The 57,671-nt window shown below is 58.7% G+C and carries 42 protein-coding genes (1 of these 42 cut by a window edge); 9 read left to right on the forward strand and 33 right to left on the reverse strand.

Features of this window, described 5'->3' with window-relative positions:
* Window positions 1–191: 191 nt before the first annotated feature.
* The 3 genes from RX330_RS23690 to RX330_RS23700 form a co-directional block, all read right to left on the reverse strand.
* A complete protein-coding gene (locus tag RX330_RS23690) occupies window positions 192–1,505 on the reverse strand; it encodes an HlyD family type I secretion periplasmic adaptor subunit (RefSeq protein ID WP_317240009.1) in 1,314 nt (437 codons plus the stop codon).
* Window positions 1,502–3,205: a type I secretion system permease/ATPase gene (locus RX330_RS23695; RefSeq protein ID WP_317240010.1), complete on the reverse strand. Its 1,704-nt coding sequence runs from the start codon at window positions 3,203–3,205 to the stop codon at window positions 1,502–1,504. Before RX330_RS23695 ends, RX330_RS23690 begins: the two co-directional genes overlap by 4 nt.
* 325 nt (window positions 3,206–3,530) lie before the next feature.
* On the reverse strand, window positions 3,531–6,077 hold the full coding sequence (locus tag RX330_RS23700; RefSeq protein WP_317240011.1) for an Ig-like domain-containing protein: 2,547 nt from the start codon (window positions 6,075–6,077) through the stop codon (window positions 3,531–3,533).
* Between the two features lie 836 nt (window positions 6,078–6,913).
* Here RX330_RS23700 and RX330_RS23705 point away from each other — a divergent pair.
* Complete coding sequence (locus tag RX330_RS23705) at window positions 6,914–7,879, forward strand: class I SAM-dependent methyltransferase (protein WP_317240012.1); 966 nt, start codon at window positions 6,914–6,916, stop codon at window positions 7,877–7,879.
* A 21-nt stretch (window positions 7,880–7,900) separates the two neighbouring features.
* On the opposite strand, the gene RX330_RS23710 is transcribed toward RX330_RS23705, so the two are convergent.
* Together RX330_RS23710 and RX330_RS23715 are read right to left on the reverse strand one after the other, a co-directional pair.
* Window positions 7,901–8,737 carry a right-handed parallel beta-helix repeat-containing protein gene (locus RX330_RS23710; protein WP_317240013.1) on the reverse strand — a complete coding sequence of 279 codons (837 nt, stop codon included), beginning with the start codon at window positions 8,735–8,737 and terminating at the stop codon, window positions 7,901–7,903.
* A 26-nt stretch (window positions 8,738–8,763) separates the two neighbouring features.
* Complete coding sequence (locus RX330_RS23715; RefSeq protein WP_317240014.1) at window positions 8,764–9,849, reverse strand: glycosyltransferase family 2 protein; 1,086 nt, start codon at window positions 9,847–9,849, stop codon at window positions 8,764–8,766.
* 106 nt (window positions 9,850–9,955) lie between these two features.
* Here RX330_RS23715 and RX330_RS23720 point away from each other — a divergent pair, with 106 nt between their 5' ends.
* On the forward strand, window positions 9,956–10,768 hold the full coding sequence (locus RX330_RS23720) for an FkbM family methyltransferase (protein WP_317240015.1): 813 nt from the start codon (window positions 9,956–9,958) through the stop codon (window positions 10,766–10,768).
* Complete coding sequence (locus tag RX330_RS23725) at window positions 10,765–12,036, forward strand: hypothetical protein (RefSeq protein ID WP_317240016.1); 1,272 nt, start codon at window positions 10,765–10,767, stop codon at window positions 12,034–12,036. The genes RX330_RS23720 and RX330_RS23725 overlap by 4 nt, the downstream gene beginning before the upstream one ends.
* Window positions 12,037–12,145: 109 nt before the next feature.
* On the opposite strand, the gene RX330_RS23730 is transcribed toward RX330_RS23725, so the two are convergent.
* Window positions 12,146–13,123, reverse strand: coding sequence for a glycosyltransferase family 2 protein (locus tag RX330_RS23730; RefSeq protein WP_317240017.1), 978 nt, complete (start codon window positions 13,121–13,123; stop codon window positions 12,146–12,148).
* Between the two features lie 236 nt (window positions 13,124–13,359).
* Between RX330_RS23730 and RX330_RS23735 the strand changes: the two genes are divergently transcribed.
* Entirely contained in the window at window positions 13,360–14,832 is a 1,473-nt protein-coding gene (locus RX330_RS23735; RefSeq protein ID WP_317240018.1) for a glycosyltransferase family 4 protein, read from the forward strand.
* 64 nt (window positions 14,833–14,896) lie between these two features.
* Here the strand turns inward: RX330_RS23735 and RX330_RS23740 are convergent, their stop codons facing one another.
* The 11 genes from RX330_RS23740 to RX330_RS23790 all read right to left on the reverse strand — a co-directional run bounded on the left by RX330_RS23740 (window position 14,897) and on the right by RX330_RS23790 (window position 26,861).
* Window positions 14,897–15,652, reverse strand: coding sequence for a class I SAM-dependent methyltransferase (locus RX330_RS23740; RefSeq protein WP_317240019.1), 756 nt, complete (start codon window positions 15,650–15,652; stop codon window positions 14,897–14,899).
* A complete protein-coding gene (locus RX330_RS23745; protein ID WP_317240020.1) occupies window positions 15,649–17,139 on the reverse strand; it encodes a class I SAM-dependent methyltransferase in 1,491 nt (496 codons plus the stop codon). The genes RX330_RS23740 and RX330_RS23745 overlap by 4 nt, the downstream gene beginning before the upstream one ends.
* Window positions 17,136–18,332, reverse strand: coding sequence for a DegT/DnrJ/EryC1/StrS family aminotransferase (locus tag RX330_RS23750; protein ID WP_375848971.1), 1,197 nt, complete (start codon window positions 18,330–18,332; stop codon window positions 17,136–17,138). Before RX330_RS23750 ends, RX330_RS23745 begins: the two co-directional genes overlap by 4 nt.
* Window positions 18,272–19,273, reverse strand: coding sequence for an NAD-dependent epimerase/dehydratase family protein (locus RX330_RS23755; protein ID WP_317240022.1), 1,002 nt, complete (start codon window positions 19,271–19,273; stop codon window positions 18,272–18,274). Before RX330_RS23755 ends, RX330_RS23750 begins: the two co-directional genes overlap by 61 nt.
* Entirely contained in the window at window positions 19,270–20,448 is a 1,179-nt protein-coding gene (locus tag RX330_RS23760) for a DegT/DnrJ/EryC1/StrS family aminotransferase (RefSeq protein ID WP_317240023.1), read from the reverse strand. The genes RX330_RS23755 and RX330_RS23760 overlap by 4 nt, the downstream gene beginning before the upstream one ends.
* 98 nt (window positions 20,449–20,546) lie before the next feature.
* A complete protein-coding gene (locus RX330_RS23765; protein WP_317240024.1) occupies window positions 20,547–21,059 on the reverse strand; it encodes an acyltransferase in 513 nt (170 codons plus the stop codon).
* 33 nt (window positions 21,060–21,092) lie between these two features.
* A complete protein-coding gene (locus RX330_RS23770; RefSeq protein WP_317240025.1) occupies window positions 21,093–22,568 on the reverse strand; it encodes an oligosaccharide flippase family protein in 1,476 nt (491 codons plus the stop codon).
* Window positions 22,569–22,623: 55 nt separating this feature from the next.
* Window positions 22,624–23,688, reverse strand: a complete 1,065-nt coding sequence (locus tag RX330_RS23775) for a Gfo/Idh/MocA family protein (protein WP_317240026.1) — start codon at window positions 23,686–23,688, stop codon at window positions 22,624–22,626.
* Window positions 23,689–23,725: 37 nt separating this feature from the next.
* Window positions 23,726–24,988, reverse strand: a complete 1,263-nt coding sequence (gene wecC, locus RX330_RS23780) for a UDP-N-acetyl-D-mannosamine dehydrogenase (protein ID WP_317240027.1) — start codon at window positions 24,986–24,988, stop codon at window positions 23,726–23,728.
* Entirely contained in the window at window positions 24,981–26,105 is a 1,125-nt protein-coding gene (wecB, locus tag RX330_RS23785) for a non-hydrolyzing UDP-N-acetylglucosamine 2-epimerase (protein ID WP_317240028.1), read from the reverse strand. The genes wecC and wecB overlap by 8 nt, the downstream gene beginning before the upstream one ends.
* 3 nt (window positions 26,106–26,108) lie before the next feature.
* Window positions 26,109–26,861, reverse strand: a complete 753-nt coding sequence (locus RX330_RS23790) for a WecB/TagA/CpsF family glycosyltransferase (protein WP_317240029.1) — start codon at window positions 26,859–26,861, stop codon at window positions 26,109–26,111.
* A gap of 223 nt (window positions 26,862–27,084) precedes the next feature.
* On the opposite strand from RX330_RS23790, the gene RX330_RS23795 reads away from it, so the two are divergent.
* Window positions 27,085–27,972: a glycosyltransferase gene (locus RX330_RS23795; protein ID WP_317240030.1), complete on the forward strand. Its 888-nt coding sequence runs from the start codon at window positions 27,085–27,087 to the stop codon at window positions 27,970–27,972.
* Window positions 27,973–27,987: 15 nt separating this feature from the next.
* Here RX330_RS23795 and RX330_RS23800 read toward each other — a convergent pair whose 3' ends face one another.
* The 9 genes from RX330_RS23800 to rfbC form a co-directional block, all read right to left on the reverse strand.
* A complete protein-coding gene (locus RX330_RS23800; protein WP_317240031.1) occupies window positions 27,988–29,160 on the reverse strand; it encodes a hypothetical protein in 1,173 nt (390 codons plus the stop codon).
* Window positions 29,161–29,184: 24 nt separating this feature from the next.
* Window positions 29,185–30,501 (reverse strand): HlyD family type I secretion periplasmic adaptor subunit, encoded by a 1,317-nt coding sequence (locus tag RX330_RS23805; protein WP_317240032.1) that lies wholly within the window; start codon window positions 30,499–30,501, stop codon window positions 29,185–29,187.
* 104 nt (window positions 30,502–30,605) lie between these two features.
* Window positions 30,606–32,819, reverse strand: a complete 2,214-nt coding sequence (locus tag RX330_RS23810; RefSeq protein WP_317240033.1) for a peptidase domain-containing ABC transporter — start codon at window positions 32,817–32,819, stop codon at window positions 30,606–30,608.
* The gene (locus RX330_RS23815) at window positions 32,797–33,117 is read right to left on the reverse strand and encodes a hypothetical protein (protein ID WP_317240034.1); all 321 of its coding nucleotides are present in this window, start codon (window positions 33,115–33,117) and stop codon (window positions 32,797–32,799) included. The genes RX330_RS23810 and RX330_RS23815 overlap by 23 nt, the downstream gene beginning before the upstream one ends.
* Before the next feature lie 9 nt (window positions 33,118–33,126).
* Window positions 33,127–40,035 carry a DUF4082 domain-containing protein gene (locus tag RX330_RS23820; protein ID WP_317240035.1) on the reverse strand — a complete coding sequence of 2,303 codons (6,909 nt, stop codon included), beginning with the start codon at window positions 40,033–40,035 and terminating at the stop codon, window positions 33,127–33,129.
* A gap of 108 nt (window positions 40,036–40,143) precedes the next feature.
* On the reverse strand, window positions 40,144–41,031 hold the full coding sequence (rfbA, locus tag RX330_RS23825; RefSeq protein WP_317240036.1) for a glucose-1-phosphate thymidylyltransferase RfbA: 888 nt from the start codon (window positions 41,029–41,031) through the stop codon (window positions 40,144–40,146).
* Window positions 40,940–41,929 carry a dTDP-4-dehydrorhamnose reductase gene (rfbD, locus tag RX330_RS23830; protein WP_317240037.1) on the reverse strand — a complete coding sequence of 330 codons (990 nt, stop codon included), beginning with the start codon at window positions 41,927–41,929 and terminating at the stop codon, window positions 40,940–40,942. Before rfbD ends, rfbA begins: the two co-directional genes overlap by 92 nt.
* Before the next feature lie 7 nt (window positions 41,930–41,936).
* Complete coding sequence (gene rfbB, locus RX330_RS23835; RefSeq protein WP_317240038.1) at window positions 41,937–42,995, reverse strand: dTDP-glucose 4,6-dehydratase; 1,059 nt, start codon at window positions 42,993–42,995, stop codon at window positions 41,937–41,939.
* A gap of 14 nt (window positions 42,996–43,009) precedes the next feature.
* Window positions 43,010–43,567, reverse strand: coding sequence for a dTDP-4-dehydrorhamnose 3,5-epimerase (gene rfbC, locus RX330_RS23840; protein WP_317240039.1), 558 nt, complete (start codon window positions 43,565–43,567; stop codon window positions 43,010–43,012).
* Between the two features lie 388 nt (window positions 43,568–43,955).
* Between rfbC and RX330_RS23845 the strand changes: the two genes are divergently transcribed.
* The 3 genes from RX330_RS23845 to RX330_RS23855 all read left to right on the forward strand — a co-directional run bounded on the left by RX330_RS23845 (window position 43,956) and on the right by RX330_RS23855 (window position 49,951).
* Entirely contained in the window at window positions 43,956–46,253 is a 2,298-nt protein-coding gene (locus RX330_RS23845; protein WP_317240040.1) for a Wzz/FepE/Etk N-terminal domain-containing protein, read from the forward strand.
* Window positions 46,254–46,328: 75 nt separating this feature from the next.
* Window positions 46,329–48,341 carry a hypothetical protein gene (locus RX330_RS23850; protein WP_317240041.1) on the forward strand — a complete coding sequence of 671 codons (2,013 nt, stop codon included), beginning with the start codon at window positions 46,329–46,331 and terminating at the stop codon, window positions 48,339–48,341.
* Between the two features lie 140 nt (window positions 48,342–48,481).
* Entirely contained in the window at window positions 48,482–49,951 is a 1,470-nt protein-coding gene (locus RX330_RS23855; RefSeq protein WP_317240042.1) for an exopolysaccharide biosynthesis polyprenyl glycosylphosphotransferase, read from the forward strand.
* Window positions 49,952–50,018: 67 nt separating this feature from the next.
* Here RX330_RS23855 and RX330_RS23860 read toward each other — a convergent pair whose 3' ends face one another.
* Window positions 50,019–50,387: an H-NS histone family protein gene (locus tag RX330_RS23860; RefSeq protein ID WP_317240043.1), complete on the reverse strand. Its 369-nt coding sequence runs from the start codon at window positions 50,385–50,387 to the stop codon at window positions 50,019–50,021.
* 667 nt (window positions 50,388–51,054) lie between these two features.
* Between RX330_RS23860 and RX330_RS23865 the strand changes: the two genes are divergently transcribed.
* A complete protein-coding gene (locus tag RX330_RS23865; protein WP_317240044.1) occupies window positions 51,055–51,441 on the forward strand; it encodes an H-NS histone family protein in 387 nt (128 codons plus the stop codon).
* 160 nt (window positions 51,442–51,601) lie between these two features.
* Here RX330_RS23865 and RX330_RS23870 read toward each other — a convergent pair whose 3' ends face one another.
* From RX330_RS23870 to RX330_RS23900, 6 genes are all read right to left on the reverse strand, one after another.
* Window positions 51,602–52,681 (reverse strand): nucleotidyltransferase family protein, encoded by a 1,080-nt coding sequence (locus RX330_RS23870; protein ID WP_317240045.1) that lies wholly within the window; start codon window positions 52,679–52,681, stop codon window positions 51,602–51,604.
* Window positions 52,668–53,786, reverse strand: a complete 1,119-nt coding sequence (locus RX330_RS23875; RefSeq protein WP_317240046.1) for a PqqD family peptide modification chaperone — start codon at window positions 53,784–53,786, stop codon at window positions 52,668–52,670. The genes RX330_RS23870 and RX330_RS23875 overlap by 14 nt, the downstream gene beginning before the upstream one ends.
* Window positions 53,787–53,967: 181 nt before the next feature.
* Window positions 53,968–54,213 carry a hypothetical protein gene (locus tag RX330_RS23880; protein ID WP_317240047.1) on the reverse strand — a complete coding sequence of 82 codons (246 nt, stop codon included), beginning with the start codon at window positions 54,211–54,213 and terminating at the stop codon, window positions 53,968–53,970.
* Window positions 54,214–56,214: 2,001 nt separating this feature from the next.
* Window positions 56,215–57,024: an N-acyl homoserine lactonase family protein gene (locus tag RX330_RS23890; RefSeq protein ID WP_317240049.1), complete on the reverse strand. Its 810-nt coding sequence runs from the start codon at window positions 57,022–57,024 to the stop codon at window positions 56,215–56,217.
* Window positions 57,025–57,049: 25 nt separating this feature from the next.
* Window positions 57,050–57,439 (reverse strand): carboxymuconolactone decarboxylase family protein, encoded by a 390-nt coding sequence (locus RX330_RS23895; RefSeq protein WP_212092539.1) that lies wholly within the window; start codon window positions 57,437–57,439, stop codon window positions 57,050–57,052.
* 28 nt (window positions 57,440–57,467) lie between these two features.
* Window positions 57,468–57,671, reverse strand: partial view of an MmgE/PrpD family protein gene (locus RX330_RS23900; protein WP_317240050.1) — the end only. Its footprint extends 1,173 nt past the window's final position; only the last 204 of its 1,377 coding nucleotides appear in the window; its start codon lies beyond the right edge, outside the window — the gene reads right to left on this strand; its stop codon occupies window positions 57,468–57,470.

Here is a 57,671-nt window from a genome sequence, read left to right on the forward strand (position 1 = left end):
GCGGCCCCTTCAAACCAGACCGCAGACTCCGGTCCGGTTTGAGGTGGGCGATCGTTGGACCGGCACGACCGCTCCCGGTGCTTGCGACCGCCCGGCCGTGCCTTCAGGAGCTGGTCGCACCACCGACGATCAGAGCAAGGGCGCCAGTCCCGAAGACATGCAGTCGAGCGCTGCTGCCATTTTGCACCAACTCAGCGCTCCTTGAACGCACGCCCGGCCTGATCCTGCAGCGGCTTGAGCAAGTATGAAAGCGCGGTCCGACCAGCCGTCTTGATGAAGACCTCGACCGGCATTCCGGGCAGCAGCTTGGCCGAGCCGAGCTTCGCCAACTCCTCCGGCTTCAGCAGGATGCGGCCCGTGTAATAACTCGTGCCTGCGCGCTGATCCTGCGTGATATCTGCCGAGACCATGCTGACCTCTCCGTCGATCTCCGGAGTGGTCTTCTGGTTGAACGCTGCGAAGCGCATTGTCGCGGTCTGCCCCACATAGACTTGGTCGATGTCGCGCGGTGCGATCTTGACCTCGATGGCAAGCGAGTCCGCGTCAGGTACGATCAGCATGATTTGCTCACCGGGCGAGATGACCCCGCCGATCGTGTGGACGCTAAGCTCGTGGACGCGGCCGGACTGTGGCGCCCTGATATCGATCCGATGCAATTGATCGACCGCCGCAGTCTTGCGCTCGCCCAGTTCGGAGAGCTTTGAGCGCGTTTCGATCAGGTCCTTGCCGACTTCCGTCCGCAGGTCCTGGTCGATCTGAATGATCTGGAGGCCGATTTCGGAGATCTTGCCTTTGGATTGCGCAATCATGCCGGCCAACTGGCTGCGCTCGCCTTCGATGCGCGCGGAGTCGCGTTCGAGGGAATTGAGCCGCGTGATCGGCACCAGATTCTTTTGCCAGAGGCTGCGCACGCCTTCCAGCTCCTGGCGGATGAATTCGACCTCCTTCTGCTTGGCCTCGGTCTGCCCGGTATAGCCCTTGATCTCGTTCTCCAGCTGTGCGCCTTTCTCCTGCAACTGCGCTTTCTGGCCGCTCCTTGCCTGACGGCGAAGGTCGAACAGCTTCCTCTCCGCAGTGACTACGCGGCTAGCCTCGGAGTTGCTCTCCTTGGCTCGGTCGAGCAGCACCTTGGGAAACACGAGCTGCTCGGCACCATCGCGCTCGGCCTCAAGACGAGCCTGGCGCGCGAGCAGCTCATCGATGCTGTTCGTGACGATCGTCGCATTGGCGAGCGTCTGAGTCTCGTCGAGGCGGATCAAAACGTCGCCCGCATTGACCCGATCGCCCTGGCGCACGCGCAACTCACCCACGATCCCGCCGGTGGCGTGCTGAACCTTCTTGACGCTCGAATCCACCACGACCACGCCCTGGGCGATCACCGCGCCCGACAGCTGGCTCGTTGTCGCCCAACCGCCGACCCCAAATGTCACCAGGCCGAACATGATCATACCGACGATCATGTAACGCTGGATGGACTGCATCGCCGGCGCCACCTGTCCGTTCATCGGTTGCCTCCTTGAGCTTCCGCTACCACCTTGAGCGGCACGGGGTTTCGCAACACCTTCTTCAGGACCTCCTCTCTCTTGCCGAAGGACTGAACCCTGCCTTCCCCGAGGCACAAGACGTGATCGACGCCTTCAAGCGCCTTCGGGCGATGCGCGACCACGACGACGATGCCGCCGCGGCGGCGCACGTTCAGGATCGCCTCGGTCAGCGCCTCCTCTCCCTCGGCGTCGAGATTGGAGGATGGCTCATCGAGCACGACCAGGAACGGTTTGCCGTAGAAGGCGCGTGCGAGCGCGATCCGCTGCCGCTGCCCCGCCGACAGCGCCAATCCTCCCTCGCCGATCTTCGTGCCGTAGCCGTCCGGAAACGAGAGGATGAGATCGTGCGCGCCCGCGGCATGCGCGGCCTCCAGAACAGCGGCGGCCGTCGCCTGCGGATCGAACCGCGCAATGTTCATCGCAACGCTGCCGTCAAACAATTCCACGTCCTGCGGCAGGTACCCGATGTGCTTGCCGAGGGCGTCGGAAGACCAGTGATCGAGTGCGGCGTTGTCCAGCCGTATGCGGCCTCGAATGCTCGGCCATACGCCCACCAGCGCACGTGCCAGCGTCGATTTGCCGGATCCGCTCGGCCCAATGATTCCAACTGCCTGCCCGCTCCGCAATTGGAACGACACTTCATTGACCGTGGGCCGCTCCGAGTTCGGCGCGCCAACATAGAGATGCTCGACGGTGAGAGTATCAACAGGAGGCGGCAATGCCAGCCGCTCCTCCTCGCCGGGGAGAAGCTTTAGCAAAGCATCGAGCCGTCGTCCGGATTGCCGCGCAGCGACGAACCCTTTCCAATTCGCAATGGCCATTTCGACGGGCGCCAACGCCCGCGCGGTGAGGATCGATCCGGCAATGATGATGCCGGCGGTCGATTCCTGGTTGATGACGAGGACAGCGCCGACCGCAAGAACCAGCGATTGCAGGATCGCTCGAAAGATCTTGGAGGCGCCCCCCAGCCCGTTAACGACGTCGCTGGCCCGCTCATGTGCCGCGAGGTACTTGGCGTTGACATCCTGCCAGCGCAACGCCGCTTGCTGCCGCATGCCCATGGCCTGCAGAACCTCGGCATTTCGCCTCCCCTCGAGCGCGAGTGCCGTTCGCGAGACCGCCAGACGCGAGGACGCCTTTGCCGGCCCACGCGTGCGCGTTTCGGTGAGCATAGTAGTGCCCATCAGCACCAGCGCGCCGGCCAGCGCAGTGACGCCAATCCAGAAGTGGAAAAAGAAGCAGACACCGAGATAGATCGGCATCCAGGGCAGATCGAACAGCGCGGTCGGCCCTCCGCTCGACAGGAAACCGCGGACCTGATCAAGATCCCGCACCGGCTGCAGGCCGTCGCCATCGGCCCTGGTCTTCAAAGGCAGACGAACAAGCGCGTCGAATATGCGAATTCCGAGCCTCTCATCGAAATAGCGACCGACCCGCGCGCTGATCCTGCTTCTGACGAAGTCGAGCCCACCCTGAAACAGGTAGAGCACCGTGGCCAGAACCATCAAGGCGATCAGCGTCGGTATGCTGCGCCCGGGCAGCACCCGATCATAGACTTGCAGCATGAAAAACGAACCAGTGAGCATGAGGAGATTGCTCATCCCGCTAAAGGCCGCGAGTGCCCAGAATATCCGGCGGCAAGACCGCAGGAATGCCGACATCTCCGACTGCGGCTCCTCATAGTTCTCCGCCGGTCCGAAGCGAGCGACGAATATCCGCTGCCGCAAGGCCTCAACGCCGCGCCTTGCCCAGTCGACTAGCCGCCACGTCGGCCGTTCGGCATCATCTGCCAACTGGCGCCCGGACGACCATAGTCCTGACAAATGCAAAAGTGGATTTCGATAGAGATTCGCGGGCGGGGGGAATACCCCCCGCCGCCCAACGTCAGTCATGACACCTGCCCTTTAGTGATGCCTTTGTCGGGCGATCCCCAAGTGATCCCCCGAGGCAGTTATTGAGTACCAAATCGTAATGGCCGACCTTCTCCTACGCGAAGTGGAAGTCGTGGCTGTTCAGCTTGTCGAGCTGCGTGTTCTTCAGCGTGAGCGTATCGCTCCCGGTCGCGACCACGACGTCGGCGCCCGACTGAGTCGCGTGGGAGAGAACGCTCGCAAAACTGTCGAACACACTCTTGCTGAACTCGATCGTGTCGTGCGCAGGACCGCGGGCAACGAACCCCTTGATGACGTCGTTGCCGAAGTTTGCGCCAAACACGAAAGTGTCGGCCTGGCTGCTGCCAACGAAGGTGTCATTGCCTGAGGTGCTCTTCAGGGTCGTGTTGCCTGGGGAGGCTACCAACGTACTGCCGGCAGCAGCAACGGTGCTGTTGGTTGCAGTGGACGACGTAGCTACGCTGGACGTACCGATCTGCCCGTCACCGTTCAGATCCTGATGGAAGCCGGTCTCGAGTGACTTGAGGCCGGAGTTCGTACCCGACACGGAGCCGCCCGACGCGGAGCCGGTCAGGGAGCTGACATGGGAGACGTAGTTGCCGTTGTTGTCGACGTTCCAGGCCGTGTACTGACCCGTGCTCGCCTCCTTCCAAGCAACCTGATAGCCCGTCGCCGTCTTCTCCGCACCAATGGGAGTCCAGGTGCCATCTGACCCGCTCACGAAATCGGCACCGCCATCCTTCAAGGAGGGGCCCGTTCCGCTGCTGCCGTTGAGGTAGAATTTGCCGCCGCTCTCAACGAGACTTGTCACACCAGCAGACTCGACTACTTTGCCAGTGGTCGGCGCTGGCGACGTCGGTGCGGTGGCAGTGGAAGTACCGATCTGACCGTCACCGTTCAGATCCTGATGGAAGGTGGTCTCCAGCGATTTCAGGCCAGAGTCCGTACCCGACACGGAGCCGCCCCACGTTGACCCGGTCAGGGTGTCGACATGGGAAACGTAGTTGCCGTTGGTGTCGGTGTTCCACGCCGTGTACTGACCGGTGCTGGCCTCCTTCCAGACAACCTCATAGCCAGTCGCGGTCTTCTCCGCACCAATCGGTGCCCAGGTGCCATCCGACCCCTTCACAAACGCCACACCGTTGTCCTTCAGCGTAGGGCCCGAGCCGGTGCTGCCGTTGAGGTAAAATTTGCCGCTGCTCTCAACGAGAGTTGTCGAGCCAGCCGACTCGACTACCGTACCGGCAGTCGGCGCGGTCGGTGACGTCGGCGAGGTCGGTGTGGCCGGGGCCGAGCTGCTGATGCTGGCCGTGACCACCGTGGACGCCACGCTGGTATTGCCTGCCACGTCCGTTGCCTTCGCGGTGAGGCTGTGCGCACCGGCTGCAAGGGTGGTGGAGGTATAGGCCCACGCACCGCTGCCGTCCGCCGTCGCAGTCCCGATCTGGGTCGTGCCGTCGAACACCTTCACGATGCTGCTCGCTTCGGCCTTGCCCGACAACACCGCCTGATTGGCGCTGTTAACGGTATTGCTGGCGATGGTCGGCGCAGTCGGCGCCGTGGTGTCGACGGTGACTGCCAACGCAGACGATGCCGCACTGGTCTGCCCCGACGAATTGGTCGCCGTTGCGGTGAGTGTATGCTTGGCGTCAGTAAGGACCTTTGTGATGTAGTCCCAATTGCCGCTCGAATCCGCAGTCGTCGAACCGAGCTGGGTCGTACCGTCGTAGATCTTGACCGTGGTGCCCGCCGCAGCGGAACCCTTGAGCTCGATGGTGTTGTCGTTGGTGATCTTGTCACCGGCGGTGCCGCTATCGGTCGAGAACGACGCGATGACAGGAGCGGATGGTGCAGTCGGGGCAGATGGGGCTGAGCCCGAGCCGCTGTTCGCCGACGTGTTGAGCGTCGCGATCAGGGTCTCGCTGTCATTGACGTTGCCGGTGTAAACGGGAGTGTTGCCGGTGAATGCGGTCGGGCCCCAATAGCCTCCGCCCATATGATTGTTTGTGATCGACACTCCCGTGACCGATCCGCCGTTGAACTGGGCCGAGCTGTAGATGTTGTAGCCACCACCGTACAGCAGGTTGTTGTCGACAGTGACGTTCGAGACGGGCCCGAAGTAGTTGTCGATCATGATCGCCGCCGTTTGGGTATGGTCATTGATGACCGTGTTATGGCGGATGGTGATATCGTAGTTCTTCCCGTCGATCGAGATTCCGTCATAGTGCGGCGATCCCGACGCAATCATATCGTGGATGTAGTTGTCCTGGATGAGGGTATTCCCTCCATCCACCCCGATCCCGTTCTCGACATTGTAGATGTTGTTAGCGATGAACGTCCCTTGACCCATGATTCCATAGTCGCCGTCGTTGCCCGTGCCGACGCCATTGATCTCATTGTGCTGGATCACCGCTCCGGTCACGCCCGTCGCAACCCTCACGGCGTAGAACGCGTCGGTCGTAACCTTGCAGTTCTCCAACGTGACGTTCGGAGCGTTGATGAAGACCGATCCGTGGATGTCGAGGCCGCTGATCACGGCGCCCGCCGTGTCGATTACGAGATCCCCGTAGTGTGGAGTGAGGGTCACGCCCGCCGACACCCCAGTGTTCGTAGCATCAGGCCACGCAGTCGTCGTTGCCAAGATATATTCTCCTTTGCAGTTAAATCGAACGTGCAGTGCACGTGGGCGCGATTATCCCCAAGACGCGCCACGGCCGGTGTCATGCTCCATCGGCGGGGGCTTTTTTGGGACAAGATGGCGGCGCCACTTGGGTCATTTTCTGGATACCCGCTCGAACAATTCAACCGGATTAAAAAAAACCGAAGCATCACCGCTATATAAGCTGCAATAGATTGCGGGTGTTCGCGCGTTGCCACAAGAGCACACCTCGAACTTATTCACTTTTATCTTCTGGCGTTGACAACAAGCATGCGTCCCGCCGCCGTTGGCCTTATATTTCTCGATTTAATTTTCGTTATATAAGTGCTCGACCTCATCTAAAGCTCGCTGTCAGAACGCCGCCTGACCGCGAATGGCTGGGTCGAACCGTTAGATCTTCCGGACCTCGTTCGGATTCGTCAGCAGAGCTCGGGCAGGAGCTGCGCATCCACTGCCAACACGCACGTGAGATATGGCAATCGAACTCGCTTGAGGAGCTGTCAGGAGCGCGGCCAATCCGGTTGCGTGGCCGTAGCGTCTCTTAAAGCGCGCGCTGAGTCCTCGTGCCTCTGCAATCGACGGCCGCTGAGGCCAGGCTCGCAGCGCTGTCCCGGCAAGCTACGTTTGAAGATACAGCCATTACCGCCTGGTAAAGACGGCCGGGCTTCTAGCGCCGCCCTGGATGATATCCGCATGCGAGGGTCTGGTCTGGACGGCGGAATGGCGATGGGCCACAATATTCTCGTGTATCGAGGTGGAGCTTTGTTAGGCCGCAGACCGTCCCCGTTTCTTCTTCATCAGATCGGAAGTGATGATCCATGCACTATTTCCGCAAGTCTGTTTACACAATACTCGATCTGATTCTGGCGCCCGTCGTTCTTCTTTTTGCTCCGCTTGCGGTCGTCCTGAGCCGCCTCCGTGATCGAGCTCCTTTGTCGAGGTCCGTCTGCGACAGATTTCAGTTCGCCATCGTGCGGCATCACTACTATGAGCCCATCGTTTACGCGAATGACCTGAAGCGCGATCTGGATCGTCCGAGAGAAGTTGCCGGACTGGACTTGAACGAAGCGGCACAGCTTGAGCTGGTCGAGCAATTTACCTACCGCGATGAATTGCTCAAGATTCCCACCCTTCAGAAGGGACCCAGCGAATTTGGGTACCACAACGGCTCGTTCGAGCCTGGGGACGCCGAGTTTCTCTATAACATGATCCGTCATTTCCGACCCAAGCGGATCGTCGAGGTCGGAAGTGGCAATTCGACGCTCATGGCCCGCCTCGCTATCGAGGCGAACAGGACGGACAATCCGGGCTACGAATGTAAGCAGATCTGTATTGAACCGTTTGAGCAGCCGTGGCTCGAATCAGCGCGCGTGACGGTCCTGAGAAAAAAGGTCGAGTGTTGCCCCGACAGCCTGTTTGAGACGCTGGACGAGAACGACATTCTCTTCATCGACTCCTCTCACATCATTCGCCCGCAGGGCGACGTCCTGCACGAGTACCTGCACGTACTCGGCCTCCTCCGTCCCAGTGTGATCGTGCATGTCCACGACGTCTTCACGCCACACGATTACCCTGCTCAATGGCTGCTTCGCGACCGCTGGCTGTGGAATGAGCAGTATCTCCTTGAGGCCTTTCTGAGCTTCAATGCACATTTCGAGATCATTGGCGCAGTCAACTGGCTTGCCCGCTACCACAGCAACAGGTTGAACAACGCATGTCCGGTCTTGATGCGCGAACCCTGGCGACAGCCAGGTTCATTCTGGTTCCGGCGCGTGCAGAAATAGGGGACCTGGTCTTCCTATGATTTACCGTGGACCAATGGTGCGGCCCGTCGCGTTATCCACGTTTTCTCGCCAGAGCGGGACGTTCTTCACAATCGAACTATACCCCCACCTCCCTCTCCCCATCCGGTTCTTCGTGAAGGAAACCCCTTCGACCGTCCCGCCATTGAACTGCGCGGAGCTGTAGACCGTGTATCCACCGCCCATCAGCAGGTTGTCGTCGACCTGGATATTCGAGATCGGTCCGAAGTAATTATCGATCATGACCGCCGATGTCTGCGTGTGCGTGTTGATGACGGTGTTGTGCCTGATAACGATGTTGGCGTTGCCGCCGTCGATCGAGATGCCGTCGTAGTGCGGGGAGCCGGACGCAACGAGATCGTGAATGTAATTGTCCTGGATGAGCGTATCAGACCCGGACACACCAATCCCGTTTTCGACATTGTAGATGTTGTTTGCGATGAACGTACCCTGGCCCACTATGCCGTAGGAGCCATCGTTGCCGGAGCCAACGCCGTTGATCTCACAGTTCTGGATCACTGCGCCGGTGACACCGGGCTCGATTCGCACGATGTAAAATGAGCCGGAAGTCACCTTGGAGTCGATCAACGTTACGTTCGGCGCTTTGATATGGACGCGCCCTTCAATATCGAGGCCCGAAATGGTTGCGCCCGCCTGATCTGCCACAACGTCGCCGGAACGCGTTAGCTTCACATTCGGACGCACTCCCGTGTTCGTTGCGTTGGGCCACTCGGAGGTGGGAATCGGGTCACGCTCGCCCGCGCGCGCAACAATACCATCTCCTCCGGAACTCGCCACGACAAGCAACAAAACCGCCTGGATGAAGATCGTTCGCCGCATCTGGAGGTGCCCCCGATTTGCGTTCGCTATTGGGCCATCCGCTCCTTTGGCCGGCCCATCTCGCCTCTTAATCCAGCGACAAGCCCTTCGATCGCTGCACGACTGTTGTTTGGAGCTCCCTGCAGCAAGAACCTGAGTGCATACAGGAGAGAGACCGCGACTCTAAGAGGCACCGACCACGGAAAATGTCGCCGTACAAAGCGAACGCAATTGCGGTGCTGGAGATAAACGGAGAGCACTGGTATGGCCGATGAACCTCTGGCCGATCCCGTCGTCGTACCTCGCTTGTGAACGACGATCGAATCGGCCGCGTAACCCAACCCCAAATGTCTCGCGCGAAGTCCCCAATCCATATCCTCGTAGAAAAGAAAATAACTTTCATCCATGAGGCCGATCCGTTCGATGCACCAGCGGGTCACATACATCGATGCTCCCGAAGGGCTGTCCATCGCGTCTTCGACGGCTGCGATGTTGCAGGACACATTGAGAACGTCTCCGAGGCCGATGGCGACGTCTCTCGCCGCCAGCTTCTGCCAAGACAGGCCACCGCGGAATCTCACGTGATCCGCGTCCAAGCTGTCCAGAATAGTGCTGCCCACCATTGCCTTCCGGCCGGACTCCGCCCGTTCGTGGAGCGCGGCCAGCGCAGATTCGGTCGGCTGAGTGTCTGGATTCAAGATCCAGATCGCCCGCCACGTGGGTATCGCGGAAAGTGGACGCAACCACGCGTTAATCCCGCCTGCATAGCCAAGATTGTCGGAAGCGCACGCAACCCAGACATTTGATGACCTTGCTCGCAGAACCAGGCGCTCAACGTCGGTAAATCGGCTGATATTGTCATTTATCCCGGTTTCGGGAGGCTGGCCACGCATGCAAGGGCCTCCCTCGCTGATCAGATCGGCAACCAAGTGACGGTAGGCATCTTGACCGCCATTTTCGCAGATGAAGATATCGAAAGAAGGAGACGTCGTCGCTCGCGATAATGCTCGCAGACAATCAACGATGTCCTCAGAGTTGCGATAGCCCACGATGAGCACCGCGACCTCCGAAACGAGGCTTTCCGCCAGCCCATACAAGGCATCCGTTTCGTTGGCCTTCAGCCCCGTCGCCATTGGAACCCGCTCCGCAATTTAATACATATAATTTGATATATTTAAACGCGGATTATTGCAATCTGATTTATTCTGTTTAATCTGAAGCGGGTTGCATGCCGCGTAAATGGCGCAAGGTCCCGTCGCGATGAATTTGAAGCCTTTTGCCCGTTTCGCATATGCGAACATCCCCGGCGTTGCCGTCGCCCGATTTGCATTCAAGGACGCGGCGGCTTCATACCTTCCGAAACCCGAGTACGGGGGTGCCGCGTGGACCGCCAGAGCCGACGGCTTGATTATCGACATTGGGGCGAACCGCGGACAAAGCATTCGGGCCTTCAAGAAGTTCAGGCCGCAATCGAGTATCGTCGCCTTCGAACCAGAACCCCTCTCGGCCGACCGACTCAAGCTACGGTTCGCCGGAGACCGATCCGTTTCAGTATTGCCTTACGCGCTCGGGGCTAAGCCGGGCACCATTATAATCTTCGTTCCCTCATACGGGCGGTGGGCTTGCGATGGTATGGCGGCGACCTCCCGCGAGGCGGCGACCGAATGGCTGAGTGATTCCGGCCGCATGTACCGCTTCGATCAATCCAAGTTGACTGTGAGCGAGCACGGAATCGAATGTCGCACGCTCGATTCCTTTGCCATGGCTCCCTCCTTGATCAAGGTGCACGCTCAGGGTGCCGAACTGGACATCCTTCAAGGATCGGAGCGCACGCTGAGGCAATACCAGCCTGCACTCATGTGCGCGTTTGCATCGGACGAGATTTCGAGATTCGTTTCCAACATCGGCTATCGGCCTTACGTCTTTCACAACGGACGTTTTGCGACGGGGCTGGCGCCACGTTCGATCACCTTCACCTGGTATCTGACTGAGGACCATAGCCGGCGCGTTCAGATCGAAGCCGGATCGCCGGCTAAGGCGGTCCTCTCATGAGTGTCACGGTAGCAGGCGGCGAGTTCGGCCTGACCAGAACGGTCTCGCCGAGAGTCCCCGAGCGATGCAGTACGCTGCCAGCATGGCTGGTGCTGACCGGACTCATTCTGCCGGCGGCGCAAGTCCAACTGTATCTCGCCGATGCGAAACTGACGATTGGGCGGATCGGTATCTTGCTTCTCATAGTTCCTGCGGTGACAAGACTGGTCAGGGCCGGTCGTCACACGCTCGCCTCCGACTATCTTGCATTCGCCGTCGCGGCCTGGATGTTCGTGGCCGCTTCCTACACGAGCGGGTCGAGTGCGATCTCATCGACCGGCGCCGAAAGCCTCGAGTTTCTGGGCGGCTATCTTGTAGCACGCGGATTTTTCTTCGGCCCAGCGGCGATCCATACCTTTATCCAAACATTCAAGATCGTGACTGCCTATATCGTCCTGCTGGCCCTTTTCGATAACCTTGCGGGCCGGCTCATTGTTCAAGAGATGTTCTCTGCCGCTTTCGGCAGCCATGCGCCGCTCTCGCCCGACTTCAGGCTGTATTGGGTAAGAGCCGCCTCGACTTTTGACCACCCAATTCTGCTGGGCACCTACTGCACCGTTGCCTGCGGCATCTTCCTGTTCTCAGAGCAACGCCCGTTGTCGAAGATGCTCTGGGCAGGTCTTTGTTTCTTCGGTTGCCTCTTGTCCTTGTCCTCCGCGCCCCTCCTGTCGTGCCTCATAGTCCTGATGCTCTACCTCTATCATACGGCACTGAAGGAATATTCGGGACGATGGCGTGCGCTCCAGATGTGTCTCGTTACGATCGTTGTCGTGATCATGGCCGTCGCCAATCACCCGATCGGCTGGATCATCTCCCACCTGACCTTCGATCCAGTGTCAGGATACTTTCGAATGTTGATCTGGGACGCAGCCATCCAAAAGATCATGGAGTCTCCTCTCACCGGATACGCGTTCGGTCGCCTCAATCACGACATTCTCGATACCACGGTTGACTCTGTGTGGCTGGTGTTTGCGCTCCGGTTCGGACTTCCGATGATAATCCTACTTGCCTTGACAAACATCGCGAGCATCCTGCCCGTAAAAGGTCGCTTCAATGGGGTGGTGGAGGATCCCAGCGCGCCAGAGCTGCGCATCGCGTTCACCATCGCGGTCGTGATGCTCATGTTCACGGGGCTAACGGTCCACTACTGGAATTACCTCTGGATATTCTGGGGAGTCAGCATCGGCATCCGGGCGTCGCTGCGCGAGTTCTCGATGTACCGGGCCTGAGCCCTGAAAAATAGTTCATACACGAAGATTTTCCGGCCGCCGCGCCGGAAGCAGTCGCGCTTGGGGGTCGAAAACACCAGTGTAGTGCAGTCTGGAAGCTCGGAGCCGATCACGGCGTCCTTAGCCGCTCGATCGCCGGCCGCAGCAACTGCCATCCACGCGATCCCAACTGACGTTTGCAGGCGAGAAACCACCAACGACGCGATCGCGTAACTTCCGGGTCCAGCTTTGACGCGAGCGCCGAAAGCCGTTCCGACAAGCCAACGTCTCCCTCATTGAAGGCACGGCTCGCACAACTGATCGCGTCAAGCGCCAAATGGCGCGTCAGCCAGCACCTGAGCTCATCGGGGTCTGGAAGCACGGCAGCACAACGATCGAGGAAATGCTCAAACGCCAGTTTGCGTTGATGGAAATCTTGCTCGGCGGAGTATCCGCCAGACATATTGGTCGAATGTCGGCGATACACGGCCTGGATGGCATCGATATAACCGACGGGACCGTGCGCTGCGAACCGCAGCCACATCTCCATATCACCACTGTGCGTCAAATCCGGTAGGTATCCCCCTATTTTCTTCTGCAGGCTCGTACGCACGACCACGCTCGGCGACAGCACTATATTTCTGGCGCCGCCAATTCTGATGAAATCTCGGCCGGACAGTATCTTTGTTCCAGGCCCAAGTTCCGCCGGCGGTGCCACCGCCTCCTTCCGCCCCTCGTGGAGCGCGACCGCTCCGCCAAACGTGAGCCCGAGCGACGGATTGTCATCCATCAGCCTCACGGACCTCTCGATCGCCCCGGGCATCAAGTAATCGTCCGCGGAAAGCAAAATCATGTAGTCGGCAGCCGCCCAGTCGATCCCCTCATTGAAGGTAGCAATATGGCCGTGATTGGTAGCATGCCTGCGAAACTCGACCCGAGGATCTGAACTAGCCAGTTCTTGCGCAACCTGGGCTGTATTATCGGTGGACGCATCATCAATAATCAGCAAGCGCAACTCAGATCCACACTGCTTCAATATACTTTCGGCGCACTCTTTGAGGAAATGCCCGTACTGATAGCAGGGAATGATCGCGTCGACGGAACTCATGAAGGCCTCCCGAAAAGGGCCTCTGTGATTCCAGAGTCCTGGATGACAATGTTGACCGCCCTCGATCTAGATCGGGCGCTTATGAGGTCTCGAGGCGACATATTGATCGTGCACTCCCAGAGTGGGCGCCAAATAAAATGCACGTCCATTTAATTGGCTTTTATTTTCAAGGCAATATATATTATCTATTAATTTGCGGCATATCCCAATCAGGACATCGGACGGCATTTGAACCCATGAAGACGGGTCTCAGTCAGAACGGCCTCTCTTTGCGCGAACGCGCAACACTTTGGGCCCAACGGAACTCCTGGCGACTGCCGCGAGGCGTAAGAGGTGTCGCAAAAAAGCTCCTGATCAGCAGCCAGCTGGCTTCCAGAAGCGACTGGATTATCGACGACTGGTCGAGGCCCCTCGTGCCATACGTTACAAGCGTCGCGCCGACCGCACCGGCCGCCCCCGCCTCGATTCCGACCGCCAGCGTGTCGAGATCAGGCGACTTACTTCTTGTACCGCCGGGACGCGTGCACTGCCTGATCGTCACTCCGGTGCTTGACGCTGGCGGGCTTGATGAATTTGTCGCCTTTCTTGCAAGGCGCCTTCCCCACTTTGGACTTCGCGTAACGGTAATGTGTGCACATTCATCGCCGGCGCCCGTCGGACATTTGTTCACAACTCTGCAGAGGGAGGGAACAGCAGTCGTCGCCGCCTCACCAAAAGACGCTTGCCTATGGCTCGAGACGAACCGCCCTCACGTCGTCAGCGCGCACGACCCGCCGGGTTGGCTGTTGCGGGCGGCCAGTGACTTCCGCATTCCGGTCTTGGAGACGCTCCACGGCATTCCAACGCCCATAAGCACGAATTGGAGCGAAGAGCGCCAGAGATCACAACTCGTCACCCGTTTCGTCGCGGTAAGCGAGTTCGTCAGGCGTCAGTACCTTTCAGGTAATCCATCCTATCCTGAGTCCGCGGTCATCACCATCCCGAACGCGTTCAACCAGACTCACCGCCCGGCAGTAGACCGGTCGAAAGCCCGGGCCTGGCTAGGCCTCAATGACGAATTTCTCTTTCTCTCGCTGGGCCGTCATACGGTTCAGAAGAATGCCTACGGCCTGGTCCAGGCCTTTGCCGAGGTCGCCGAGAATGATCGCAAGGCACATCTGCTGATCGCCGGCCGTCTGGACGATGCAGTTTACACACGTCAAGTGCGCATTCTTCGCGACACGATTCCCTGCAAGGACCGCATTCACCTTCGGCAGTCGTTTCCTGATCCGTCCGTCCTGCTGGCCGCCGCCGATTGCTTCGTTCTGAACTCCTTCTTCGAGGGATGGTCGCTGGCTTCCATGGAAGCCTTAAGCGCGGGGTTGCCTGCGATTGTGAGTGACGTAGGCGGCGCGCGTGAACAGGTCGGTATGGACGGTAGCCGAGGCTTCGTTGTGGCGAACCCGGTCGGCGATTCCGAAAAGGCCAATTGGCATACCTCATGTCTTATGCGATTTCAGCCACAGAAGAATAAGGATGAACTCGTCAGCGCCATGACGTCAGTGCTCGCACGCCGAGATCATTGGTCTGGCGTGCGTGAACAACTGTCCGCAGATTCACGGAGTCGCTTCGATCCCGTCGTATGTTCCAGACGGCATGCGGAGGTCCTTCTTTCGATGATTTCACAATCTGCGACCGAGAGCCAGTTCGCCGAGTGTAGTGGCCCGTAGACGCTGGAGGGGTATTGCGCATTTTCGGGGCAGCAAGGCGGTCCGCCTCTTGCCAATCGCAGCACTAGCTGATTAGCCGGCTCTTCTTCCAGTTGATCTTCCGCTGTGCAACCGGCCCATCAGTCAGCTCACCCGCCATAATGTATTGCTTTGCCAAGTGATGGGTCAGGAATCCGAGGGTCAGTCCGTCCAGCAACTTGGACTTTGGACCTTCAAGGCCCGTGACCAGACCATCCTTGACCACCAGATTTGACTCATTGAGAAGCTGGAGGGCTGTGTCTTCGACAAAGAACTTCAAATGAGTGCGATCAAGAATTCCCGAATCCGTGTAGGCAAATCGACGTTGGAAAAGAAGCGGCAGGGTCACGCTAAGGTGCGCGATATTCGGAACGGAAACAATCACGCGACCACCATCCATGAGAAGCCTCCTCGTGATCGCCTGGAGCGTACGGGTTGGATCCGGGACATGCTCAAGCACATCGAGCAACAAGATCAGGTCAAACTTGCTGCCGACTCGTGATATCAAGTCGTCGATGTCTCCGATAATCGCGACATCGGCATGCTCTCGCAGGTCAACCTCGAGTGCCTGATTGAGCTCGACCCCGAATGTCGTGGCGTCAGGGTAGAGCGATTTGAGCCAGATCAGAGTGAAGCCTGCGCCAGGTCCAACTTCGAGTATCCGCGAGGCGCGGCTGGGCAGCAACGACCGTATCTCGCGGCGAGAGCGGCTATAGTAATCTTTCGCATCCGAGACCGGCAAGGCACGCCCCTGCCCCTGCATATCTCGGATTTCGATCCTTGTGGCGGCCTCCATGCTCATGAAGTGGCTCTCCTTCCGGAAACCTCCATTTGCTCCATCCCGTGCCCGCCACAAAAGAATGGCTTCCACGCTTCATGTCTTTTGGCGGTGACAATCAGATCGGGCGCAAGTATGGGCGACAGGAGTTGCAACATCGGACGAGTTCTTTTTGGAGCGCGTCTTTCAATCTTTTCGATCGCCAGACCAGCCTGCTCGCACCACCTTTGAATTTTTCCGATGGTCGTGTCGTGAATCCCTACAGCCTCGAAGGTCCCCCAGTGCCGAAAGACGTTGCTGGATTTCGCGCATTCCCAGACGTAACGAAGAGAGGGTCGATTCGGCGTGCATATGATCACTTTGCCGTCCGGAGCCAAGAGATCGGCAAATTGCCTGAGCAGATGAGCCGGATCACGGACGAACTGCAGGACATCGACAAAAAGCAAGCGGTCGAAACGCTCCGTTGCGATCTTCGCTCGCGCCGTCACAACGTCGCCCAACACCACCTCAGCCCCAAGCTGGGCCAAGCCGCTGCCCACCACGGGGTCGAGGGGTATAGCCACCACGCGGTTTCCTCGCTCCAGCAGTCGACGCTCATTCGCAGCCGAGCAGGATCCAATCGATAATACCGCGGCGCTTTCGGGGACAGCGGACAACACTTCGACCCTGGCCGGCTCGTAATAGTCCTTCGAATACATGCTATGCCAGAGCCGGGTCTCGGCACTGAATAGCGGAACAGCATTGCTGCCCTCGCGCGCAATCCGCATCAGGACAGATAATTGAGCGTCCAATTGGTGGCGATCAACGCCGAGCTGGTTGACATACTTGTTCGGCAAATGGTGGGCCGAGAAATCATCGATGTGGGAAATCGGTATCAGCTTCTTGAAACCACACTGGGTGTATGGATCAGTTGCGGCGGTACACGGAAGGTCGTATTTGCCTTCATGAGGTCCAACCAGAAATCCACCGGACGCAATCGCTCTCGCAAGCTGCTGCTGGGTGAGCACATAGCTGGCAGCGTGCTCGTTGGTAAATTGCGCGAGGTGGTATTTGCCCCTGATCCTGACCGACGTGCAATCCCAGTGAAAGGAGCCATGGGCTTGCGGATAGTTCAGTTCGCCGTCTGAGGCTTTCTCGACGAGCATCAATCCGGGAACCTCGTCCTCATTCAGCACCGAAGTCACGTCCAGGAATGCCCTGATGTTACTTTCAGTTATCAAGATGTCGTCTTCGGAATAGATGAACAGATCGTATCGATCAACGCGCGCTGCAAACAGCTCCTTGTGCGCGAAGGGGAGCGACCATGGATTCTTGTTGGGAAGGCCGACGATGCATTCGACGTCTGCAGCGGGCCTCTTGTCGATGTTGGATATGATGACAATGTCCACATCGAACGACATGGACCGGTACTCCTGGATCACGCGATCCAGGTAGGCATTGTTGGCGGTCCCATAGCTCGCGATCACGACAAAAAGTCGCAATGGCTTCCGATCGGCGATCCCCGAAGTCATCGTTCTAGCTCTGCTCGCACCGCAGCACTTACCTTCGACGTATCCTCCGCGCTCATCTGTGCGTAGATTGGCAGCAAGATCGACCGATCCTGGGCGCGCTCGGATTGGCGCAGATCCTGTCTTTGCGCGAGCCCCGAATACGGCGCCTCACGGTGGGCGCACATGATGCCGCGGCGGGTCGCAATGCCGTTATCGAGGAGGCGTTGCATGACGATCCGTTGGTCGAGGCGGTCTGGAAGACGAACGCAATAGCTCTGCCAGTTGGATCTGGCCCACGCCGGTTCGGTTGGCAACCGCAGTCCTTCCAGATTGCCAAGCTGTTCGATATATCTGGCGGCGACGGCCCGCCGACGTGCTACCAGCTCTGGAAGCCGCTCGAGCTGTCTGCGCCCAATTGCGGCCTGCATATCCGTCATTCGGAAATTGTAGCCCAAGGCGACGTAATCCTCGAAGATCACGCTCGACGAACTGTGTCGCACCGTGTCAGGAACGCTCATACCGTGCTGGCGCAGCAGCTTGAACTTGCGATCAAGCTCGGCAACCGCGGTGGTGAGCATCCCCCCCTCACCTGTGGTGATCACCTTTCGCGGATGAAAGGAGAAGCACGCAATGTCTCCATGCGGTTTGCCGATCGGCTCCCATTCGCCATTCATCCGGATCCGCGATCCGGCGGCACAGGCGGCATCCTCGATCACGGCGATGCCGTGGCGGCGCGCCATGGGCAAGAGCGCCGCCATATCGCATGGCATGCCCATCTGATGAACTGCAATGATCGCGCGCGTCCGCTCGGTGATGGCTTCGGCCAGCCGAGTACAATCCAGATTGTATGTCTCGGGGTCGATATCAACAAAAACCGGAGTGGCGCCTTGATGTCGGATGACGTTCGCGGTCGCAATGAAGGAGTGGCTGACCGTGATCACCTCGTCGCCGGCGCCGATGTCCAACGCCGCCAAGGCGAGCTGCAGGGCTGTGGTGCAATTGGACACGGCACAGGCGTGCGGCGCGCCGAGAAGTGCAGCGAACTCGCGCTCGAACGCTGCGACCTGCGGGCCTTGCGATACCCAGCCCGACAGCACGACTGCGCGCGCAGCGTCAGCCTCTTCGTGGGCAAGCAGTGGCGTGGCGATCGGAATCACGAAACCGCCGCCTGACGTTGATGGTCCGAGGCGAGCTCGCGCTCGGATCGCCACCATTTTACGAGATCGGAGAGCCCCTGCTCCAACGAAACCGTGGTGCGGAAGCCTAGCAAACGCTCTGCCTTGCCCGTCGATGCCAGTCGTCGTGGCACCGGATTGACCGAGCGCTCCGGCGCGAATTCGGGTTTCAGGCCGCGGCGTCCCATCACGGACGCAAGCACCGTAGCCAGCTCTATCAGGCTTGTTTCAGTGCCGCTCCCCACGTTGAAGACCTCATCAGTAATCTTCGCCCTGGCTGCCAGGATGTTGGCGCGCGCGATGTCGCGGACGTGAACGAAATCCATGCTCTGATGGCCATCACCAAAGATAACGGGAGGCAATCCAGCTTCCAGACGCTCCATCCAGCGGATCAAGACCTCGGTGTACCGTCCGTGGATGTCCATCCGGCTGCCATAAACATTGAAATACCGGAATGCCACGTAATCGATTCCATATGAATCGTTGAAAGCCCGCAGGAGCCCCTCGTTGAACGCCTTGGCGGCCCCATAGAGAGTTCGGTTGTTGTACGGGTTCTGCCGCTCTGTCGTCGGAAACTCCTCGGCCATGCCATATACGGAAGCCGAAGATGCCGCGATGATCTTCTCAATATCGTGCTTGATGCAAAGCTCCAGGAGGTCGTAGGTGGCGTCCACCATGACCTCCTTGGCGACGCGTGGTTCGGCCGCACAATGAGTGATGCGGAGCGCGGCCTGATGAAAGACGATGTCCGCGGACTTGACCAATGCTTCCATCATCTTGCGGTCGCGAATATCACCGTGAACCAATCTCACCGGCCCACGCCCGAGCGCGCGACGGAGATTTTCCGGCCGGCCTCTGATCATATTGTCCAGGGCGACAATTTCGATGCACCCCTCGTCGCAGAGCAGGTCGGTGATGTGGGAGCCAATGAATCCTGCCCCGCCGGTGACCAGAACCCGTTTACCCTTGAGATCAATCAAGACGCTCTCCTGTTGTGCGACCATGTCATGATACTAAGTTGACGCTCGGCCTGGTTGCTGACGGCTACGCTGGGCTGCCATGCCGCCGCGCTCCTCAGCGTGGCGACAACTTCGTTCGCCCCATCCGGCGGCATCTCCGGATAGATCGGAAGGGAGAGGAAGTCTTTCGCGAGCATCTCAGTGACGGGGAGATCACCGGCGCGATAGCCGAGTTCTGCATAGGCTCTTTGCAGATGCACCGGAACCGGATAGTGAATCCCAGCGCCAACATTGGCGTCGCGCAACAGCTTCAGGGCGTCATCGCGCCCGTCCAATCTGACCGCGTAGACATGATACACGTGACGGGAGTGCTGCGGCGGCTGCGGCCGTCCGAACGGGAGATCGGACAGCAATGCATTGTATCGTTCAGCCAACGACCGACGCGCCTCCGTCCAGCGCTCAATGTAGTCAAGCTTGACGTTCAGTACCGCGCTCTGAATTTCGTCCATGCGATAATTGTATCCGGGGATAGCATGTTCGTATTTCGCCTCCTGCCCCCAATCTCGCAGCAGTGACACGCGACGGGCAAATTCAGGCCGGTCGGTGACGACCGCCCCACCCTCGCCCAACGCTCCGAGATTCTTGCCGGGGTAAAAGCTGAAGCATCCCAAATCGCCGATCGAGCCTGCACGACGTCCACGGTACTCCGCGCCGTGCGCCTGCGCGGCGTCTTCGATGACGACCAACCCGTGACGACGCGCGATGGTCATTATCGGATCCATGTCCGCCATCAGCCCGTGGAGATGGACTGGCAGGATCGCCTTGGTTCGCGGTGTTATGGCGGCTTCGATCAAGCTGGGATCCATCGTCCATGTGACCGGATCGACGTCGACAAATACCGGCTTGGCCCCACTGTAGAGAATGGCCGCGGTGGTTGCGACGAACGTCATGGAGACCGTGATGACTTCGTCGCCGGCACCGACGCCGGCTGCCAGAAGGGCAACGTGAAGCGCCGAAGTGCCGCTGTTCACCGCGCGGCAATGGGCGGTCCTGCAATAATCTGCAAAGCGTCCCTCGAAGGCCGTGACCTCGGGTCCGAGCACAAAGTGCCCGCTACTGACGACCCTCGCGACTGCCGCGTCGATTTCCGGCTTGATCTGGCTATATTGCGCTTTGAGGTCCAGGAAGGGTATCAAGATTCAACACCGCGGGTTGGACTAAGATTATTATCCATTTAAATATCATTCTCATATTTAATCAAGCATTAAATCGCGAATGCATATTAATGCTAATGCTATTTCTGAAGCTCCTTTGCTGAGCTCCGAGCGTTCCGGACCATGTTCTCAGGTGCGGGCAGAATCCGAGCGGGCACGCCGGCGACAGTGGCCCCCGGCGGAATGTCCTTTGTCACCACCGCACCCGCGCCTACGCATGCACCCGCACCGATCGTGACGCCGCACAGAATCGTAGCGTTCGAGCCGATCGAAGCCCCTCTACCGACATGAGTGCGTTGCAGCGCCCAGTCCGAGGCTTGCTGAGGGCGACCACCCGCGGTTGTCGCCTTTGGATATTTGTCGTTCGTGAACATCACGCCGTGACCGACGAACACTTCGTCCTCGATCGTGACGCCCTCGCAGATGAAGCTATGCGACGATATCTTGCATCGTTCACCAATCTTTGCCCCCGCTTGGATCTCGACGAAAGTTCCAATTCTGCTCTCATCACCAACGGCGCAACCATACAGGTTGACCAGATCCGGATGCAGGATGCGGACATCGCGGCCAAGCTGGGTGTCCTTTATCGGCATGTCAGTTCCCCGTCTCTACAGTCAAGTAAACCTTCATAGCGCCGAACGTGAATGGAGCAGCCTGGGCGCCATCCTGGCAAGACCCGTTGCCGTTTGACGTAGGTGCTGCAGCAGAGGATGCCCTGTTACTATAAGACCCAACCACCAGCACAACGCGGCGAACACAAATGCCGACCCGAGGCCTACAATGACATTGACAGCCCCTGCTTCGATCAAAACGGCCCATGTGGCTGCGCCCGATGCGGTCGCCACGGCAACGACACCACTCTTCAGAAGGGCACGGCCAAACTCGCCCGGCCGCAGTGCCAGGTGCCGACTGAGATAGTATATCGCCACTGCCGCCTGAAATGGCAGCGTCAGCAATGCGCAAGCCGCGACTGCCTCGACGCCAAAAAAGGACGCACCCAGGAGAGCAAGTAACGACGGTGGCAGCGAGATGAAGGACGAGGTCAGCGCGTCCTGCACGCGTCCGACCGCCAGGAATACGGGATACGTCAGACATGCCGCAAACAGCGCGAGATTTGCAACGCAGAGAATGCGCACCAGCGGAACAACATCAAGCCAGGCTTCACCAAGCCAGATCGCGACAAGTGGCCTCGCCATAATCGCGACGAACGCGAGAAATGGCCACTGCACGGCGGAAAGCAGTTGGACCGCGTCCAGATATACGCCCTTCAGATCTGCCCCGGCTGCACGCCTCTCGACGATTGCCGGCATGATGATCGGGTTCAGCACCTGCGTGACGAGCCTGTCGAATACCTGGGTTAGGTTTATGGCTCGGCTATAGAGACCAACGGCCGTGAAATCTAGAATCTTTGCAAGAAAGAGCTGGGGTGCGAGGTTGTAGAAGATGTTGATGGCGCCGACGCCGCTCGAATAGAGACCGAATTTGAGGACGTCTCGGTATTCGAACAGTGAAGGACGCAGCACGCTGAAATCCCGATACGAGATCAGCAGCATGGTCGTGAGGATCACGCTCCCTGCCACACTACCCCAGACCGGGGCCATGTAGCTGAAATTCAGTACCGCAAGACCAATCGAAACCAGCGCGATCGTCATGTTGCTTGCAAGATTGCAGAGGGCGAGTGTCCCGAACAACATGTCGCGGCGAAACAAGGCGGCCACCGTTCCCGAGACGGGTAGAAGGAGCAGGTTCAGCGCAGAAACTTCGATACCTCGCCTTACGCTGTCTTGGCCAAAGAGTTGCGATACGATATCGGCCGCGGCTAGCAGGCTCAGCGCGACTGCCAGTGAGATCGCGCAACTGATAGTGAACGCCGTACGAATAGTCACGCGCGACAGCTCATGCTTCTGAAGCAGGTAATTCGCTCCTCCAAACTCCTGGAAAGCTGCCGCGATCACGGCGGTGAGCGCGTTGACCACCGCAAAAATCCCAAACTCGCCCGGCGTCAACAGTCGCGAAAGTACCGCGGTCGAGAAGAAGAACAGCACAAGACCCGCATAGCGGTCGACCGCAGAGAACAAGACAGAACGCTGCACTGAATTCATCGCGGCTCCGTCACGGCATCTCGGCTGGCGAATGGCCACGCGATCAAACGGCCAACTACGCCGTAGCCCGGGCCAGCTCCGGCAGGCGGCGCGGCGACGGCCTGATCTCGACTGGTCTGCCCTGTTCGGTGATCGATCGCGAGGCCGCCTCGAGCACCTCGATCACGCGAAGCCCAGACCTGCCGCTCGAGACCGGCTGTCGCCCGGAGCGCACGCAATCAACGAAATGCTCGACCTCTGTTTGCAACGCTTCTTTAGGCGAGATATGCGGTGCCCACATGTCGCCCGCGCGATACCCGATCCGAAATTGATGCGCGCTCTCGGGGGGCCTGTCGAGTGTAATTCCCTTGTCGTAGACCTTCACCTTTTCGGTCGGCTCGAGATCGTCATAGACGATCATCTTCTTGCTGCCGCCAATGAACGTCTGTCGCACCTTGACAGGCGAGAGCCAGTTGACGCTGACGTGGGCCACGCATGAGTTGCCAAAGAACAGCGTGATGTGGGCCATGTTTTCCGGCGAACCGACAACATGGCACGACCCCGTCGCCGAAACCGCGATCGGCTCCTCATCGAGGATATGATCGATGATGGAGATATCGTGCACGGCCAAGTCCCAGATCACATTTACGTCTTTTTGAAACAGCCCGAGACTGGAGCGTATGCTGTCGTAATAATAGATGTCTCCGAGCTCCTTCTTCAGCAATAGCTCCCGAATCTTCTGAACCGCCGGCGTGTAGAGAAAGGTGTGATCGACCATCAGCGTCAATCCGCGCCGGTCCGCCTCGTCAATCAAGCGTGACACCAGCTCCGAGCTCGGCGCCAGGGGCTTCTCGACTAACACGTGCTTGCCAGCTCTCAACGCAGCCATTGCCAGCTCGTAATGTGTGTGCACCGGCGTCGCGATGGCGATTGCGTCGATCGAGGCGTCCGTTAGCAGATCCTCATATCGCGTGGTGGTCGCTACCCCCGGGTACAGCTGCCCAATGGCCGCCAGCCTGCCTGGATCGAGGTCGCTGACGCTGACGACACCGGCGGCGGAATTGCTCGAAAAATTGCGGACGAGATTGGGACCCCAATAGCCGTATCCCACGACCCCGATTCCAAGCTGACTATCTCGCATACTGACCTCGATCGATTCGGAATAGCGATACGGTACGTTAGGTTCGCGCAGGCATATCCTGCCATATGCCTCGCGTATCGATGACGTCGAGGTGTCGCCGCTCTGCCAATGGCACCATTTTGAATTCATCATGATCGACGAGCAGAATCGCAATCTCGCAACTGCGCATGGCTTCGTCGATGTTCACGAATGCGACGCGATAGTCGGCCAGTTGAGGAGGCAAATGGCGCAAATTCGGTTCAACAACCTTGATCCGCTCGCCGTATTTCGCCGCGAGATGCGTGGCTATCTCCATCGCCGGGCTTTCACGCAAGTCGTCGACATTGGCCTTGAACGTCAATCCACAACAAGCAACGTTCGCGTAGGGATGATCGTCGATCAGCGCCTCTGCGCGCTCGATGACCTTGTGGGTCTTGGCGTTGTTTACGTCGCGGCTGGTTCGCATCACGCGCGCCAGGTCGGGGGCCGAGTCGATGATGAACCAGGGATCGACCGCAATGCAGTGCCCGCCTACGCCCGGTCCCGGTCGCAACACGTTCACGCGAGGGTGGCGGTTGGCGATGTCGATTACTTCCCAGACGTTGATGTCGAACCGGTCACAAATCATCGAAAGCTCGTTGGCGAAAGCGATGTTGGTGTCGCGGAAGGCGTTCTCCGTCAGCTTGACCAACTCGGCCGCTCGTGCGGTAGTACCGACGCAAGCTCCGCGAACGAACATCTTGTAGAAGCGTTGAGCACGCCGCGTGCAGGTTGGCGTAATCCCGCCGATGCACCTGTCATTGTTGATAAGCTCGGTCAAGATCCGACCCGGCAACACGCGTTCGGGACAGTATGCGACGTAGACCGCTCCGTCCTCCTTGCCGTTGACGCCTATGTGCAACTCCGGCCGGCGTCCAACGATTCGACTTGCGATGGCTTCGGTCGTCCCAATCGGCGAGGTCGATTCAAGAATGACAAGATTGCCGGGCACAAGAAGATCGATGATACTGTCGACGGCGGCATTCACGCTTGACAAGTCTGGATGGTTATCGTGATCGATCGGGGTCGGCACCGCGATGATGAACACGTCCGCCGGCCGCGGCTTTCTCGACGTCGTGAGCGCACCGCTCGACACGACTTTGGAAACAAGACCATCCAGATCTGGCTCGGCGATATGGATTTTTCCGGACGCGACGGTGTCGACTATGCGTTCGTTGGTATCGATCCCGACGACCTGCAGCCCTCGGCTCGCAATTAGCGCCGCGGTCGGCAGCCCGATATAACCAAGTCCAATGACATCGATCTTTTGGAATTCAGGCATCGAGAAGAACCTTCACGATCCGCTCACTCGCGTGCCCGTCACCAAACGGGTTGTGCGAGCGCGCCATGGCAGCATAAGTCTCGTCGTCGTCGAGGAGGCGAAAAGTCTCCGCAACGATCCTGTCATAGTTTGCACCGACCAGGCGCGCTGTGCCCGCCTCTACTCCCTCGGGACGCTCGGTGGTCTCGCGCATCACCAGGACGGGCTTCCCGAAAGTTGGGGCCTCCTCCTGTACTCCGCCTGAATCTGTCAGGACCAGGTAGGACAACGATAGCAAGCTCACGAAGTCCGTGTACTCCTGAGGGGAGATGAGGGCGACTCGCGGGTGGTCCGACAATCGCGACGCAAACAGATCACGAACATTCGGATTTGGATGAACGGGAAGCACCACGGCAACGTCCTCACGCCGCAGGATCGTCTCCAGTGCGTTCACGATATTGGTAACCCCGCCGCCGAAGTTTTCCCTGCGATGGCAAGTCACCAGGATGATGCGCCGATTGCCGTAACGCTGCTTGATGCCGTCCCATCGGCACGAGAGTCCTGGGTCGGATTCGACCATCGCTTTCGCGAGAATGAGAGCATCCACTACCGTGTTTCCGGTAACGTGAATGCGGTCATTCGAGACGTTTTCGGAACGCAGCGCTTGCGCAGCGCGCTCTGTGGGGGCGAAATGCTGATCGGCGATCGAGCCGACGATCTTGCGGTTCACCTCCTCGGGCCACGGGGCGTAGATGTCGCCGCTACGCAGTCCAGCCTCGATGTGCGAGACCGGTATACGATGATAATAGGATGCCAGCGCACCCGCCATGGCGGTTGCCGTGTCGCCTTGGACAATGACCCTGGTGGGCTTCAGCTTTTCGAGGAGTTCGCCGACTTGTCCGAGCAGCCGGGCGGTCAGGTGATCCAGAGTCTGATTGGTCGTCATCACGTTCAGATCAAAATCCGGGACCACTTTGGCCAGCTTAAGGACTTGATCAAGCAAGTGCCGATGCTGCGCCGTCGCACAGACTGTTACGGAGAGGTCCTTGCTCTGCTCGGCCTTGAGCCGGTTGATGACCGGAAAGAGCTTGATTGCTTCCGGCCGGGTTCCCAGAAGGATAAAAAAATGCTTCCGCACGCCTCAACCTCCGATCCGGCTCGTACCAGGCGGAAGAGGGCCAGGCGGAGCAAGCGGATGCCGAAGCGCCTGCCTGATGAGAGCTTGCGCCAGGACGCCCGCAAACAGCGTATTGGTCGTGGCGTAACGCCACCACATCCGCCCAGGCTCCTGATAGATGCGGTAGAGCCATTCGAGGCCGAGCTTCTGAATCTGGACCGGCGCGCGCCGAACCGTGCCTGCCAGAATGTCGAATGAACCACCCACGCCCATGATGAAAGGCACGCCGAGATCATCGCGGTGGGCGGCGAGAAAGCGCTCTTTTCGAGGCGTCGGCATGCCGATGAAGAGACAATCGGCCGCGCTGGATCGGATGTCGCGTACGACGTCACCCTCCTGCTCGCGCTTGAAGTAGCCATCGCGCCAGCCTGCGAAGACAAGTGAAGGATGTTTCTCGCGCGCAACCTGCATCGCCTGGTTCAATACGACGGGAGTAGCGCCAAGGAAGTAGGGCTTGAAGCCGTCCTGCGCACATACCGCGAGCAACTCGGAAAGGAGATCCACACCAGCAACCCGTGACGTCGCCGGAAGGCCCAGCGCTCGAGCGCCCCAGACGATCCCCATGCCGTCGAGGCCGACAACGTCGCTGTTGGCGACATCGGCCGCCAGTATGGGATCGGATCTCATATTGATGAACTTGGCGACGTTCAGCGCCACATGTTGCAGCCGCCGGCGGCTGCGCATAGCGCCGCGCGCGAGATCGACGGTCTCGGCCATCGTCAGCAGGTCGACGGGACATCCCAGAAATGAGGCGCGCATTGGAACCTACTCCAAAAAATCCGAGTCCGGTTTAAATTTGCATTTAACATTATTATAGAGATAATACGCAGCAGATATTTAATTGCAAGGTTTAAATGGATCGAAATGCGCGGCAAAAACGAGGCCTCTACGCAAACGCGCCAGCAACAATCAACGCCAACTTAAATGGAGGAATTAATTGATGATTTCGGTCATCATTCCCCATCTTAATCACACCGACGCGCTGGAAGCCTGTTTACGCAGCCTGGACGCACAGACCCTGACTCGGGACGCGTTCGAGATCGTCGTGGTGGACAACGGTTCGGCAACGCCCCCACTCGACGTCGTTGCGCGTCATCCTGGTGTACGACTGCAGCACGAACTGCATCCGGGCCCTGGCCCGGCGCGAAATGCAGGCGTCGCCGCCGCCAAAGGCGAGATCCTCGCCTTCATCGACGCCGATTGTAGAGCTCATCCGGATTGGCTGAGCAGCGTGATGGCATGGTCCTACTCATCGCCAGCCGGCACGGTTCTCGGGGGCGACGTTCGCATTTGGCGGCCGCAGAATACGGAGCTTGACGCCATCGCGGCCTACGAGAGCGTCTTCGCGTATCGCTTCAAGCTCTATATCGAGCGGCACGGTTATTCCGGTACTGGCAATATGGCGCTGTTCCGCCGCGACTTCGATCGCGTCGGTCCCTTTGCCGGCATTGACGTAGCCGAAGATATGGAATGGGGGCAGCGCGCGCTACGCGCAGGACTTCGATTTCGATACATCCCAGAAATGATCGTGTTCCATCCGGCTCGCGGCTCTCTCCAGGAGCTCTACACCAAGTGGGACCGACACATCGCACACTATCGCAACATGGCGGAAGGTAAACCTGTCTGGCAATTGCGCTGGATCGCGCAAGCGTTGCTCGTCTTCGCATCACTCGCGCCAAACGCAGTGACTGTGCTGACCAGCGACCGCCTACATGGCACCGGCGTCCGCCTCAAAGCAATTGCCGTGTTGTGTGCTGTCCGGACGCACCGCGCCGTGACCATGCTCTCGCACTTGCGAGGTCGACGGGCGGTCGCCTGGAACCGTTAGCGAAACGGAATTTCGTCAGACGCCATCAAAGGCACAATTGTGTGTCAACTCCGGCAGATCAGTACGTCGCCCGAATGACCACAGGATCCAACCCAGCTCGTAGCTGCGGCATTCAAGCCGAACTTCCACATTCGCAGCGTCGATCAGCCGCCCCTTGTTTCCGAGCCAGGCGTTCTTGAATGCGCGCAACACCCGCGGCGCCTTTGTCCTCGATTCACCCTTGCGAACCTGCGAGCGGACAGTCAGGTTCAGTTCGGGAACGAGCATGGCCCGCCCCAGTTGATTGTGGCCAAGGACCCAGTTGAACCCCTTGACCAGGGCGTCCCGCGATTGCCTCTGCCCAAAGCGCTCGGCCCATTCCAGCAGCGCCGGGGCCATTCCATACTGATGGACCGAATAGACTTCGTAGAAATCAATGACGCGGCCGCTCAGCGCGTCGAAAAACCAAGGCCATTCACCTTGCGGGCCTTGGAGCATTATCAGATTACGAACGCAAGTATCGGCCATGACAAGCGCGGACGCGTCGCCGGAAAACTCGCCATACTGATAACAGGCGATCGAGAGGTAGGTCTGCGTCGCAAACGACGAGAACCGGCGACGAAGGCCAAACGGTGCATCGAAGAACAATCCCGATTCGCTGTGGAAGCGCTCCTTCAAAAGGCGATAAAGCGGCATGGCGTAGCGCCACCACTCGTTCTCGCCTGCCCTCGCCTGGGCCACGACTCCGGTGAGCAGCATGCCAAGATCCTGCGCCCGGAAGCTCTTCCACCGGCCCTCATCGGAAAGAATGGCTCTCAGCTCGCATTTGACCGGGTCCGGTATTTCGAGACCAAGTTCGGCGGCGCTCCATAGCGCCATGCCGAAGGCATACTTCCTTACCGGAAGCTGCGTGAGTTGCAGAGCGTTGCGACGGAATATCTCGGGAATATCAATGCCACTTGGAACTTCGGCAACGCGCGACATGCCGAGAAGAACGTTGAGGGTATAGAATACGTCGCTGCTTGGTATCGACTCGTTTGGCGACTGACGTCCATCGAGATGGTAGATATGCGACCACCGCCGGTGTTCAGGTAGCCAACAACGCTCTAGCCCGTTGAGCGCGTAATTCACCAATGGTGCATTTTGCGAGAGCGTACTCGCCGCCGTAGGCACCACGAGCTTCACTCCAAAGTTCGGACTAATCATCATGGTGAACCGCCATTCCAAGCCGGGTTAGTATTCTCGAATGCTTTCATCCAATCCGCGTAGCAACGGATAGAGGAAGTAGGAAATCACGGTGCGCTTGCCGACTTTCAGTTCGGCCGTAACCGCCATGCCTGGAATCAGTTGAATGCGCTCGGGCGGCAGCCGAAGGTGCGTGTCCAACAAATCGACCAGTACGCGGTAATAGGGAGCTGGCGCGTGGCCCGCACCTTCGGCCTTCGGATCCGGCGAGAACGTGTCCTGACTGACGACGCGGACTTCTCCCGTCGCAGTTCCATACTTCTGGAAAGGAAATGCTTCGAACTTGATGCGGACCGCTTGTCCAAGCGCCACCTGGCCGATATCACGCCCCTCGACTTTGACCTCCGCCTGCAGCGGCACGTCGCGCGGGACTAGGACGAACAGCGTTTCCGCTTCGCGAACGACCGAGCCCACTGTGCGATTTGCGATCTCCAACACCACGGCGTCTGCGGGCGCTTGCAGGACGATCAACTGTCGTCGAAGCTCGGCCTTCTTCAATTCCTCTGCTGCGCTATTCCGCTTCGGCACCGTCTCCGCCAGTTCCTGGTAGGTCGTGCGGCGGAATTCCTCGGCAAAGACCTTCTGGTCAGCACGGGCTTTCTCCAGCCGATGCGCACTGTCGGCGATACTGCCGCGAACGCGTGCCAAATTGCTCTCAATCTCGAGCCGCGCATCACGAGACAGCAGGAAGTTCAACCTCGAGCCGACCTCCTTGTCCATCAGCGTGCTGCGCATGGCTTCTATCGCGCGCATGGTGTCGAGCCGCTGAAGAAGGACCCCCTCTTCATCCTTCGCTGTCTTGAGATTGGCTTGGGCGGAAGCGATCTGTGTGTCGTAGTTCTGGATCTGCGCCTGATAAGCGGCTCTCCTCTGCAGAAACACCTTGCCCTGCAGGATCTGGTCTGCATTCGTGAGCTCCTTGACCGCATACTCGGTCCCATCCAGTTCGGCGCCCAGGCGATCGATCGAGGCATCCAATCCGGCCACTCTGCCGCGCAACTGGTCGAAATCCGCCTGCGAGAAGGTTGGATCGAGGGTCGCCAGAACGTAGCCGCGGTTGACACGATCACCGGCCTTCACGTGGATTTCGCGGATGACCGATGTTTCCAGGGGCTGCACGACCAAGTTCGGACGTGTCGTGGTTAGTTTGCCTTGCGCCGTGACGATCATCTCCACTTGCGAAACCGATGCCCAGGTCACTGCAAAGACGATCAGTGCAAGTACGCCGTAGAGAGTGAGACGCGCCAGCCGCGGCGGCGCTTGCTGCTCCACCTCGGCTGCATCGGACTGGAACTCTGCGATCAATCGCGCTGGCCTCGGGGCCGGCCTGACCTTTCGGCGCCGCTCGACCGTCCTGGCCACGACCAGTCCGTCCGGACTTGCATCCGCGCGTGATTGCCTCGTCTGCTTCATGCAACTTGCTTCATCTGTTGGTTCCACAAATGCCTGTAGATTGTGCATTTCGACAGGAGGTGATCGTGGCGATCCACGTCAATGATCCGGCCGCGGTCCATGACGAGGATCTGGCTTGCTTCGGTCAGCATCGACAGCCGGTGCGAGACGATGATGACGGTACGTCCTGCTGCCAACCGACGGAGATTGCGCCTGATGATCATCTCGCTTTCGGAATCGAGAGCGCTCGTCGCTTCGTCGAGAATCAGGATCCGTGGATTGACGATCAGAGCCCTCGCAATCGCGAGCCGCTGCTTCTGTCCACCGGAGAGGTTGGCAGCGTCTTCCTCGAGCATGGTGTCGAAGCCACGCGGCAACCGCTCGATGAACTCGTCGGCGCCTGCGAGCTGCGCCGCAGCGACAACCTCGGCAAAGGTCGCGTCACGTTTCACGCAGGCAATGTTGTCGCGAACCGTCCCGCGGAACAGGAAATTGTCCTGAAGGACGATTCCGAGGTGTCGGCGCAGGTGTGTGAGGTCGAGCTCCCTTGAATCATATCCGTCGATACGCAGCAGCCCCTGCTGCACCGGATACATCCCCGAGATCAGCCTTGTGAGCGTCGTCTTGCCGGAGCCGCTCCGGCCCACGACCCCGAAGATCGAACTTGGCTCGATGGTGAAGGAGACATCGTCGAGCGCCGGCGCGCCTTCAGCTCCGTAACGAAACGAAACACTCTCGAACTCGATCTTGCCGACGAGGTCAGGCCGCAGCCCATCTTTCCTGCCATCACGCTCAGGCTTCTGGTTCATCACCTCACCGAGCATTTTCACCGCAAGAGCAACCTCCTGGTATTCGTGGACCATGGTCACGAGTTGGACCAGCGGTCCGGAAACTCTCCCGGCCAACATGTTGAAGGCGACCAGCGCGCCGATTGTCATTTCTCCCGCGAAGACGTCGATTGCTCCGACGGAGATGATTCCGAGTGTCATGATCTTCTCGAGGAATCCGGTGAGCGCCTGGGCGCCTGCGGAAATCTTCTCGACACCGAACCGCATGGTCACCGATTGCGCGCAGCGGCTATCCCAGATGCGCCCCTGCAGGGGTTCCATGCCCAGCGACTTCACCGTGCGCATGCCGTGAACCGTTTCGACGAGAAGAGCCTGCCGCGCGCCTTCCGCTTGGTAAAGGTCGTAAAGACGCCGCCGGAAAGGACCCATGAGCAGCCCGACAACAGCACCGCTCGCGGCAGTGAAGGCCAGAACGATAAGAGTCAATTTGACGCTGTAGAGAGCAAGTACCGGCAGGAAGACGAACAGCGAAAGCGCATCGAGAGTTGTCAAGAACAGTCGCCCGGTCAGAAATTCGCGAATACGGGCTGCCTGCTGCATGTGCTTGACCAAGACTCCCGCGGCCATATGCTCGAAAAACGTGACCGGAAGCCCGAGGAGATGACCGAACGTCTTTGTCGCAACGCGAATATCGACCTTGTTGGTCGCATAGAGCAGCAGGTAACGCCGCAGAAAGCCGAACATCGCATCGAAGACGAGCGCTGCGGCCGCCCCTGCCGCGAGCACGTAGAGCGTGGTGAAGCTCTCGTGAACCAGAACCTTGTCGATCACGAGCTGGAAGAAGATCGGGACGACGAGGCCCAACGCATAGAGCATGATCGCGGCGATCGCGACATCCCTGAACAGTCGCCACTGGCGAAGCAGCTCCGGCAAAAACCAGCGGAGGCCGAAATTCCTCCGTGCATCCTGTGCCAACTGTTCGCGCTTGATCAGGACCGTTTCACCGGCCCACTGAGCACAGAATCGGTCCCGGTCGACGACCAGCACCTCGTCCTTGCGATTGGCAAGCGGGTCGAAGACGCTGACGACCTCGATGCCCTCGGTTCCCTGGCCTGCACCAAGGACGACGATCCAGTTGCCATTGGCGAGCCGAGCCAGCGCGGGATAGGCTTCTCCAAGACGAATCAGCGCGCCCCAATCCAGTCTCGTGCTTCTCGCGCGCAGGCCTGCATCCTTCGCCATGCGCAGTAGGAGAGTCAACGGAAGCGGGCCGGCCACCGCGTAGGTGTGCTTCAGGCGTTCGACCGGAAGATCGATGCCATGGTGACCGGAAATCTTCGACAGGCATTCCAATGCCGTCTGCGTTGCCAAGCCGGACGCCTCCGCGACCTGGTCCGTCGCGCCGCCAGCCTCGTCGAGTTCAGCGGAAATTTGAAGAGACATTCAAAGGCCGTGTGTTGGGCGCGAGCGCATCACGCGCCCCCGAAGCGCCATTATGCGACTGGGCAGGCTGATTCCGCCGGACCACGCCCGCATCAACCAGGCCCTGAAGCGCCTTCTGCATCACATCCACCGAATTGGCGAAGGACTCGACCGAAAAGATCAGCCGCTGAGAGAACACCCGTTTGGGGGCATTGCTGGCATCACGCTCTGTCGGAGAAAGACTGACTAGGTCGACGCGGACGATTGTTCCGCTAACGGTAATTTCCTCGATTCCATCGGTATAGAGTTCGGCGTGCATCTTGCTCTCCTATGCTGCTGCCAGCTGCGGCCTGAAAACGACGTCAACGCCATAGCTCGTTGAGTTGTAGGTGTTGGTTGGAAACAGGTTGTCCGTGCCGTACGCAAACACACCGTTGCCGCCGATCGATGCCGAAGATGGGGCGGTCAGAGGTCCGTTGGTGATCGCATTGGCCAGCAGGCCCGGATCGGCGGCGTAATTCCCGGAGGTGTGATAGGAGGCGACGTAGGTGGATCCCGGCATGATCGTCACAGGTGTGGCGAAATTGACTTGCTGCCAGCCATCGGCCGTTTCGTTTGTAAAGGTCGCCGTCGCCAGCAATGTCCCGGTACCGCTCCAGAGATCTGCAACGTGCGTGCCGGTATTGGAAGGCCCCTTGTAAAAGCGAATGCCGATAATATCGCCCGGGGTAGACGCCTGAAATTTGACGCCTAGTTCCACTGAATTTGGATCATTGGCCGCCACGATGGCGGGCTCCTGACTTGCGCTGAACAGGCGCACCGTCGTCGAAGACGCAGCGCTTACATCAAGCGCAACAGATGCATCCGCTATGCCACCATGACCGTCGGAGATGCTATAGTTGAAGGACGCGGGTCCCGTGTAGCCGGCCGTCGGAGTGAACGTCACGATGTTGCTTTGGGCGTTGTAGCTGGCGACGCCATTCATACCGCCGCTCGCGCCTGTGATCGTGAGCGTATCACCGTTGGGATCGGAGTCGTTGGCAAGCAGTGCTGAGCTCGGAATCCCGAACGGAACGTTCTGTGTGGCGTGGAAGCCGCTGTCATTCGCTGCGACCGGTGACTGGTTGGGGCCGCCGCTCGAGCTCTTGAACACGACATCCACCCAGTAATTGCTCGCCTTATAGGTACTGGTCGGGAACAGATTGCTTGTTCCGTAGCTGTAGAGGCCATTAATGTTCGCAGGAGCCGTGAGCGGACCATTGGTGCGAGCGGATGTGAAGTAGCTGGTGGTGGAGGCGTAATGGCCGTTGCTGTGATAGCTCGCGACGTAAGTGGTTCCGGCCGTGATTGACACGGGATTGCTGAACGTGACTGTCTGCCAACCACTGCTGCTCTCGTTCGTGAACGTCGCGGTCGCCAGCAGCTCGCCGGTACTGCTCCACAACGAGCCCGTATGGGTGCCGGAATCGTTTGCGCTCTTGTAGTATTTGATTCCGGTAATCGTTCCGGCCACGGACGACGCGAATTGCACCCCGAGGTTGATTTGGGAAGTGTCCGAACCCGATCGTATGGCCGGAGTATCGGTGCTGGAGAACAGGCTCACAGTCGAAGGAACTGGCGAAACTGCGATATCGAATGTCGCGCTGCTCGCGAGGTTGCCCAGATCGGCAGCAGAGACGGTAACGCTGAGCGTACCAACATCCGCGGACGTCGGCGTGCCGCTAAAGGTACGACTCTGAGCATTGAACGTGAGCCAGGCGGGAAGGGCTGCACCGCCAGAGGTTGCGCTGTAGGTGAGCGAGTCGCCGGCGTCGACGTCGGTGAAGGTGCCGGCGGGCAACGTCAGCGAGAGCGCCGAGTCAACGGTAACGGCCTGGTTGCCGGTCTGGATCCCCAGTACGGGCGCATCGTTGGCCCCATGAATGGTGACAGTAAGCGTGCTCGACGATGCGACACCGGCAGCATCCCGCATCGTATAGCTGAAGACATCGCTCACCGTATTGGCCGACTGCCGCAAGGCTTGCACGGCTGCATCGTTCTCGTTCACCGTGTAGGTGAAAGCACCCGAAGCACCGAGCAAGAGGGTGCCGTGCGCACCCGTGAGAGGTGTATCGAGCGTCCCGTTGGTCGAGCCGAATCTGACTGCGCTAACGGTTTTGGTATCACCGGAATCGGGATCAGTATCGTTGGTCAGTACGTTACCGGTGGCCGCCGTGCCGCCCGTAGCGTTGTTTGCGCCCCCTTTTTCCGTCGCATCAGCGACGTCCGCGACCGCGGTTGGCGGGGTATTTGTGGTGGCGGAGGAACCGTTGAAGACAACGTCGACCCAATAGTTGGAGGATTTGAAGGTATTGGTCGGGAATACGCTTCCGGCGCCGTAGCTATAGACGCCGTTGCCGTCAGCCGGAGCCGTCAACTGGCCGTTGGCAAGGAGTGTCGCGAAGTAGTTCTGGGTGCCAGAATAATTGCCGTTGGTGTGATAGGATGCGACGTAGGTGGTGCCTGCGGTGATGGCCACGGGAATGGAGAAATTGACCTGCTGCCAGCCGCTGGCTGTCTCGTTCGTGAACGTGGCAGTTGCAAGCAGGGCTCCGGTCGAGCTCCAGAGATTCGCAATATGGGAACCGGTGTTCAACGATCCCTTGTAGAAGCGTAGACCGGTGATTGTCCCATTTATGGATGCGGTAAACTTGACTCCGACTTCGATAGGGCTGGTATCGCCGGAATTGGGGACGTTTGGCGCATCATTGGTGCCGAACAGGCTCTGCGCAGAGGCCGGATAGTTGACCTTGAGCGACACCTGGCCCGAACCGCTTTGACCGCTCGTGTCCGTGATCGTGTAGCTGAAGCTCGCCGCCCCGGCATAGCCGGCGGCGGGAGTAAACGTCACGGTCTGGTTCTGCGAATTGTAGCTTGCGCTTCCATTGGCGGCATTACCGACGCTGGTAAGCGAGAAAGCCAGCCCGGACGTGTTGGTATCGTTCGCGAGCAGCGCTGATGCCTGGATGTTCAGCACACCATTTTGGGTAACCGTGAAGCCGCTGTCGGCGTTGGCTTGCGGCACGCTGGCTGCGGAGGAGCCGTTGAAGACGACGTCGACCCAGTAGTTCGAGGACTTGAATGTATTGGTCGGGAACACACTGCCGGACCCGTAGCTGTAGACGCCGTTGGCACCGGCCGGGGCCGTCAACTGGCCGTTGGCAAGCGATGTCACGAAGTAGTTCTGGGTACCGGAATAGTTGCCGTTGGTGTGATAGGATGCGACGTAGGTGGTGCCTGCCGTGATGGCCACGGGATTGGAGAAATTGACCTGCTGCCAGCCGCTGGCGGTCTCGTTCGTGAATGTAGCACTTGTAAGCAGAGTGCCGGTCGAGCTCCAGAAATTCGCAACATGGGCTCCGGTGTTCGACGATCCCTTGTAGAAGCGCAGGCCCGTTATCGTTCCGCTCACGGATGCGGTGAACTTGACGCCAACTTCGACAGGGCTGGCATCGCCGGAATTGGGTACGCTTGGCGCATCATTGGTGCCGAACAGGCTCTGCGCAGAGACCGGATAGTTGACCTTGAGCGACACCTGACCGGACCCGCTTTGGCCGCTCGTGTCCGTGATCGTATACCTGAAACTCGCCGCCCCGGCATAGCCGGGAGTGGGAGTAAACGTCACCGTCTGGCTCTGCGAATTGTAGCTTACGCTTCCATTGGCAGCGTTACCGACGCTGGTAATCGAGAAAGCCAACCCCGACGGGTTGGTGTCGTTCGCGAGCAGCGTTGATGCCGGAATATTCAGCACGCCATTTTGGCTAACTGTAAAGCCGCTGTCTTCGTGAGCTTGCGGCGACGTCAAGCCTGAATCGCTGAAAACGACGTCGACCCAGTAATTCGCGGCCTTGATAAAGGAGGTGTTGCTGGGGAAGACCGGGCTGCTGCCATAAGCATAGATGCCGTTGAGGCTGCTACCGGGCGCGGTGAGCGCACCTTTCGTAATTCCGTCATAGTCGATGAAGTAGTAGTCCGTTGAGGAATAATGGCCGGTGTTCGTGTGATACGAGGCGACATACGTGACGCCGGCCTGCACACTGACAGGCGTCGCAAAATCAACCTGCTGCCAGCCGCTCGCGGTTTCGTTGCTAAAGGTGGCTCTCGCAAGCAGCGCGCCGTTCGATGTCCAGAGATCACCGATGTGGGTGCCCGTATTCTCGGGTCCCTTGTAGAAACGAATGCCTATGATCTTACCCGATACGGTAGGCACGAATTTGACGCCAAGCTCAACCGCGCCGGAATCGCTGTTCGAGATCACTGCTGGCGTGGCGGTCGGACTGAAGAGTGTCAGGGCGGAAGATGCTGTTACCGTGTAGCTGGTGCCCGCACCGGGTGTTTCCAGGTTCAGGCTGTCGTCGACCGCCCGGGTTTTCAGAGAATATGCCCCCTGAGCTCCTGTGCTGAACGAGTATGACCACGTCACGTTGGCCGCGCCGACATTGCTGTTGGCTGGATGCCAGCGCGTTCCACCGTCCGTGGAGATTTCGACGCCGGCAATCTTTCCACCCGCGTCAGTGGCCGTCCCCGTCACCGTGATGGACTGCCCCTCGGCAACGCTGGCAGCAGAAAGATTGGTGATACTGGAGCTCGGCGCCGTGACATCTGTCGACCGGATCGCGGCAGTCAAGCTGGCTTGCAGGGCCGCCGGCTGAACCCCCATGTCGGCGAAAAGATTCACCATCGCCTGCTGGACGTTGGGATCGACAGGAGTCTCAGGACCGTCGTGGTCGCTGGCAAGCGCCCACGGCCAGTTGATTGAACCGGCCGAGAAGATCAGCGCGCCACTGACGGGATCCCGATGCAGAACGAGATTGTGGGTCGCCGTGCCTGCTCCGAACGTGTTGCCATAGTCAAGCAGGTACTTCCCATCTACATTGATTGTTGAGGACGAGACGCTGACCAACCCGGCAGGGCGGAATCCATTGTCCGGCGCGATGTCCCACTCAACGCCCAACAGGCCGGGTACGAGCGAGGCAGTCTGACCCGATGAGGTTTGCGCGACGGCCGTATTGCGCCAGAAGCGCAACTGGGTCATCGGGTAAGGTATCGTGATCGTGTCGTACCGAAATGCGTTGACCGCGAACAATGTACCGGTCAGCTGATTCGAGGGAAGAGGAGCACCGAAGCGCGGGTCGGAGAAGTTTCCGGTCGCCTGTCCTGACGGATCAATCAGCGCATTTGCGTGCGTATCCTTGTAGCTAATGAGTGTGCGATTGGCTGTCCCGCTGCCATCGATGCTGGGTACCAATCTCGTTTTCCAATAGATCTCGTTGGCTGTGAGAAACGCAAGATTCACGCCGGCGTGCGCGGCCGCCTCTACGTTGGCGCGCTGGGCTTCGGTCCAATACTCGTCATGCCCCGCGTCCATGAAGACCTTGTGATTGAGCAATAACGAGCCGTTTGTCGCAGCATCTATTCCAGAAATGTAAGAGACATCGTACCCGTTCTGCTCGAGCCAATAGATGGCCGCAATCTCAGCCGTGAACGGGGAGTCTCCTCCCTCGGAGAAGGTTCCCGTGCCGTCACGCGTTACGAGGGGACGATTGTAGCTGACCGCGTAGGCCGATCCATTGATGCCCGGGCCATTCCCGAAATAAAGGTTGGCCCCTCCCCAACCGTTGTAAGCTTGCCAATCCTGATCACTTGTCTGCAGGACGATGTCGCTGTGTGAAGCGTCGTTCCGTATGATGAACGGAATCTGGAAAATCTCGGTGCCGTTGATGACGTTGGCGAAGTAGACCCCCGAGGCCGCATCGGCTGGCACGCTCCAGGAATCGGTTACGCTCCAGTTGCCGGCATCGACGAGACCGGTGGACGCCTCCCTTAGTGCAGCGGGTTGGACGACCGCGGCGGCGGCCTGATGCTGCAGGCTCGTAACCAGTCTGGCACCATCGCCACCGTAATAGCCTAGCCGGTAAACATCGACGCGATAGTTCGGGTTGCCGGTCAGGTTGTTGATCTTGAATTGGACCGTACTTCCGACATTGGTGCTGATTGCTGTCGCAAACCCCTGGGTCAGGGTCGAATTGTCGCCCGGCTGGATCTCCCAGACACTCCTCGGTGTGCCCGGCTTCTGGTTCTCCAATACGGTGGGATTCGTGGGTGGATCTGAGACGATAGTCCCCCCCTGCCCATTGCTCGTGAAATTCCAGTTCAAGTCCATCCCCGAGAACAGCAAGGAGACGTTGGCCGCACCGTTGCTGAAATCGACCGCGCTGATGTTCGAGCTGCTGTCGTGGTGGACGGTCGCCGACATCGACGTTGTAAAGGGTAGATCCTTCAGGTCGATGAGATTCCCAGGGGAAAGCGGCGCTTCCGGGAATGGACCTGCGATCAATCCGCGGAAGTTGGCCGACTGGTCGAGGACAAGCGTGCCAACATCCGCGTCGAACGACACGGTTATGCCGGAGAACGATCCATTCAAGAACTGGCCGGAAACAGAACCTCCGATCTTCAGGACCGCTTGGTCAGCGATCTCGAAAGATCCAGTGCCGCTGACGTCGCCCCTAAACTCAGCGGTCGCTATGCGATCGCCAAGGAACGCTCCAACGACGACCGTCCCATTGTTCAGAACATTGCCTTCGACGATAAACGGCGTGCCGCCATCCAACGAAAGCGTTGCACCCGCGTCGAGCACCAGGCTCCCAATATCAACAGGGGCCGAGCTCGTGACGACATACGTTCCTGAGGCATCGAGGAACGCAGAGTCGTTGATACTCGGGAGGCCAGCGCTCCAGTTCGGTGCGACATTCCAGCCTCCGTCAGTCGGATGGGCCCAGTGAGTGGCGCCAGGGGTGGAAATCGGTTGTGACGTCGGCGTCGCATCGTTCGCCGCAGACGGGAGCGTGAGCGCCAGGCCTTTGTGACCGCTCGTCAAAGACGTCGAGGACAGCAGCGCAGACAATCGCGACCGGGAAGCTGCGGCGAAGAAACGGGGCACAAAGGCGCGTAAGCCCGACGTATCACCCGGGCCGGGCCGAGACGTCCGTTCGAAGAACGAGGCGTCACCGACAAGAGAAGGCAGAGTGGATATCCCGCTTACCGTGTGATCAACGAGCGACGGAGCCCAGAGGCCATGCGGGTCGAAGCCCGCGAATCCATTCAAGAACGTCGATTCCTGCCAAGGGGCGAAAATATCTTCCCCCGGAAGCACGGAGCGAGTTCCCCGGCCGAAGACGCTCGTTTTTTGAACCAGCATAGCCGTACCGATTAAATAAATAACAGAACAACTCTTTAATTCCATTTTGACCCGCGGTCAATTAAATGCGCAACATATAACGCAATTTAACCTGCCCGCTGAGTAGTGTTATCGCGAAGCGAATTGGGGCAGCCGCACGATTTCGTTTAAATATCTGCCGTAGCCGCTCTTCTCCAAGGGGCGCGCCAGCGCGAGCAATTGATCGCGATTGATGAAGCCGATTCTGAAAGCGACCTCCTCGAGACAGGCAATCTTCATTCCCTGCCGCTTTTCAAGGGTCTGCACGAACGTCCCTGCATCGATGAGTGATTCGACCGTGCCGGTATCCAGCCAGGCAAACCCCCGTCCCATGCGCTCAACGTGGAGCTCGTTGGCCGAAAGGTAACGCATCTGGAGATCAGTAATCTCGAGCTCGCCGCGCGCAGATGGCTCGACACGACGAGCGTAGCGGACAACGCGGTGGTCGAAAAAGTACAATCCCGTGATTGCCCAGTTCGAAGCTGGCAGCCTGGGTTTCTCCTCGATCGACACCGGGCGGTCCGCCTCATCGAACGCGACGACGCCATATCGCTCCGGGTCGCGTACGTGATAGGCAAACACTGTTGCGCCTTCTTCACGTCCTGCCGCTCTGGCAAGCAACTCGCTCAGGCCGTCGCCGAAGAAAATATTGTCTCCAAGCACCATCGCCACGCGATCGTTTCCGATGAAATCCGCACCCACGATGAACGCGTCCGCGAGACCGGCGGGTCGGGCTTGTTCCGCGTAGCTGAGCCGGATGCCCCACTGGCTACCATCCCCCAGCAATCGCTCGAACTGACACCGGTCTGAAGGCGTAGTGATGATCAGAATTTCGCGGATCCCCGCCAACATCAGCGTCGACAGGGGATAATAGATCATTGGCTTGTCATAGATCGGGAGCAACTGCTTGCTGACCACGCGCGTTATCGGATAGAGCCGCGTTCCGCTGCCGCCAGCCAGCACGATTCCCTTCAGCATCGGTTTCTCCTTCTCCGACCAGCTGGTCCAGACAAGATTCCAGTGACTGGCGCCAAGGTGCCAATCGAATCCCGAACACACGTTCGGCCTTGGATGAGTCCAGGCGCGAGTTCCGAGGTCGACGCGCAGCAGTTGGAAACTCCTCGGTCGTAATCGCCTCGAGCGTCGGAATCCGCGCTCCACGACGGGAACGCTCGTGAAAGATCGCCTCTGCAAAATCGTACCAGCTTGCCTCGCCTTGACCCGCGAGATGAAAGATGCCGGCGATGGCCCTGCGATCGTCCGCTACGGACCGTTGTGCGATCCGGAGGACGGCTTCCGCGAGGTCGAACGCGTAGGTCGGATTTCCACATTGGTCGCGGACAACCCTTACAATTTGCCGCGTCTCGCATAACCGCAGCATCGTCCGGACGAAATTGCTGCCATAGGGACTGTAAAGCCACGAGCACCTGATCACCGTCGCAAGCGGGTGCGCGGCCAATACAGCAGCTTCACCGGCAAGCTTGGATGCGCCGTAGACGTTCAGCGGCGCCGGAATGTCGGTTTCGTCGTAGGCATCGGACTTCGCACCGTCGAACACGTAATCGGTCGACAGATGGATCAGCGGAATGTTCATGTGCCACGCGACATCTCCCAGCGCCGCCGCGCCATCGCGGTTGATGCTGAACGCCCTCGCTCTTTCGGATTCGGCCTGATCTACCGCTGTATAGGCGGCCGTGTTGATGATTGCGGAAGGCGCGATCGACGCGATGAGTTTCTCGATCCCTTCGCGGTTCTCCAGATCGAGCTCTGGGCGCCCGAGAGTCACCGCAAGCAGACCGCGCATTGCGGCAAGTTCTCGAAGACACCTTGCCAACTGGCCATTGCGTCCGGCGATGAGGATGGGTCGATCTGTCATCTTCAACTCAGCTTTGGGCGGCCAGGAGACCCAGCCGCGAGCCGTCATAGACGCCGCAGCGAGCACGTTCCCACCATGTGCGGTTCTTGAGATACCATCCGACGGTTTGGGCCAGGCCCTGTTCGAAGGTTCGCTTGGGTTCCCAGCCGAGTTCGCGACGTGCCTTCGATGCGTCGATCGCATAGCGCGCATCATGTCCCGGACGATCCGGTACGAACGTAATGAGGGAACGTCTCGATCCGGCGCCCGGAGACAATCGATCGACAACGTCACAAATCCGAGTGACGACCTCCAGGTTGGATCGCTGAGCATCTCCTCCGAAATTGTACTTCTCGCCAGGCCTTCCTTCGTACAGAAGGCATACTAAGCCTGCGGCATGATCATCGACGTGAAGCCAGTCTCGAATATTCCTGCCGTTGCCATAGACTGGCAGAGGCTTCCGGTCGATGGCATTCAGGATCGTCAGCGGGATAAGCTTCTCCGGAAACTGATACGGACCGTAATTGTTCGAGCAGTTCGATACGATAACCGGCAGGCCGTAAGTTCGAAACCACGCGAGTGCGAGGTGGTCCGAGGCCGCCTTGCTCGCCGAATATGGGGAGCTCGGCTTATAGGGCGTGTCCTCGCGGAACAAGTCGTCGGGACCCAACGAGCCGTAGACTTCGTCAGTCGACACGTGGATGAAGCGGAACTGCTTCCGCCTCGAAGACGGCAGACGTTCGTAGTAGGCTCTGGCAGCCTCCAACAGCGTATAGGTGCCAACTACATTGGTATTGACGAAGGCGTCGGGCCCGTTGATCGAGCGGTCGACGTGGCTTTCGGCGGCCAGATGTATGATCGCATCCGGTTCATAGTCGGCGAACGCAAAATCCATGGTCTCACGATCGCAAATGTCGGACTGCAGGAATGCGTAAGTCTCCAGTCGCTCGATGCTCGCGAGCGACGCCAGGTTGGCTGCGTATGTCAACTTGTCGACGTTGATCACCGCAGCACCCGTCTGTAGCACCAAACGGCGACAGACCGCAGAACCGATAAAACCCGCTCCGCCGGTTACCAAGATACGCATTCTACCCGTCTCCACTAGTCGAAAACGCAACCGAGCTGGCTGAGCGTAGGAAGGGTCTGGTCCCTTGGCGACACCTGGGCTTCCGAGGGCGTCACGGGCCACTCGATCGCCAACGTTGGATCAGCCCAATAGACGCCACCGTCATGACTTGGGGCATAGACCTGGTCGACCTTGTACAAGACGACGGTCTTGGGCTGCAGCGTACAGAAACCGTGCGCGAATCCCTTCGGAATGAAGACTTGATCACCGCTCTCACTATCCAGTTGGATCGCGATGTGCTTGCCGTAGCTGGGCGATGAACGCCGAAGGTCAACTGCAATATCGAGAATCGCTCCGCTCAACACCCGTATCAACTTCGCCTGCGCGAAGGGCGGGCGCTGGAAGTGCAAGCCGCGCACCGTGCCGACCCGATCCGAGCTGGACTGATTATCCTGAGAGAAGTCATGAAGAATTCCCTTCTCCGCAAAAGCCGATCGCTGAAAAGTCTCGCAGAAGTAACCGCGGGCGTCAGAAAACCGATCTGGGCGAATGACTTTGACATCGGGGATCGCCAAGGATCGCAGTTCCAACATTGGGTACCCTCCTGCCCTCTCTCAATTCGGATCGGGCTTCGATGCGGTGGACCATAATCCCCGGTGGAGTTAATTTTCCGCCCCCTCAATCCACGCCTAAACGCTCGCCTTATTTTTAAGAAGCCGCCCGGGCGGCAATCGCAAACTACGGAAATGTCTTCGAATTCTTTTAAGACATGCCAGAGTTGAGCCGCGACGTCGTTATTTTAATCGCAATTCAATTAATATATGATTTATTTAATTTGGCAAGTGGATTTTTACAAGCTATATAATATCTCGCCTTCCCGCAGGCCTCATTAAATCTGGGTTTGCGGGTGGAAGGCCGCAACGTGACCCAGCGTCGGACAGGTACGTGATGCTTCATAACAATCTTCAACACACGGATAGAATGCGGCTGCCGGTAAACGGACTGCCTCAACCCGCCCAGGCAGACGGCGGAGGAATCACCGACGTCATCAATTTCGGCATCGGGCTTCTAAGGCGCCAGTATCTCGTCATTCTCGTCACTGCCGTACTCGCCACTGCGGCCAGCCTGCTCTACCTCCATTTGGTCCCTCCAACCTATACGGCGCAGATTCAGATCCTCTTGGCCAATCCAAGGCCTCAATTTGTCCAGCAGCAATCACTTCTAGCCGAGCCGGCTTTCGACCTCAGTCAAATCGAGACTCAGCTACAGCTCCTGAGGTCGAAGGCCACCGCGGCTGCGGTAATCGATCAGCTGAAACTGACCGAAGATCCGGATTTCAAGCCGTCCGGCCTATCTTTTCAGTCGCTCTGGCAACGAGTTCGGTCGTTGGCCTCAACCGGATCGAAGAAAGATGCGCCACCCGAGACGCATGGCGAACCATCGGACAATCTCGTAGACACATTTCTCAGTCGGCTCTCCGCTGGACGGATCGGATACAGCAACGTCATTGAGATCAGCTTCAGTTCGAGCAACGCAGCCCGAGCCGCCGAGATCGTGAACGCGGTAGCCAACACTTATGTTGCAGACCAGCTCAATGCAAAGTTCGACGCCAACCGCAGGGCGACCACCTGGCTGCAGGAGAGGTTGCGCGATCTCGGCGATCAGGCCCTCGCTGCACAACGTGCCGTTGACGTCTACAAGGCCCAAAACAACATCGTTTCTCTGGACGGAAAACCCATCGACGAGCAACAGATCACGGAAACCAACAATCGATTGGCCGCGGCACGTGCTCAAACGTCCGAAGCCACCGCCAAGTTGGCTCGCTACGACACCCTCCTTTCTATCGATCCGAAAAAGCCGTCCTCGATAGACAATCTGGATGCTATCGGGACCGACGCGCTGAACAGCCAGATCATTACGGGGCTGCGCCAGCAATATCTGGAGCTCACCAGACGTGAGGCCGAGTTAGCGGCCAGGGTCGGTCGCGACCACCTGGCCGTCGTCAATATCCGGAACCGCGCGAGAGAGTTCCGCGTCTCCATCTTCGACGAGGTCAGGAGACTTGCAGAGGTCAGCCGAAGCGAGTTCGAACTCGCCAAACAGCGCCAGGAAGAAATCGAAAAGCAGTTATCGCGAGCCGTTTCGCAGTCCCGTTCGGTCAATTCTGCTGAACTCACCATCAAGGATTTGGAAAGCCGGGCAAAGGGCTTGCGTAGCTTGTACGAGACCTTCCTGCAGCGTTACATGGGCTCCGCACAGCAGGAGACATTTCCCACATCGGACACACGTGTACTCTTTCCGGCGTCGCCGCCGGCGAGCAAGAGCAAGCCGAAGACAAGGTTGGTACTGGCGCTTGGCATTCTCGGCGGTCTCGCGCTAGGCATCGGCTTGGCACTCCTCAGGGATCTAATGGACCGTGTCTTTCGGACTTCGTCACAAGTGGAAACCGTGCTGGAGTTGCCTTGTCTATCTATGGTCCCATTGTTGCCGGCCGGCAAATCTCCGAAAATACCCGTTCGCCTCCAGAAAACAGATGATGATGTTCAACAACGGATAGTTTCATCTCCAACCGCAATTCATCGGACCGTGATCGGAATGCCGCTATCTCGATACACCGAGGCGATTCGTTCTATCAAGCTGGCCATCGACCACAATCCGGGGAAGGCGCAGGTCGTCGGCGTTACGTCTGCCCTACCGAATGAGGGGAAGACCACGATTGCAGCCTCGCTCGCGCAACTAGTCGGGCACACCGGAAAGAAGGCTATCATCGTCGATTGCGACCTCAGGAATCCCTCGCTAACTGCCATCTTTGCGCCAAAAGCGGCCTGTGGAATCATCGAAGTTGCAAACGGCAGCCGGTCGCTCTCCGATGCAATCTGGCGGGATCCGACGACCAATCTTACATTTCTGCCCGCCGTGCGGCCTGGACCTCTGCTCCACACCAGCGAAATTCTTTGCGCCGACGCTATAAGCAAGCTGTTCGGCCGTTTACGCGCCGAATATGACTACGTCATCGTCGACCTTCCTCCCCTGACCCCGTTGGTCGACGTTCGGGCCACTTCATCTCTGATTGACTGCTACATTCTCGTTGTTGAATGGGGCAGGACAAAAATAGATGTCGTACAACACGCACTGCACACGGCACCAAACATTCACGAGTCGCTGATTGGAGCAGTTCTCAGCAAGACGGACACTAAGGCGATGGCCCGATATGACGGTCATCGAAGCTACTATTATCATGATAGCCATTACATCCGTTATGGTCTTTCTGGCTCTTGAGGCTGTCTCATAGCGGCCCGCACTCATCTGACGTGCGAGATCAGCGGAGCGGCCGCACCACACGACGGTGTTTACATGATGGTTTGGCTTGTCATATTGGCCGAGTTAGTGGCGATTACCGCGGCGTTTGCAATGCCTGAAAGCCTGCAAGGCTGGGTGGTGGCATCCCTGGTACTTGCAGCGGCGGCGCTGGTGGTCGCGATCTCTCCATCGTCCTCCTCCCTTGGGCTCGCCAAACTGCTTCGGCCCGGTCTCGTTGTCGTACTCGCGGCTCCGGTGCTCTGGATGGCGTTGCAGGCAGTGCCGATGCCGATGGGCAAACTCGGCAATCCCATTTGGGCGGCTGCATCGGCGGCCTTGAACGAGCCGCTCGCCCAAATGATCACAGTCGATACCGGGGCGACAATATTCTCGCTGGCGCAGTATTGCGCTGTACTCGCCGCGGCCCTCATCACGGCCGTCATCTCGCTTGACCGATATCGCGCGGCGCATGTCCTGCACATTCTGCTGTTGATAGCCACAATTGCTACGACCATGTGGTTCGACAAGGAAGCAACCGCTGTCGCCGGGCCAAATGGCTCAACAGTCGCAGTGCTCGGTGTCTTGCTCTCCTGCGCAACGGCAATACGAGCGGTCGATCAGTTGTTGCGACACAGTCGGCCAGGAACAATTGCGACAGCCCCGCTCCCTGCTCTGTCCGCCGCGACAATTGCAATGATGATCTGCATGGCCGCGCTGCTTGTTCGGGCCAATTCAGCTGCAGTCGTTGCCGCCCTCCTCGGATCTGTAATCCTGCTCTCAGTATTTGCTATTCGCAGGTGGTTTCTAGGCTTGTGGGGTACTGCTGGTGTTCTCGCAACCACCGCGATCGTCTTCATTACCATCGCGACAGTCATTCCCTTCAAGACGAACACCGACCTGACGATCGCCTTGTCGACGAGCAGTCAGAGCGCAACAGAGCTGATGCTCCAGGACGTTGGGCTGGCGGGATCCGGCGCGGGTGCTTCGACCGTGCTCTTGCCGGTTTACCAGGACGTTGAAGTCGGCGCCTCGCGAGAAAGGCCAACTGCCGCCGCCGCGATCGTTATTGATATGGGGTGGGCCTTCCTTTGCGGGCTCGTGGTTATTGCAATGCTCGGCGCTTGTATTCTGATGAGGCGCACTCTGTCGCGCACCTACGATTACGTGTTCCCAGCCCTGGGCGCTGCCGCTTCGATTGCAGTGACGGTACTGGCCTTTTCTGACCACGGAATTCTGGGTTTGGGCGCGTCGCTTCTGGCCGCCGCCCTTTTTGGGCTGGCGTGGGGGCAAAGCGTTCCCGGCGCGGGACGCGACGTCATATCCCTGGAACCAAAAGAGACCTCCGACCGGATCGCAGTTCAAGCACCGGCGTCTCCTCGGAGGTTCGCGTCAGCATTCGTCACCATGTGGCCCCGCATCACCTTGATGGTGCTTGGAATCGTACTGATCCTGCAGGCAGTATGGATGGTCCTCCCTGAGTTGTATCTCGGTGGGCGATCTTCCTTATTGTCAGCTGTGTCGACTGCAACAGGCTGGCCGAACGGAATCTCGAAGCCAGGTTCGGTAGCGGCAGCCCGTGAAGACCTATGGATCCGAGGCGGATCAAGATTCAACTGGGATTCGGCTGTAGCTGCGGACGAGCAACGGACGGCTCCTGTAGTGACTTCGAGTGTGCTTGCTCGTGCATTGCGCTCTTCGCCGCTCCGGGGCGACATTTGGCTCATGCTCGCGGCGAGGTCGAAGCACAATTCGTCCCAATCCAGCACGGCAGCGATGCTCAAGATGTCGTACTATACCGCGCCGAACGATTTGGATCTGGTTCCGTTACGCTTATCCGTCGCACTGGCTACGGATGGCGTGGTACGAGAGCCTGAGTTTCGTGAATTGATCAAGCGGGACATCAGCCTCGTCGTTAGACATCGGCCAGCCCTCAGGCCGGCGTTTGTGACCGCATACCGGTCAGCCTCGGCCGACGGGAAGATCTATCTGGAGGGCCTGATTTCGGAACTGGATCCGGCGTACCTCGACCAAGTGCGCACGCGGAATTCCCAACAGGGTTCTCGATAAGAAGCCACGACCTTTGATCAACAGGCGCTCGCGGTTCCGGCGACAATGGGGCGCACGAATCAAATTGCCGGAACCGATATTTCCACTTGATAAACTTGAGTAATTAATAATAAATTAAATATTAAATAGAAGGGCCCGCCATGAATTTCGTGAACCGACATTTCCCCGAACGGGAGGTTACGGATCGTGTCAGTCCCAAGCCTGCAATATCCCGCCAGCATAAATGGCCTCTCCGTTATGATGCGGTCGAGCACGTGGCGCTTGGTGCGGATATTGCAACCATTCTATTTGCGAGCATCGTTTCTACATTGCTCTACCAGGCTCAGCATGGGCAAGCCGCAGTCGGCTTGGAGAACGCACTTGGCCCGGCGCTAGTCAGCGCAGCTTGCCTCGTTTGCCTGCTGAAGACCTATGGGCTCTATCAGCCGGTTGAGCTCCTTGCCCTCCGAAATCAGATACGCGTGGTCTGTCTGGCTTGGGCGTCGTCGGTGCTTTTCATTTGGGCGGTGTACGGCTTTGCAATTCACCCGGGGGCATCCCAGCAAGCAGGCCTGCTCTTCGTCGTTATCGGTCTGGGTTTGCTTTTGGCCGAGCGGTGGGGAGTCAAGGTGCTTCTCGGAAGAGCCCTGAGCGGCAGAAAGTTCGCCAACACAAATATCGTTCTGATCAGCGATCAACCATTGTCGAAGAACGTGGGATTGTCCGAAACCCTGTCTATGCACGGATATTCCGTGAAGGGACGATTCAGCTTGCCTCCATTTGGCTTCGGTCCTGCCAGCCGAAGGCGTCTCACGGCCCGCGTCATCGACCACATTCGCACCTGCCAGCTCGATCAGGTGGTGGTGGAAGCAGACCCGGAGCGATGGCCTGAATTGCGAGCCTTTGTTGCCGATTTGCGCGTATTGCCGTTCCCGATCATATTCGTGCCCGTCGGCACAACGTCCGAATTGCTTCGACACCCTAAGCGGAGTCTTGGAAGTGCTGTTTGCGTAGAACTCCAGCGTGGTCCCCTTACGCCGCTGGAGTGCACGATCAAACGGACGATTGATGTTGTCGGCGCGGGCCTCGCCCTCGCTATGTTCGCTCCGCTACTTGCGCTGACTGCAGTGGCCATCAAGCTAGATTCTCCCGGCCCTGTATTCTTTCGCCAGCAGCGCTGTGGCTTCAACGGCCAGATATTCTTGATACGCAAATTCCGGACGATGCATGTGCTCGAGGACGGGCCTGTGATCCTTCAGGCCAACCGCGCCGATCGACGCGTCACCCGCGTCGGCAAATGGCTGCGCCGGACGAGCTTCGATGAACTGCCACAGCTGCTAAATGTTCTCGACGGCAGCATGTCGCTGGTGGGCCCGCGTCCTCATGCCGTGGCTCACGACAGTGAATTTGACAAGCTCGTGCGCAACTACGCGCTTCGCCACCGGGTCAGGCCGGGATTGACCGGCTGGGCCCAAGTTCATGGCTGCCGGGGCCCTACCCCCACAGCAGTCATGGTCGAAACACGTGTCCAATATGATCTCTGGTACATCGACAACTGGAGTCTCGGGCTGGATCTCGCAATCCTGCTGCGGACGCCCGTCGAGGTTCTAAGAGGGCGCAACGCCTACTAGACCCAAGACTTATGGGAGTTTCGCCGGCTTTTAGGTCGCCACAATCCTGCCAATCAAACAGCCTCAGTCACGCCCGCTGACGAAGCTTCGGACTTGCTTCGCCAATGCGAAAATCCTCAATTCTCCGACCAGACTTCATTGCAGCAACCAACCACCGCGGCCGCTTGCCACGCCCCGACCAGGTCTCGGATGTCTGCGGATTCCGATATTTCGGCAGCACGCGCGGATACTTACGTCTCGGCTTGCCGGTGGAAGACACGCCTTCCCGGCTCGAATCCGCCAAAATAGCCATCCCGCCCCCAAGTGCCGCTAAGCGCTTTTCGAGTTCGTTCTTTTCCGCCTTGATCCGATCGGACAGAATTCCGCTAATCTCCTCATGAAGCGACCAGAGATCGTCGAGGGACATCGTTTCTAACTCGAGTTTCTTCGCTGACATGCTCTCACCGTGTAGTTGCGCCCAATCCAATATTCTCCCTGTCGATATTAATCAAGACAGAGAAACTGATTATCCCAAGACAATGTGTGGAACCGAACTCGCCCACCCAGATAACCGGGTCGCGGTTATTAATCAAGCCGGTAAAATGAGCAAGCTTAATTTTAACCGCGGGCACGCACCACCACACGCGCTAGTTGCGGGTGGTTAGCTGCGGCCAGGAAACCGCTCAAGCGCCGTGGAAGGATGAGGAATCAAGCTGTCGCCCAAACGATCCGCCCCGCCTCAGCCTGCATCTTAGGGACGGGCGGCCGCTTTTCCGTCGTTCAGGAGCCCTTACCGCCGTGCGGCTGTCCCATAGACGCAGACGCGAGCTAATAACCTCGATATCCTTCAGCGCACGCCGTCTGAGTTCGATTTGGAGCCTAAGGGCCTGAATGTCCGTCACGGCAATCGAGGGAACCACAAACCGGCGGACTGAATCCTGAAGACGTTCAAGAGGATACTCAATCAAGACTACGCTCCTACCCGCGCCTCCAGCAGCTTCTTCACCTGCCGAGGTCAATTAATAAAATAATCGTCGCAATAATCATTAAATAATATATAACAAAATTTATTGTTGTCAATTTCAGCGCTGACTCGGGTCAGTCGAACGGTGACGAGAAATGCTATGCGAAGGCAAGATCTCGAAGCCATGGATTTTGAGGAACTTTGGCTTCTTCACGAGGAGCTAACGAAGATCCTTGCCGAAAGGATCACCGCCGAGAAGCGGGAACTTGAAAAGCGTCTTGCGCAACTCAACCAACCGGAACAATTCGGTGAAGCTGAAAGTGGGGCGGCTGAGGCGGGGGCAGACCAACCGCCCCGGCGCAAATACCCGAAGGTCATGCCGAAGTACTACAACCCGCTCCAGCCAACTGAGACTTGGTCAGGACGTGGTAAGCAGCCCCGCTGGCTGGTTGCCGCCCTCCAATCAGGCCACACGCTGGAGGAGTTCAGAATCCGCGAGAAGGGCGAATCTTCCGAACGGAATGCTAGTGGCCGAGAGCATTCCTAGCTGGGCGCGACTGGACGCACCGCGGGGCGGCTGAGAATGTTTGGCCCTGCGGATTCCCGGCAGCCCCCTCACCTGGAGCAGGTAGCGGATCGAAAACTTGCTCTACCAAGAGACCTGTTGCCACCATGTCTCGAAGGCGCTCGTGTGACGGCTTCAGGCTCTAGACCTTTCCCGCCCGAACTGCGGTCGTCGCATTCAACAGAAAGTGCAGGGTGCTCGCTCTTGGCACAGACCACAATCCACGTTGATGCGCGCTAGTTTTTGTCGAGACAGTAGTCGCCTCCCGGCGGTAACTTCTGATATCCAGAATGTTCATCGCCAGGAGAGGCACGCGTGTGGCCGGAAAGCGTGCTTGCATCAACTGTCGCATGAACTGCAGTCGGGGAATCAGTCGGGAACGTAATGCGTGTGGAACCTCCACGCCAAGCAACTCAGCAAGAGCGAACAGCTGGGTTTCAACCGCATTTTTCATCAATTCGCCCGAGACAAGAGAGGTAAGCTCTTTCCAATCGAGGCCCTCGGCAGAATTGTTCAGATCGCGTAATTCAACAAGGTGCCGCAGGTCGAGATCGCCGAGCCAATATCCATAGTCTTGAAACTGATCATGGATGATCAACATAAGCGCTCTGTAGGCAGGCGTCGGGATATACACGCGTCCGCGCCCCAGCGGAGCGGGGACGCAACGGTTCAGCGGATGCCCGACGCTCTCGTAGAGGTACGCAGGGCCTGGAGCTGCCTGCTGCAGGTCGATGGTCCCGACATCCTGTGAGCGATTCAGCTCGACATGCCATCTCTGGCTTTCGGGAGGGGTCTCATAGTCAATATCGTAACCAATTGCGCACAGAGCGGAGACAGCCAATTTGGCTTCGTCCGGCATAACCATAATGTCCAGGTCAGACATTAACCGAACTCCTCGTCGCTCCTCCGGCGCGGTCGCCAGCGTCGATGCCCCCTTGAGCATGATCGGCGTAACTCCAAGGCCGTTCATCGCGATAACAGCTTCTTCAAGTTGAGCGACGAGCCGATTGTTTCGCAGCACGTTTCGGCGGTGGATCTGGCGAATGTATCCGCAGACGTCCTTCGGCAGGATCTGTGCAAATTTGTCGACAAAATTGATGAGCGCCGGCGTCGTCAGAGTCTGATTTGCGAGCCCGACTACGGACATCCACTCGACGTCGACTGGTGGCATGCCTTGCAGGCAATTGCAAAGACTCGTCAGGGCCGTGCTATGCCTTGCCATTGCATAGATCCATAAGCACGTGCCGAGCCTCCACAGCCTCGCAGTAGGTCAACTGAAGCGACTGCGCCCCCAGGACTATCCGCTTCAATGCGAGAAAGCCGACTCGCGAAAGTCGGCCGTCGGCAGCAAATGCATTCTCGATGAGCCGCTTCATCGAATCCAACTGATCTATCACGGTCAATTCGGCCGGACCGCTCGCTATGCGGTTCAAGAAGATGATCCAGCTTGCGGCAAAGCATTCGTGGTGCGCATCCGGAATAGGCACGTACCGCACCAAAACGCCGTCGGAGCGACAATGCGTCGCGTGGTACCGGTCCCCGTGTAGTCGCGAGAGCAAGTCCCACGACCCCTCCTTCAAGGTGACAGCAAACGGAAGGCCGCAAATCGTTCCGTCAGCTCCACCCAGCGCAACATCATCCCCGGCATACCGAAGTCCGGCGTTCACCAGCTGCAGAGTAAGGGTAGACTTTCCAGCTCCCGGTTGGCCGCACAACAATAGGCCCATGCCGTCTTTGACCAGAGAAGCGGCGTGAAGGGAGAAGACCCAACGATCGCTTCGAATAAGCCGCTCGGTGATGTGCGCTTTGATCGTAGGTGCCAGTGCTTCGACTTCACATCTGGATACGCTGGAATCCTCACCGCGCAAGAACACTTGCTCGTCCAGCATCATTGCCTCAATCGCAATGTCGCCGTGACCCCCGGCGCCCTGATCCGGGACGCAAAATGGCGAAATCAGCCGTCTCAGGAGGTCGCGATTTGCAGCCCGGACACCTATTCTGTGCCGACCCAGAATCGCCGAGAAGGCACAATCGATCGGCATTCGCCAATCGACTTCGAGCAACGCTCGATCGATCCAGACATTGACGAGCTCTCGCGTGAACCGGCGTGCCGTGTGATCGTCAATGTCTAGCGTCCCAAGCTCCTGATAGATCTCTTCCAGAGAGGCACCTTGCGACAACTTACACCAAACGAATGCCCCTACTCCGTCCAGTTCAAAGATCTTCTGCCCTGTTTCGCTGAAAAGCACTGGTCGATCGTCCAGCAGCGCGAACACTGCATCCGAAGCTGGTCTCAACATCATCTCTGCCGACGATCTTTCCAGCACGGCACCAACCAAATCGAAGCAATCTGCCTCGTCCTGTAGCGACGAGGCGAGGACAGCTCTGGGATACTCTCCACGGCCCTCGGCAGCCTACCAAGTTCGATCTAACCCGTCCGCGGCGCGGCAATTCCCGTCTGCCGGGCACAAGTCACCCAATCGGTCTCGGTTCGTAACGACAATACAGTCAGTCATGCCACAGCTGGCCGCCCTGTTCTCTCCCTGCCGAGAAATGTTCAACACCTGCTCTCAAAGAAAGCTCGCGCGCGCTCAACCGATGAGCATCCAGGAGGTACCGATAGGTTTCACGATCGGCACTGCGTTCTCGCAGAATGCGCTCCTTCTCGCCAATGCCTACCAGTTCCGCGCGCATCTGGGCCAAGTGCGGCGTATCGGGGGCGAGGTCGTACTCACCAAGGGTTAAATCCCACATTGTCTCCTCCAGCCGAATGAAACCTGGACGAGCTTAGCTTACGTGATCGCCAGCAATTAACAACGACATTTATAGCATTAACCGATAATCAAAATTTATTTCAGATTTGAACCACCCACAACCGTCCGTTTACAAAGTCAAATCGCGGCGGCACCCGTACCGTGGGAACGGCTGAGTATGCGAAGGATTTGACGTTTTCGACAATGACAGTCCCGCCGCGGCGCCCCCGCAAAATAAACCGGTCGAGAGTCGTAAACCGGACCGACAATGCGAATTTAATTGCACATTAAATGATGTACGAAGATATTAACGAATTGCGCGCGGGGGAGTAAGACGAGTGATCCGATTGGCTGATATGTCCGACAAGAGGAAGGTGTCGATTTCGTTGCGGGCGAAGGATTCCGCACGAAGCCGCAGGGATCTGGGGATGATAATTGTGAGGGGCCCCCCAGAAGCTTTCAGTTGAGGTCGAAGCCTCATTTCAAGGCCCGCGCGGGCCAAAGAATTCACCCAGCAAGAATCCGGTCGGTTGGAGAACCGTCGTCACGAGCAAACTGCCCGTTGCTCGAACATTGACCCAGGTGCGATGCCCCCAAGAAACCTGCACCGTCGAGAGCGCACTCCAGCCGATCGGCCCCTCTTATTTATTCGGCAGATGCTTCAGGGAGGTTCACATGGGTATGATTATGGTCAAGTGTCCCAAAACAGGTCGCGCGATTCCGACCGGCATCAAATCCGATCGTGAGACTTTCCTGCGGAGCATCGTTTTCTTCGGCAATACTCGTTGCCCGACTTGTCAGGCCGATCACAGCTGGTTCGCTCGCGAAGCCTGGGTCGAAGAGTCAATCGTTCGGACGACGAATATCCTTGGTGCCGCTCCCTCGTGCTGATGCAAAATGCCGTGGCCGTTTCAGAGAGTGCGCCCAAATTCTCTGGTTTGAGACAGCCATCTCCATTGCAGCGCATTGGAACGCTCGAAAATATTCCCCGTGTATCGTCGTAAAGCGAACGGACGGCCCCAGGAGCCATCGCTTAGACGCTATTGGCACGTCATCACAAATTCGAGCTTCCCGTCACGGATTCGGCAAGGCTTGTTTGGGGGTGTGGTAGTGAGTAGCGGAGTTTGTAGCCTGGCTGTTCTGCGTCACACAACGATCGAACTCGTTAGCCTGCTGGCTCAATTGAACCGGCTCCGGGAGAGAGTACGAAGGGCGGAAGCACGGCGCTCGGTCGACAGACGACGGTCAGCGTCGGCGCCGCGCGCGCGAAAGCCACGAGCAACAAGGTATCGCGCGCGAGCTACCCAAGCCGCTGCGTTTCTGATCACCGTCTGGCTGGATTGAAGACCAGCATGGATGTGCAAGCCATATTCTCTGAAATCTGCAAGCCTTCTGTCCCGTCTATCCCGCTTTCACAAGCGCCCGGTTCGACTTGCCTTACAAGGGCCTCTCTTGATCTCCCGGTGCACGCATCGTGCACACGCCACCTTCTAATCCCTTGAGAAGCTTGGACTCTCGCTCCAATCCATCATCGGAGCCACAGAAAATCGATAGTCTTGCGATTTCAATGATTTACCTTATCATCTCAATAGGATGAAACACGAACTGTGCACTCCAAACTAGCCGAAATTGCACACGTTTGTACCCGTTTTGACCTCTCGGTGCACACGTAGCGCACACGAATTGGGGAGTGTACACGGCCATGGCCAGCTTCACTCAGTTGCCTTCCGGGAACTGGCGCGTCCAGGTCGCCGCAAGAACCGCTACGTGTCAGAGACCTTCTGCCGGCGCAAGGACGGCGAAGACCGGGCGCTCGATATGGAGCGATCGACCCAGTGGATCCCCAAAAGCCGCGCGCTGCCGTCCAAGCTGCCAGGCAGGCGGAGGCGTTGAACATCGCTAGCTCCAGCAAGCGAGATCCAATTGGAGCCAAGTCGCGAAAGGTTCGTCCATCCCTGGGACAGAAGCTCGCCGGGGAGGCGGCGCGTGGTCCTCTCGCCCCCTAGGAATGAGCAGGCCCGGACGGCGCCACATCCAAGCGAACCGCGATCCCGTCCAGATCCGGGCTCGGCGCCGGATAAAGCATCATGACGAGCGGATCGTGACCTGGAACGATGTGGTCCGCACTGGGCGCCGCGGCGCGCAGCTTGTCGAAGCCGACCAGCATGTCGCCGATATGGAACGCCGTCGTGAACGGACGCTCGCTTGTCATGTTCTCGTAGAAATGACTGACATCGGAGGCGAGCACGACAGGGCCGCGGCGCGTGTTGACACGGACGAACTGAAGACCGGCGGAGTGCCCACCGGCCGCATGAACCGTCAGTCCGGGTGCGATCTCAGCGTCGCCATCGTAGAACAGCACCCGCCGTGCATAGTTCAGCCGCACGATGCCGCAGACGTCCTCCACCTCAAAGGAATGCGACAGACGCGGATATTGCATGTAGCGCCCGGTGGCGTAGGCGAGCTCGCGCTCCTGGAGATGAAAGCGCGCATGCGGGAACCGGTCGAAATTGCCCGCATGGTCATAGTGCAGATGCGTGAGGATGACGTCCTTAACGTCGCCGACGTCGATATCGAACGCGGCCAGCGTCTCCACCGGGCAGCGCAGGAAATTCCGCCCGCGCTGCCTGGCGACGTCCGCGTTGAAGCCGGTGTCGATGACGAAGCTGCGCCCGCCTCCCCGCGCCAGCCACATGAAATAGTCCATCGGCATCGGGCCATCATGCGGGTCGCCGCCGATGAAGTGCTCGCTGCGCTGCGCATCCCGCGTCGCGTAACGGATGGCGAAGAGCTCGTATTCCGGGTCTGCCATGGGGCTTCCAATCGAGCGGACGCGGTCAAGAACCTGCCGCGTCGACCTCGTTGAACGCCTCGCGCGCATTGCGGAAGGCGTCGATGCCGGCCGGCACGCCGCAATAGACCGCGACCTGGAGCAGGATCTCCTTGATCTCTTCTTTGGTGAGCCCGTTCTTCAGGGCGCCCTTGACGTGCAGCTTCAGCTCGTGCGGCCTGTTCAGCGCGCCAAGCATCGCCAGATTGACGATCGAGCGCGTGCGGCGGTCAACGCCGGGCCGCGTCCACAGCGCGCCCCAGCAGAACTCGGTCGACCATTCTGCCATGGTGCGCGTGAACTCGTCGGCGCCGGCGATCGACTTGTTGACGTAGTCCTCGCCGAGCACCTCTTTGCGAACCTTGAGGCCGTTTTCGAACAGTTCGGTCTTGCTCATGATCGTCCCTTTCCGGTCTTGCGACAGTCTAGTTGGAAGTTGGTTGGCGCGACGCCGACGGCGGTCGCAGCGATTGCAGGACCTTGCCTACGTCATCCGCTGCATCGAGCCGCCAGACCGCGTCGATGACGCGGTCTGCATCCCAATCGCTTCGGCCAGTCCGTATGCCTTCGCGCAGCTTCTCTTCGATGTCGCGATCCGACAACGGTGCAGCCTGACTGCCGCGCGGCGA

The sequence above is a fragment of the Bradyrhizobium sp. NDS-1 genome, assembly GCF_032918005.1.
Classification (GTDB): domain Bacteria; phylum Pseudomonadota; class Alphaproteobacteria; order Rhizobiales; family Xanthobacteraceae; genus Bradyrhizobium; species Bradyrhizobium tunisiense.

Bases quoted from the DNA above. Each gene is read 5' to 3' on its own strand.
- RX330_RS23690 (WP_317240009.1), bottom strand. From the start codon at position 1,505: ATGAACGGACAGGTGGCGCCGGCGATGCAGTCCATCCAGCGTTACATG.
- RX330_RS23695 (WP_317240010.1), bottom strand. From the start codon at position 3,205: ATGTCGGCATTCCTGCGGTCTTGCCGCCGGATATTCTGGGCACTCGCG.
- RX330_RS23705 (WP_317240012.1), top strand. From the start codon at position 6,914: ATGCACTATTTCCGCAAGTCTGTTTACACAATACTCGATCTGATTCTG.
- RX330_RS23710 (WP_317240013.1), bottom strand. From the start codon at position 8,737: ATGCGGCGAACGATCTTCATCCAGGCGGTTTTGTTGCTTGTCGTGGCG.
- RX330_RS23715 (WP_317240014.1), bottom strand. From the start codon at position 9,849: ATGGCGACGGGGCTGAAGGCCAACGAAACGGATGCCTTGTATGGGCTG.
- RX330_RS23720 (WP_317240015.1), top strand. From the start codon at position 9,956: ATGGCGCAAGGTCCCGTCGCGATGAATTTGAAGCCTTTTGCCCGTTTC.
- RX330_RS23725 (WP_317240016.1), top strand. From the start codon at position 10,765: ATGAGTGTCACGGTAGCAGGCGGCGAGTTCGGCCTGACCAGAACGGTC.
- RX330_RS23730 (WP_317240017.1), bottom strand. From the start codon at position 13,123: ATGAGTTCCGTCGACGCGATCATTCCCTGCTATCAGTACGGGCATTTC.
- RX330_RS23735 (WP_317240018.1), top strand. From the start codon at position 13,360: ATGAAGACGGGTCTCAGTCAGAACGGCCTCTCTTTGCGCGAACGCGCA.
- RX330_RS23740 (WP_317240019.1), bottom strand. From the start codon at position 15,652: ATGAGCATGGAGGCCGCCACAAGGATCGAAATCCGAGATATGCAGGGG.
- RX330_RS23745 (WP_317240020.1), bottom strand. From the start codon at position 17,139: ATGACTTCGGGGATCGCCGATCGGAAGCCATTGCGACTTTTTGTCGTG.
- RX330_RS23750 (WP_375848971.1), bottom strand. From the start codon at position 18,332: ATGGTGGCGATCCGAGCGCGAGCTCGCCTCGGACCATCAACGTCAGGC.
- RX330_RS23765 (WP_317240024.1), bottom strand. From the start codon at position 21,059: ATGCCGATAAAGGACACCCAGCTTGGCCGCGATGTCCGCATCCTGCAT.
- RX330_RS23770 (WP_317240025.1), bottom strand. From the start codon at position 22,568: ATGAATTCAGTGCAGCGTTCTGTCTTGTTCTCTGCGGTCGACCGCTAT.
- RX330_RS23775 (WP_317240026.1), bottom strand. From the start codon at position 23,688: ATGCGAGATAGTCAGCTTGGAATCGGGGTCGTGGGATACGGCTATTGG.
- wecC (WP_317240027.1), bottom strand. From the start codon at position 24,988: ATGCCTGAATTCCAAAAGATCGATGTCATTGGACTTGGTTATATCGGG.
- RX330_RS23790 (WP_317240029.1), bottom strand. From the start codon at position 26,861: ATGGCCGAGACCGTCGATCTCGCGCGCGGCGCTATGCGCAGCCGCCGG.
- RX330_RS23795 (WP_317240030.1), top strand. From the start codon at position 27,085: ATGATTTCGGTCATCATTCCCCATCTTAATCACACCGACGCGCTGGAA.
- RX330_RS23800 (WP_317240031.1), bottom strand. From the start codon at position 29,160: ATGATGATTAGTCCGAACTTTGGAGTGAAGCTCGTGGTGCCTACGGCG.
- RX330_RS23810 (WP_317240033.1), bottom strand. From the start codon at position 32,819: ATGTCTCTTCAAATTTCCGCTGAACTCGACGAGGCTGGCGGCGCGACG.
- RX330_RS23815 (WP_317240034.1), bottom strand. From the start codon at position 33,117: ATGCACGCCGAACTCTATACCGATGGAATCGAGGAAATTACCGTTAGC.
- RX330_RS23820 (WP_317240035.1), bottom strand. From the start codon at position 40,035: ATGCTGGTTCAAAAAACGAGCGTCTTCGGCCGGGGAACTCGCTCCGTG.
- rfbA (WP_317240036.1), bottom strand. From the start codon at position 41,031: ATGCTGAAGGGAATCGTGCTGGCTGGCGGCAGCGGAACGCGGCTCTAT.
- rfbD (WP_317240037.1), bottom strand. From the start codon at position 41,929: ATGACAGATCGACCCATCCTCATCGCCGGACGCAATGGCCAGTTGGCA.
- rfbB (WP_317240038.1), bottom strand. From the start codon at position 42,995: ATGCGTATCTTGGTAACCGGCGGAGCGGGTTTTATCGGTTCTGCGGTC.
- rfbC (WP_317240039.1), bottom strand. From the start codon at position 43,567: ATGTTGGAACTGCGATCCTTGGCGATCCCCGATGTCAAAGTCATTCGC.
- RX330_RS23845 (WP_317240040.1), top strand. From the start codon at position 43,956: ATGCGGCTGCCGGTAAACGGACTGCCTCAACCCGCCCAGGCAGACGGC.
- RX330_RS23850 (WP_317240041.1), top strand. From the start codon at position 46,329: ATGATGGTTTGGCTTGTCATATTGGCCGAGTTAGTGGCGATTACCGCG.
- RX330_RS23855 (WP_317240042.1), top strand. From the start codon at position 48,482: ATGAATTTCGTGAACCGACATTTCCCCGAACGGGAGGTTACGGATCGT.
- RX330_RS23860 (WP_317240043.1), bottom strand. From the start codon at position 50,387: ATGTCAGCGAAGAAACTCGAGTTAGAAACGATGTCCCTCGACGATCTC.
- RX330_RS23865 (WP_317240044.1), top strand. From the start codon at position 51,055: ATGCGAAGGCAAGATCTCGAAGCCATGGATTTTGAGGAACTTTGGCTT.
- RX330_RS23870 (WP_317240045.1), bottom strand. From the start codon at position 52,681: ATGGCAAGGCATAGCACGGCCCTGACGAGTCTTTGCAATTGCCTGCAA.
- RX330_RS23880 (WP_317240047.1), bottom strand. From the start codon at position 54,213: ATGTGGGATTTAACCCTTGGTGAGTACGACCTCGCCCCCGATACGCCG.
- RX330_RS23890 (WP_317240049.1), bottom strand. From the start codon at position 57,024: ATGGCAGACCCGGAATACGAGCTCTTCGCCATCCGTTACGCGACGCGG.
- RX330_RS23895 (WP_212092539.1), bottom strand. From the start codon at position 57,439: ATGAGCAAGACCGAACTGTTCGAAAACGGCCTCAAGGTTCGCAAAGAG.